Genomic DNA, 53,150 nt, shown 5'->3' with positions numbered 1-53,150 from the left:
TATCATTTTCACTAACTGGCTTTTGAGTATTTTAGCTGATTGACAAAATGCACTTTTACTTAACCTGTCACGGGTGGACAATAGATGATTCAAGCAGCATGGTCATACCCTGACTCTCGTTTCCATTTCAGGGTAATTTCATAGTTTACTTCACTACTACCCGAAGCAACTACTGCTCCAAGTTCAGCACTAATTTTGATACCAAACTTGACTTCTACTTCATCCGCAGGCTGGGGAAGGCTACGCACCTTGGCCATTATGGCATTGGCTACAGGTTTTACTTTATCTAAGGCAGACTCAAAAGTTTGTGTAGCCTTTTGCACAATTTCCTCTCGCAAACCGATACGCTCATCTCCTGGTACTGGTTCATCGACTTCTATTAAGACGGTATCACCATTTTCGAGAGAAAATGCCACGATGCGTTTCATGATATGACCTCACATCAAAATAAGAATGCGTATATTTAACAAAGAATGTAGTATTTTGCACGTAAATATAAATTTATTTACTTTATGCAAAACTACAAGTTGGTCAATCTTAGCATTCTTTATTGATAAGAGTGTATTGCAGATAACTTCTCAGTTACTGAAAGCAAAGTAGAAGGATGGACAACACTTGTTGTAAAACTCTCTACTTGATGTGATTCAAGCTAACGGTTTTACATCAAGCAGTCATGTCATAAAACCAACTCTGTCTTTCAGCTAGCGACAACGCATTTGTATACACCTGCTGAAACAATACTCGTTGTGCATGACTCCCTCCAATCTCATGCAAGCGTGGTAAAACAGGTTTCAGTTCTGCAACAGTCGTGTTGAAATCGCCTTTGGCATGAGCTACCATTCCTCTAGCTGCGGGAATTGCTAACTCTACCCAACTCCGTCGCAGGAAAGGATTAATACTCAAAGTGTGATACTGCATACTCTGAAGCATTTGGTTCACCCAATCATGGTGTCCGGCTTTGGCAAGGGCATAGACATAATGCAAATCCTGAAATGGTAATGCGTGTTCATCAATCCGGCTGTAAAGATAAGGACTAATGCCTTGCCAACGGTTCTCCACATCTACACCGCGCAATTCTAGGCGCAATAATAATGAAATTGCTCCTACTTGGTCTTTAGGAGATTGTTTGTTAGCACGTTCCCAAATATACGTATCGTAGAGTTTGAGAACTTTTTGGTAGTTTTTTAACTGTAAATAATATAGTGCAATGTGCCACCAGTTATGAGTGTAGAGCATAGAATTGCAGTCTTCCCAGGTATCTGCAAAACTTTCCATCCAAGCTATTCCCTCATCGACTCTTCCCTGAGTTTCCATGACATGAGCGATCGCATGATGCGCCCAAGGATCATATCTATTCAATGCGATCGCTTGACGAGCTATCTTTTCTGCTGCTTTGAGTTGGTGACATTGTTCTAATCCAAAGGCCACCATGCCATATAAATAATGTTGTTGAGGATTACTAGGTAAAACCTTCTGGGCAATTTCCAGTAATTTTTCTTTATTACCTGTATAAAAATAGTGATACTGCCCCTGCTGCACAGATACTAAATCACGGGGAAATTGATTAGCAATCTCTTCATGAATGGCGATCGCTACATCAATTTCTTGATTTGCCCAAGCTAAAATTGCCTGTATATATAGCTGTTCTCTGGCGGTAACTTTGGTGCAATACTGTTGTGCAGTTTGCAGATATGGTAGAGCTAACTGCCAAGCTTTGCGATTTTCTTGGGTGAGATAATAAGCAGCCGCATAAGCATAAGCTAATGCACAAGTGGGATCTGCTGCAATTGCTTGTAAAACTGCTGTTTCTGCATCTTTACCATAACCAAGCATCTGATCGATAAAACGGTTAATGGCTGCGATCGCATCGGCTGAATCTGTTGTAACTACTAGTCCTTGTGCATCTTTAAGCATGATTAATTCTTTGCAGCAAGATTTGTGAAGCAAACTATAAACTACGGTAAGTCTATAGGAATAATGTAATTGTAAGCTCAAGTATGTCATAGCTACTGCAAAACCGCAAGCATTAAACTACTAAAACTCTACCGACTAACAGTATTTAGTTTTGTAAAGGTATTGCTTTGCTTAACTGGCTGTGCGATAGTCTAAAAGTGAATTAAATAATACGGTAGATTGATAAAATTACCGTACTTAAAGACCAGGAAATATTGCAGCTACTCTGACTATAGATATCATGCAGCTACTTTGGTTTATTCCAACTCACGGTGAAGGGCGCTATCTTGGTACTGCCATAGGCGGGCGGGCAGTCAACTTTGATTACTGGCGGCAGATAGCCCAAGCAGTAGATCATTTAGGTTTTACAGGGGCATTACTACCTACAGGCCGTTCATGTGAAGATGCCTGGGTTTTGGCATCAACTTTGGTGACACACACCAAGCGGATGAAGTTTTTGGTGGCTATTCGTCCGGGGTTGATGTCGCCGGGAGTAGCAGCACGAATGGCAGCAACCTTTGATCGCATTTCTGGTGGAAGGTTGTTGATTAACGTCGTCACCGGTGGCGATCCAGTGGAATTGGCGGGAGATGGATTGCATCTTTCCCATGACGATCGCTACAGATTAACAGATGAATTTTTGGCAGTGTGGCGAGAGATTGCAGCTGGAGAAACTGCTGATTTTCAGGGAGATTATCTGAATATCCAAAGTGGTAGGCTATTATTTCCCACAATCCAGAAACCTCATCCGCCTCTTTGGTTTGGAGGTTCTTCCCCGATTGCTCAAGAAATTGCAGCCAAACATGTAGATGTATATTTAACTTGGGGCGAACCACCAGAACAAGTTGCCCAAAAGATTGCCTCTGTACGTCGGTTAGCAGCAGCCCAAGGGAGAACATTACGTTTTGGGATTCGTCTCCACGTGATTGTGCGAGAGACAGAAAGCCAAGCCTGGGATGCAGCTAACAATTTGATTCGCTACGTAGATGAAGATGCGATCGCCAAAACGCAACAAGCTTACGCCCGCATGGATTCAGAAGGACAACGCCGGATGAAAGAATTACACAACGGCTCTCGTGAAGCCTTAGAAATTAGCCCGAATTTATGGGCAGGAATTGGTTTAGTGCGTGGTGGTGCTGGCACAGCCTTAGTAGGCGATCCCGATACCGTTGCTCAGAGAATGCTGGAATATCAAGAAATAGGTATAGATACCTTTATTTTCTCTGGTTATCCTCATCTAGAAGAAGCATATCGGGTAGCAGAATTACTTTTCCCTCGTTTACCCCTAGACAATCAGCCAACACTAGAACCGCAACTACTAAGTCCCTTTGGCGAGGTTGTAGCCAACCAAGAATTTCCCAAACAGCAAATCGCCACCGTAGATTAAAAAACACTCTGCGTACCTCTGCGCTTCCCTTTGCGTACCTCTGCGTTTAAAAACCTCAAAGCCTCTTATCTAACATGACAAATATATTAGCGATCGCCGGCAGCCCCTCTCACCCCTCCAGAACCTACGCCATTCTTGAACATGCTGCTAAAACTCTATCGCAGCAAGGATTAAATCTAGATATAATCTCAGTGCGAGATATACCTGCCGAAGACTTAGCTTATGGACGTTACGATAGTCTCGCGTTAGAAAAACCAAAAGCCCTCCTAGAAAAAGCAAGCGGTGTAATTATTGCAACTCCCATTTATAAAGCAGCCTACACAGGTGTACTGAAAGCATTTCTAGATTTATTACCCCAGAAAGCTTTGGCAGGGAAAGTTGTGCTACCTATAGCTACAGGTGGGACAATCGCTCATTTATTATCAGTAGAGTATGCCTTAAAACCTGTGCTATCTGAATTAGGCGCACGGCATATATTGAGTACAGTGTACGCAGTCGATAAGCAAATTCAAATCCAGCCAGATGGTAGCGTGCAACTCGATGAAGAAATAAACCAAAGATTGCAAGATGTCCTCAAAGAGTTTGCTCTAGCGGTGAATCATTCCCAGAATGCTGCCAAAGAATTTGTCCTGGCTAGTTAATCAGAGTTATCGTTACTCCCTTCTCACTAGCAGCTGGGTGATTTCCATCCATCTGCTATTTTTTATTCCCGACGCCATCCCTGGTTATAGATAAAATTTAAAAATTTTCCAGGTACGCCCCACCGTAGGCAATCGCAGATGCTGAATCATCCACTGCGATCGCTTTTTTATGCCTTTAAGTGCAACTCCTTTGTCTAAAGATATTTAGTGGCATTCTTAAAAATTATGAAATTAACACATTCTTGACCGGGATTATGGTGTTTCCTATTGCTATTTCATCTAGATATCTGTAGTATCTAGTACTAAACCTCTAAATACTAAATTTAGCTCGACTAACTGTAGATTAAACCAAGGAGTCCAAAGTCAGTATGTGGACGGATATCTGGAATCGATGGAAACACAATTCTTTGAGAAGCTTTGTGTCACTGTTTTTAATGGGAGTCATTTTGAGTGTAGCGATCGCAGAATATTCTTATGCCACAACAGAAGTTTCTTCAACTCACCCCAATTGATAGCCGCATTCGTATACCTTAGCATTACCAGCGTCAACCTTTGATTTCTGGTTTGGTGTCCCGCTACAGTATCACGGTCAACATCACCACGGCGATGCTCACGCCAACAGAAAACTATGGTTGGTTTGATTTAGACCTTTGGGGTAAACCACAGCAACTTTTTTCTATTTTCAATCACTTAAAAACGCTACAGTTACCACTGTGGTTAGATGCATCTTCTTTGCATGGACATCTCATTTAAATAAAGTGAATGTTTGTCTATGATTTTATTTATTAATCAATGTAGCAGAATGAATCAACTGCGGGTGCGTTTATATATTCCTCAATATTACAGATAAGAATGGGTATTTTAGTTGAAAATGTTTCTAAGCACTATTGTTTCTCCCAGTGAAAAAGTATTTCTACGCCCACACCATATCTTGATTAGGAAGAATCCCGACGAGGATACAACTGCTGCGATCGTTGCTCGTTGACTTGGTTGGTAGATAGATGAAAATCAACGTCTAACTGCTAAAATACAATAAATTTATCAATTTACAGTAGTATTATGACAAATAGCTTAAAAAAACAAAACTATACGCTCTTGGATCTGTCTGCGAAAGTGGAATATGCGCTATTGGCACTTTTAGAACTAGCCAACCATTATGTTCACAAAACACCCACAACGATGAGTGACATATCTGCCAAGCATCCAATACCAGAGCGTTATCTAGAGCAGATACTTTCCAGTTTGCGGCGGGCGGGTGTTGTACAGAGTCAACGTGGCTCTAAAGGTGGTTTTGTTTTGGCGCGTGAACCTCGCCAATTAACGTTATTAGAGGTCGTGATTATGTTGGATGGAGAACAGAAAGAAAAAGAGTCTCCTTCTGAAGAAAATTTGGAAAAAATTTTGGTGTCGGAGATTTGGCAGCAAGCAGATGTTGCCGCACAAACTATTTTGAGTCAATATACCATCCAAGACTTGTGTGACCAGCGCGAAGCACGTTTACAGAAGAGTCAGATGTATTACATTTAGCAACATACTAGGTCAAAGTCTAAATCCCGCAAGGGAACAACTAGGAAATCTAAAAAGTGATTTTTAGAGAGCTTTCGTCCTTCAGGGTAAAGAGATGTCACCAGAGTTGGAAATAACTCAATACGGTTCAGTTAAGCGCTACTAGTATAAAATTTTGGGTTTTCGAGACGCGATAAATCGCCGTCTCTACAAGTGTTTTGGTCTTATCTGAACTGTATTGGGAAATAACTGCATTCAATTAGAAACTTCCAAATTCAAAAATATTCAACAGACATAGGAGTGAAAAATAACTTAGAGACGTAGCAGTGCTAAGTCTCTAAAAGGATTACAGGTAAATCTTTCACTCCAGAATATAACTACTCAAATAATCTAGAGGAACTGTGAACACATAGTATAGTACGCCCCCACCGAGGAGAACCACAGCTAGACTCGCCATAAGTATCCAACGGTCTGGCGGTTGATAGGTATCCTCATCAATATCTCGACGAACAGCGAAATAATGCTGAGTTGAAAGTAATACTGTTAACACACCAACTAAGGCAAATGCTAAACCTAACTTCCAACCATTACCAGGAGGTTGTGGTGCTAATGGAGGTCGAATGATTCGCAATCGCACAATCAAAACACCAAAACCCATGAGCGCAATACCACTTCGCATCCATGCCAGATAGGTACGTTCATTTGCTAAGTGATCCCGAATTCGGTCTGACCTATACTTCTTTTTTTCTAAATTCTTCACTTCTAATTTTTCTGCTTCTATCTTCATGCAATTTATGTGTTCAAATAGTTATTCAAGATTTTCACTGTTTAATTTATTTTACAAAAAATAACAACATTAAAAAAATAATGCGAACTTCTTTCTCAAAAGTTTACATCGAAGTAATTGATTTGCTTAAATTATTTGATAAATTGTTTTTATTGAATCACTAGTAATTAATATATTACTTACTTGCCTATGTCTTTAAACATATAATAATATAAATTGAAAACAAAAGAGCCAGAACAATTCTGACTCATAGTTTTTATTCAAGATTCTAGCTGAATTTACCTATTCCATCTGTACTAGACACTTAATCCTCAATTTTCGCAGTAGTAATTCCAGCATCTAGTGCGGCTTTCAAATTTTCAGGAATAACCCAGTTAACTTCACCTGATTGAAAAACTTTCGCAGGTGGAAGATTGAATTCAATTTCTCCAGTTTCGGGGTTGGTTGTCGCAACTAACCGAGTTCCATGAACAATCTTAAAAGCTTGAGCAGGTGTGGCTGCTTGTTCTTCTGTAGCAGCTTGTCCAGGAATATAAACACCTTGACAGTCCCACTCGTCATCCGTTTCTGCGCCACTAGGGAGCAGATATAATTCATTGTCGTAGGTTGAGGTAGATTTTTTGGGCTTCTCACCGTATATTAACAGTGTTTTATCAGTTTCATTGCGACAAATTCCTACAGGATCTTCACTATTTTCTAAAATGTACTTTTGGTATTTCAAATTAGTAATTTTTTGCTCAATTTCTGGTGTAACTCCTTGGGCTTGTTTATCCTGTAAAGCAGATTCTAGTGATTTGGTGATTTCTATATAGTCTGGGTCATTAGCTAATTTTTTTCCTGCCCAAGATGGTTGAGCAATCATCAAGTTTACTAGTAGCAATAAGCAAACAAGCGTAATTTTAACAAGAGAGCTTTTGAAAAATTTCATGTGTTTCTCCTAAGAAATTATTTTTTTCGGATACTAACTACCTAATTTAAGGTATTAATTGAGCATTATTTCATCTGTCTGTTGATGCAATTTGCACATATAAAAGCTCATTTTTGTCTAACTCCAGGTATAACTTCGGCTTCAGATGATCCCAAAGAAAATCCATAATTTTCTCGCCAAATGTTATTGCCTAAAATTAACAGGTAAGAACCAATACTTACACAGGTAGCGACAACTAAGGCAGGAGTTTCTAACGTTTGGCTTTCTATTAAAATAGAAACACCTAATCCCATTAAAATAAAGGGAACTAAAGAATTACCATAGCGAGTAATTGCAGAAGCGATCGCCTTGATCTGAGTTAAGTGATAGGCTGTATAACACCACACACCTACCATCACGAAGAAAACTACCAAAATCACAAGTAAGTTATCCCATGTATTGGTAGCAAACATTGGCATATAAATACTGATATTGTCACTACCATTGGCGATGGTAACTGCCGCTACACCATAGGTTTGGGGTGAAAGGAAATTGCTCCACCAAGCTTGCGAAGATTCAAGAGGATTTAAATCCTCTGTATCGCTAGTCTCTTGATTTAGTAAACGATTGATGCCAATCATGATTGGAACAATACCGAGTAGACCAATCCAAGATTCTGGTAGGATAAACTTGCCAAAGAAGCTGGGTAAACTGGCGACTACTAACGCACTAAAACCTAAATACTGACCGATAACGATGTGACGTCGGCGAAAGCAAGTATTTACCTGTGAGAAAAACAGCGACAGAACAATGATATCGTCGAGATTGGTAGCAGCAAAAGCTGTGAGTCCTGTAGGAATAGCAGTCAGTAGTTCGCTCATCGGTGCGTCGTTTCTCCTAAATGGTAGTGACTCTCAAGCATCTATATCGGTGAGATAGAGGTTGCGAGTGGTGAAAATTCGGAATTTCAGAAAATCATTAGTGTAGTTAGCACTTTCGCTAAAGGCATAGTTTCAGTAATCAAAAACCTAACCCCTTGGTCTTTCTCTTGTAGGCAAGAGGGGGAGCTAAACTCCCCTCTCCTCGTAGGAGAGGGGTAGGGGGAGAGGTTCTTCCAGAATTACTGAATTGGTGTTCTAGAGGCATAGTTTCACTCTATGGCTACTTATCAATAAGAGCAAACAGTCTTTTTTGTTATATCCATAAACTGAGTTGATGGATATGCCGATATAACTGCAACCACGTAATTGAGAACATTGAGAGCTATCTACAGTTTTCCGCTAAGTTTACCGTATAATTCTTTCAGGGTGTTCAAAATCACTACTATATAACCCTGTACATATTCCAAATGACGCTGGAACAGTTGCGAATTTTTTTAGCCGTGGCGGAAATGCTGCACTTTACCCGTGCAGCGGAAGCACTTTATATTACTCAACCAGCAGTCAGTGCTGCTATTCAAACTTTAGAGACAGAATATGGTGTCAGGTTATTTCATCGTATTGGTCGTCATATTGAAATCACAGATGCTGGCAAATTATTACAAGGTGAGGCGCAAAAAATTCTTGACCATGTACAGTTAACAGAACGTGGCTTGAAGGAATTAAATAATCTGCAACGGGGGGAATTGAAGATAGGTGCAAGTCTCACGGTTGGTAACTATTGGCTACCCGAAAAAATTAGCCAGTTTAAGCAGTTATATCCAGGCATTTTTATAAATTGTCAGTTGGGAAATGCGGAAGAAATTTGTGAAGGAACTGCTGTAGGTATGTATGATTTGGGTTTGGTTACAGGGGATATTAAACCATCGTTACAGCAATCTTTAGAGCAAGACGAAGTAGGAAGCGATCGCCTGCAAATTGTTGTGGGTAAATCTCACCCTTGGTATCAAAGTGCGGAGATTTATTTAGATGAATTATTCAGCACAAGTTGGGTGATGCGTGAATCTGGTTCTGGTGCACAGCAGATGTTTGAACAAGCCTTACAAAGTTGGGGAATTGAACCTAGCAACCTGGATGTTGTACTTAACCTCAACACTAGTGAAATGGTAAAAGCAGTTGTAGAAAGTGGTGTTGGTGCAGCTGCACTTCCAGAATCAATGGTGAAAAAAGAATTACAACTAGGAACATTACACGCTGTGCAAATTACCAATCCGAAAAAACAATCTAAAAAAGAATTAGAAATTCTCCAGCCAATTTGGAAACTAAAACACCGTCAACGTTTTCATACACGAGTCATGATAGCTTTTGAAAATATGCTTATGCAAAAGAATGTACAAGCGGCTTAGTTTGATAATGGTTGCTTTTTTACTAAAATTGCTAAACAAATACAACTTGCTAATAGCTTTATCAAGCTTAAAGCTTCTGTTTTTAAAATAATTATTCCACCCACTATTATTAATACAAAAGGTAAAATATAGCTGCTATACTGACTTAACTGATACGCTATTTTTGTTTGATAAGTAAATTTATAAGCTAGATAGCAGCAAATTGCTATTAATATAAAAAACACTCCAATAATAATTATAAAATCAACTATATTACTACTAGCAAATAATGGCACATAGACGCTGATATTATCACTACCATTGGCGATGGTGATGGCTGCAACATTGTAAGTCCTTGCATTGAAAAAACTTGTAGTGTTTGCATCTTGATATTCTGCTGATGCGAACGCCACCTCTAAAGTTTGATTTTCCTCTTGATTGATCAAACTACTGATACCCATCGTCATCGGCATTAATCCCAGCAGTCCAATCCAGTTGGGTGGTATGATTAATCCACCAAATAACCCAGGAAGACTAGCAATAATTAACACTGTAAAGCCCAAGTATTGACCAGCAACAATGTGCCGAGACTTGAAGCTAGAATTTAGCTGAGAAAACAGCAGTAATAAAATAAAGATATCATCAATATTAGTGGCAAAGAAGGCTGAGATTCCCACTAAGAGTGTAGTAATTAACTCACTCATTACAGAGTATCCTGATTTGTTTGCTCAATTTTTATTAGTTAATCATTATTTTTGATTATCTCACATCAGTAATATTATCACAACTATTACAGACGGAGTTGTTGCTTTTACTGTCACCAATATTGATAATATTGTTTCCTAATACTGTTAGGATTATCTATATTGATGAGAAGTGAAACGTATCTGCTATTATCTAGCATTGCCATGTTTTCTAATTAGACAAATGTGAAGCTCTTTGTCTAATAAACCAACTTTAAGCTCACCATCATTAATATAAAGTAAACCATAAACCGCAGTGGTTTTTGCGGCGCAATTTGACAGATTTTAGATCCTAGCAATACTCCTGGTACTGAGCCGAGCCATATCGGTAGTACTAAACTCCAATCAACTGTTCCCAAGGTTAGATGTCCAACAGCAGTAAATAGTAAGAGAATTGCGGCTTGGGAAATATCCGTACCAACTAACTTACGTGCATCCAAACGGAAAAATGCAATCAGCGCCAAAGCAAACATTGAACCAGAAGCGACACTTGTTAGACCCACAATACAGCCTAAAAATGCTCCTACACTTACTGTCTGCAAACGTCCTAGTTGAGTGGTTAAGTCAAATTTGGGTAGTTCAGGTAGTTGTAATTGTGGAAAGAAGGTCAATAGCAGCATTTGCACTAATGCCAAAAGAGTGACTGATAAAATCGTCATACCCAACAAATGCAGCATAACGCTGTTCAGGTTATGCTCCGACTTGAGTTTAATCAAGTGCAGTATCCCTACTCCCAACAAAGAACCGGGAACACTCCCTAAAGCCAGCCATTTCACTACTTCTCTATCAAGGGTTTGTTGCTGCCAATGTTTGATGCTACCAACGACTTTCATTAATGTTGCTGCCACCACATCAGAACTTATTGCTACGGCAGGTGGTACTTGAAAAACAAAAATCAACATTGGGGTGATGAGAGAAGCACCACCAATTCCCGTCAAACCAACAACAATACCAACTAGAAAGCTGAAGAGAGGCAATAATAAAAAATCCATACTCCTGTCCTTAACCGGGGTTTTGCGAATGCAGCTTGGTTTAGCTGAAACTAAAAGACTGCTTGTAACGCTGGTGTGCAGAACGTTTCATGTAACTACAAGTTTTGAATGACTGCTGAAAAAACTCAAAAAGTACTAAACACTGATCGATTTACCGTATTTTAAAATTAAAAGGAGTAAAAGTCCATGTTTTAGTAAAGCCGTACAAAGTTCCTGTATTAATAGGTACAGCTAGGTAAAGATATTTTTTATAAAAACGTCTAATAACAAATATTTTGACTTCAGTAACAAAATTATAATAGTATTTTAAAAAACTACATTAATTGCAGCGTACTACCGTATTTGACATGCCAGAGTTAGAGAAAGTCAACAATGAAAATCAACAAACGCCAAAGCAGCGTTCGCCCATTGGGTTTGTGCAAAAATTGTTAATTACCTATTGGCGTTCTTTGTTGCTGCTGTTCGTAGGAATATATTTACCCCTGCAAATTTTTGGACTGCTGGCGTTAGAGGTGCGGTACAACGAGGGTGGTTTTCCTTGGGATTTACCGATTCTGGTGAAGGTTCACTCTCTAGCACAGCCACAGTTAGATGTATTCGCTACGATTTTGACAAAATTGGGTTCTTTTTGGACTGTATTACCTATTCTGAGTGCGATCGCACTTATTTTACTAGTGCAACGTCGCTGGCGATCGCTCACATATTTACTGATTACTGCTGCTGGTAGTGCTACGATCAACCGCACAGCCAAAGAATTTTGGCACAGATTACGTCCTGATTTGTGGACTTCAGCTGCTCCAGAGTTTGATTATTCATTCCCCAGTGGTCATGCTATGACGAGTATGACCTTGATTGCTCTTTTGGTAGTTTTAACTTGGGGTAGTGTTTGGTGCTGGTTAACGGTGATTTTGGGTAGTGTGTATATCTTGGCCATTGGCTGGACACGCCTATATTTGGGAGTACACTTTCCCAGTGACATTATTGCAGGTTGGATGGTAGCGATCGCTTGGGCAATTGGCGTGAGTTTAATTATTCGACCATTATCACAGTCAGCAAATATTACCAGTGAAAAACCAGTGAGTGAAACGAAGTTACTTCCTGAAGAACAGTAACTGCTCAATAAAGAATAAAAATTTTCAGTTGTGCGTATAGAGTTCATTCATACAAAACATTTACGTATAATTAAGTATTTTTGTGATTCAAACTTTTGTCTGGCTCTAGACTTTTTGGAATTTTTATTCTAAAGTACGGTTAGTGGATAGAATTACCGTAAAACATGAATGAGATCAAAAAGAGTGATCAAGAGTTGCTATCACAAAGTCCAGAAAATTTACCCAAAACTTTATTGCAGAAGCTCAGAGGTGGATTTTTCTTAGTGATTGGATATTTATTATCACCATTATGCTGGTGGAATGATCTAGTATTCAATTTACCAATTGCTTATTTTTTCGGTTATATTTGTAGTCTTTTTGCTCCTAAATTACTTATGCCTTGCGTCATCATTGGTTACTGGTTATCTAACATTATTGGTATTCTGTTAATGCAAGCAGGTGCAATTGATGTATTACAGAAACAAACTCAAGAGCGTAATGTCAAAAAAGAACTATTGACAGGCTTAGTTTCTTCAACTGCCTATACCTTTTTGATTCTGGCATTAATCCATTTTAAAATTCTCGATACTCCTAGCTTTTTTACGGTAGTTAATTAAATAAAAACCCAGTTCTCAAGACTGGGTTAATTTAGAGAAATCCTATTTTAGGTTAAAAAATAGTACACCTTGATTTCTGCTTGCTTATTTCTACTTCATTGAAGTATTCCAGAAATCAAAACGGATTGATACATTATAGTCAATTATTTTAATTTTAAAATATCATTTATATTTAAAAGCTTAGGAGCATCCTTAGTCATAATCAAAGGTAATCTGCCATCCCATTTTTCTATTGCCTGCCTTTCTAAAATCTCATTAGTCAAACTATCATGCAGTAATCTATTTATTTCTGCTTCTCCCTTAGCCAAATTAACCTTAGCTTCTGCTTCTTTAGCAGCTTTTATTGCTATAAAATCTGCTCGTTTGGCATCTTGTTTTGCAATTTGTTTGGACTCGACTGCTTCACCGAACCTATCCGAAAAATTGACATTAACCAATGAAATATCATCAACTGCAATATGGTATTCATGCAATCTCGCTGTTAATGTATCATCAATTCCAGCTTTTACTTCTCCTCGTTTAGTAACTATTTCTTCTGCGGTATACCTTGCTATAATTGCTTTTAAAACTTCTTCTACCGCAGGATTTATAATTTTATCAACTATATCTTTTTCATCACCAATTTCTTGAAACATTATATTGGTTTCTTCAGGAATAACGTGCCAATTTAATGCTATATCTGTAAAAATATCTTGCAAATCTTTAGAAGAGGCTTCAGCAGATATTTCTTGTTTTTGGACTCTCACACTGATTTTTTTGACTGTATTTAAAATGGGAACTATGATATGTATTCCTTCGCTTAATACCGTTTCTTGTACCTCGCCAAACTGCATTAACACCCCGCGTTCACCAGCATTTACAACCACAAAAGGTGTCAGTAAAATTGTAATTAAAAATAAAAGTGCAGTTATTTTACCAGCATTATTTGTAAATTTAATTTGTTTCATATTTACCAAGACAATGGCTATACTATTTTGGTAATTTATTCATGAGTATGAATTATACTACATTAAATCGATAAAGATAGTCAAACGTATAAAAAAATATATGAATATGTCATATTGTTCAAGTGTAAATGCTTAGGATTACTTGTAATTGTAATTAAAATTTGTAGTATATATTCAAATACTTCTGAGTCATATCTAAAATAAAACAACCATAGATAAATTATTGGGCAGTATCATCTAGTCTTCTTTGGATAATAATTTCTATCCTGAATCAGCGCATCATTCAGCAATTTCCTAATGGACTAAAAAGTGGTAATGGCATCCAATGACTATTGAGAGAGGGGAGGCTGATTTACAGAGACGGTTTGGACAGCAAGCTAGTTAAATAAATGATTGTCGGTGAAACTTCACTGAAATTGAGTGATGTGTTCACCGACAGCTTGTGAAGAAAATTAACTGAACGGTTTCCAACCTGCTAGCAAATTCGGGTAAGCTGTTGGTGTGGGGAAAATTTTCTGGAAGCCAGTTTGACGCTCTTGGGGCTTTTCTTTGCTCATATTCCAGAGGGTTTCATAGAAAAAGAAAGAGACTCCGGCAAAGTTGCGATCGCGTACTTTTTGCACTTGTGTCTGAATTTGTTGCATCGGCACAGATCGATTTTTCAACCCAGCCAAAATGCCGACACTCACAGGAATATGGCTTTTTGCCGCTTTCACTTCTGGATACTCTAATTCGCTGATAAAAACATTCAAGTCATCCCGATATATCTGCAAAACTAAATCTTCAATGATTCCTAGCCGTTCCCACTTCTGCCAGTCTGCTAAAAAGTAGTCATAGGAAAAACGTTGAGGATTAGGAGCAACGGAAACCAGGCAATCTTTTTTAGTAGCTTTAATGGCTGTAAATACCCGCTTCATAAACTCGGTGATTTTATTAGCTCTCCAGCGTACCCATTCTGGATCTTTAGAGTTTTTGGAGGGAGCTTTACCACGGTGTTCTTTTTTGTAAAGTGCGACCGTGTAAGCATCGTACCCTAACTCTGATGGCAAGCCAAAATGGTCATCAAATTGAATACCGTCAATATTGTAGTTTTTAACAATTTCAACGATTAAATCTTGAATGAACTGTTGTACTTCTGGGCGAAAGGGATTTAGCCAAACGCGATTATGTGTGCCTTCTTTGACAATCCGAGTTCCATCGCTGCGACTCGTGAGCCATTGCGGACGATTTTTAGCTAATAAAGAATCCGCTGGTGCCATAAAGCCAAATTCAAACCAGGGAATCACTGTTAACCCTTTTTGATGTCCGACATCGACAATTTCTTTGAGGATATCTCGTCCTTTTAGCCCGGGTGTAGGATCGAGTGATCGCCCAATAACTTTTTGGGCAACTTTGCTGGGATACAATGTATATCCCCAATTCCAAACCGCCGGATATATGGTGTTAAAATTGAGTTCATCAAGGCGTTGCAAAGATCCCTTGAGGCGATCGCGCTCAAATAACACATCACTATCAATATTTGTTAACCACACTCCCCTTAACTCAGATGCTGGCGTTCGAGGCAGATTAGTTTGAGCGTTCAAGGGAAACGATAGCATCACCGTAGCTACCACGCTCAAGGTAACGATAACGGCAAACAAAAGAGACTTTCTGCTTTGGCGAATATTCCACCAAGAAAGAAACTCAACACACCACTTTACAAACCTTTTCATCATTTGGTTACAAACATCATCAAATTATGAACAATCAGCATGAATAGCGATCGTTTCGATTGTAAGCGCTAAAACAATCGCTATTTAATCTCATAGCTGAGGTTTATTATTGAGCGCTTGCTATCAGTTGATTCCAGGCTTTGACTGCTGCTTGTAAATTCGTTGGCAGGTTATTTTGAGAAATATCGTTGTACTGAACCGTACCCTCTTGACTGGTGAGAGTGTAGGTGATATGGTCAGCAGCACCGCTGAGGGCTGGGTAGCTCAGATTTTGGAATTTACTAAATTTAGAACGTTCTAGCGATCGCACAAATTGTTGCACCTGTTGCACAGAAACGCTACGAACACTACGTTCAGAATCATTGGCATCACCAATCCGCACGCGAATCAATCGCCCATCTTTGAGTAAAACAGTCTCGTAGGTTCTGCCAGCAAAGCCACCACTGGAGATTTGCCGAAATACTATATCTCGATCTAACGGTGGTGGTAACTCGCTGGCTGGAATTTGCACAGGAGCTAGTGTAGTGTTGCTAGCTTTTTCATTCAGCCTGACTGCTGAACCTGTCTGATTGGTATGATAAACCAAAGTTTGGTCAACCGCACCGACAACCACCCGCCAGCCTGATACCAAAGCTTGGGTACAGAATTCATCAGCATTAGCTAATTCTAAACAGCCATCTTTCCAAGTTTGCTGTTGAGCTTGAATAATAGTTAGCTGAGAAATTGGCTGTTGCAAACGTCTGGATGCAGCTTGCAAAACAGCATTTTTTACAGATGCAGGTAATTTCTCTGGCAGATTTTCTGAGGGAGTGTTTGCCGAAGCTAAACGTAGCGATCGCCCATTGTTATTGGTATGATAAATCCACTTTTGTTTGCCATTAGACACCACAATCTGCCAACCAGGAACTAACGCTTGGGTACAGAATTCATCAGGTTGAGGCAGTTCTAAGCAACCATCGCGCCAAGTCTGTTGATTATGATCAATAATTTGCAGTTGTCTGGTAAAAATTCCCTGTCTGCGGGCTAAATCTCGCAGCACCGCATTAGCTACTGGACGTGGCAAGCGGTTTCGTTTAACATTCTCTTTGAGAACTTCATTGCTTGTTTCTAGGGAGAAGTTGGCAGAAGCGCCTGTAGCACCTTTGATAAGTGTTAAACCGCTAGCAACAGATAAAATTCCAGTCAAAATCAAAGCAGTGAAAATTCGCCTTTGATTGGTGTTAAAGTAGTTTTTCAGCATGATTTTCATAGTAATATAATGATGTTAGTCGGGATTGATAGAACTCAGAAATAATATCCAGCGACTAACGGACAATAAAGCATATAATTCCAGAACTTCACCAGTTGGAATCAATTTAGTATCTATTTTTTGAAACAGATATAAAGACAGACGATAATGTACTGATTGTTTGTTCCTTATAGCGATTCTCATTTGAATGGGGGACACAGCATTCATTGGTGTCAACTTAAGCTAAAAACCTTTTCAAATCTCGTTTCCAGCAAGAGGCTGGAAATGCAACTCAAAAGTGGCTCTGCCGCCAGCAAGGGAGGCAGCAGCCCCAAGGACGGCATTCCCAGTCTCCGACTGGGAACAAGACAATATCTAAAAGCTGCTTCTAGACTGGCTTTCACGTTCAGTTAACACCAATGCACAGCATTGCCATGTTCCTATAAGTATCTGTATTCATCTATGGTTAATTATTTTTTCTATACCTTACCCATGCAATAACAGTTATATAGAAATTCTGGATGAAAATTCACTCAATCAAAACTTCCTATAGTCCTATGGCTATCAAGTAAAAACTCAGAAGCTTAGGCTTTATTAGATGAAAAGTTCCTTGGAGAAGGTAATCCACCCGCTCTCTGGGAAAATCGCTTGCGAAGAAAGCTTGCAATACTCTTTGCTTCACCTTCGTCAGCGAGGGTTCAACAAAATTAATTTTAGAAAAGAATGCGACAGAATGGTAGTTTAAGTATTGCTCGGTTCAACCTAGCGTATACAATATTTTTAAATTAATCTTAGGCAATATTACGCACTGATAGCTTGTTGTTCAGCTTCAACTAACTGATTGTGAGGTATATCAAATCTAATAGTACTGGCTGCCCAGTCTTTGAAATCGGGTGCTAGCCAGACTAGCTTGCACAGAATTTCATCATTCACCCACAACACTAACGGAAACCGGAACTGTTTCCGAAACTCATCTCGCATGATGTTGGTGCTGATGATTAGTTCGTTAATTTCCACTACAGATTCTAAACCCCGTACCATCAAAGCTTCGGGTTGAGTAGTACCAATTGCAGTTGTAATAGCTGTATACAATGTGTCTGCCGCAGGTGAGAGCAGGATTTCGTGGATGTCTGCTGATGAAAATTCTGTTAACACATTCAGCACTTGCTGTTGCCTTTCAACAGAGTTACAACAAGCTAATAATAGTGAAAACTCCCCAGCAGAAACCATCATCGCCCTTGCTAGCCTCTTAGTGGCTGCTGTGCTGCTAGCTGTGCCATTTTCCGAATTACTTAGGCTGATCATTAAAAAATCCTGCTTTTAATTTTAAAAATATCTGAGCAATATTCAGTTATTCTACCCTATGAATTTTTACTTAAAAGTGTTATATGGGGAATTTGGATGAGGTTTTTCCTTTATAGCAAGCATAATACTACGTATTGTCTAACGAAGGAGGATATCATGTATTATCCCACACTTACAATTAAAAGATGATGTAAAGGTAGTATCAAAATCATGTAAGCAAAAGATAATGCAAGCAAAAGGAAGCAGTTAGAGAATTAGAAAGTTAATTATCACTGTATTTTCATAGATTGATTTTGGCATCTTCCATTGGTTAAGTAATTAAAATTTAATATAAAGTTAAAAAAATGCTCAGTATAAAATTAGCAACAAACATTGGGAATTAAGCTCATCCCATCCCCTTTTAGGGGATGGGATTTCATATTGACTAATGACGGTTGACAGTCACCAGTCAAGAGTTAACGGCGGGGCGGGTGTAGAGTCTGGAGTATTGAAATCGGATCAGCCCAAGATGCGACAATCTCCATCCATCAAAATTAACTCATCCGTTTGATAGAACTGTAGATCGAAGATGTCGCCTCGTTAGTCAGAGGGCGCAGAATTTTTAGCTTTCTAAGATCAGTTCAGAACATCTGAAATATAACAAGTCATGCATTAAGAAAAATCTGGAGGGAAAATGCAACACGATGAGTTTATTGGACAGGTGCAAAATCGCGCCCGTCTCAGTTCGCGTGGTGATGCAAAACTCGCAACCCGTGCTACTTTGGAGACGCTGGCGGAATGCCTAGCTGGAGGTGAACCTTTCAATGCTGCTGCCCAACTGCCAAGAGGTATTGCAGAATATCTGCGACATGAATATGCAGGATCTGGAGAACGCTTCTCTCTAGATGAGTTTTTTAGGCGAGTCAGCCAAAGAGAAAGTGTAGGCCTTCCAGATGCTGTTCACCATGCCCGTGTAGTCATTGAGGTATTGAGTGAAGCGATTAGCAGTGGCGAAATCAATGATATTCGCTCTCAACTCCCATCAGAATTCGATCCATTGTTTGAGGCGGGTAGCCAAGGGCGAATGCGTGTAAATACTTAATATGTTTGGAAAATAATCAGGAGTGTCACACCATGTTATTCAAAGACCGGAGGTTTGCGGGTCAAGTTTTGGCTAAGGAGTTAGCCGCTTATACTAACCGCCCAGATGTTGTAGTATTAGGGCTACCAAGGGGTGGCGTACCCGTTGCCTTTGAAGTTGCCGAAGCGTTAAATGCTCCTTTAGATGTTTTGGTGGTACGTAAATTGGGTGTGCCCGATCAAGAGGAATTAGCTATGGGAGCGATCGCTTCTGGTGGTGTGCGGATAGTCAACGAATATATTCTCAGCCTAGTGAAGGTATCCGACGAAGTAATTGCCAGGGTTGCGCTGCAAGAAGAACGCGAGTTAGAACGGCGGGAACGGCTTTATCGAGGGAATCGTCCCTTAAGAGATTTACAGGGACGCACCGTCATTTTGGTAGATGATGGTTTAGCCACGGGTGCAACTATGTGGGCTGCTGTCGTGGCTGTGCGAAAACAGCAACCCGCTCAGATTGTGATTGCTGTACCTGTGGCCGCACCCGAAACTTGCCATGAGTTAGAAACTGAGGTGGATAAAATTGTTTGCGTCTCGACACCCAGCCCTTTCCACAGCGTTGGTCTTTGGTACGAAAACTTTCCCCAAACTACAGATGAAGAAGTCTGTGACTTACTTGCAAAAACTGCAAAGAACGGTGAAGCAATATCTTTCGGCATGTAGGCTTTGATGCTTGGGAATGGCAAGATTAAGTTTCTGATATCATGTCCGCTTAAATAAGCATAAGAGCAATAGCAGAAAGACTACAACAAATTATCTGTGATGTCTCGTAATGAAAACAGATGGCGAATCTGGCTCATGGAAATTATGCCTAATCATATTGTCCGATTCGTTTAGACATACACTTAAGCCTAAAAGCCTTAAATATTTAGCTTTGATTATAGCCGTATGCCTGTTGAACTGAGGTTGCCTTCTAATAACCTCCAACCCTTGAAGAAAAAAATGGAGAAATATATGAGGGAACCAGGAATACAGCTAGGCTTGCTAATTGACCACAAGCATCGCCGAGTCTATATTTATCGTCCTGATGTACCAGAGGAATGTCTGGAAAATCCCGCGGCTATTCGCGGTGAATCAGTATTACCTGGGTTTATTTTGAATATGAGTAAAGTTTGGTAGTGTAGGCATCGTAGGATTTTAGGCAAATCAGATGTGAATCATGCCACCGCTATAAGCCAAAATTTTTATAGATACTCACACAGGTACAGTCCAAATGGATATTAAAAATGGCTTCGTCGGCGCTGTTGGCAACACACCTCTGATTCGCTTAAACAGCTTCAGCGAAGAAACAGGTTGTGAAATCCTTGCTAAAGCAGAATTTCTTAATCCTGGCGGTTCCGTCAAAGACCGCGCCGCACTTTATATCATCGAAGATGCAGAAGAGAAAGGTCTACTCAAACCCGGTGGTACTGTTGTAGAAGGAACTGCTGGTAATACTGGCATTGGACTGGCGCATATTTGCAACGCCAAAGGCTACAAATGCCTAATTATTATTCCCGATACTCAGTCCCAAGAAAAAATAGACGCACTGACAGCACTCGGCGCAGAAGTCCGTCCCGTCCCTGCTGTACCCTACAAAGACCCAAACAACTACGTCAAGCTATCTGGCAGAGTCGCTGCTGAGTTGGAAAACGCTATTTGGGCAAATCAGTTTGATAACTTAGCCAACCGCCGCGCCCACTACGAAACCACAGGGCCAGAAATTTGGAAACAGACAGATGGTAAAATAGATGCATGGACAGCTGCAACTGGTACTGGTGGTACTTATGCTGGTGTGGCGTTGTACTTGAAAGAACAAAATCCGGCAATAAAATGCATTGTAGCCGATCCACTAGGTAGTGGACTTTATAGCTATGTCAAAACCGGCGAAATCAACATAGAAGGAAATTCTATCACCGAAGGCATCGGTAATGGTCGTGTCACAGCCAATATGGAAGGCGCGCCTGCTGATGATGCCATCCAAATAGATGACCAAGAAGCTTTGCGGGTAGTTTACCAACTACTGAGGAAAGATGGGCTGTTAATGGGCGGTTCAACGGGTATAAATGTTGGCGCAGCTGTTGCCTTAGCGAAGCAGTTGGGGCCAGGACATACCATTGTCACCATCTTGTGTGATAGTGGTTCCCGGTATCAGTCGCGGATATTCAACCGTGAATGGCTAGCCTCAAAAGGACTTTCAATAGATTAGTGATGGGTTATTGGGATGGGGCATGGGTTATTTATTCTCCCTCATCTCCTTCATCTCCCTCTTTCCCCACCTCTCTGCCCTCTGTGTCCTCTGCGCCTCTGTGGTTCGTTAAAAAATGTCAAACATAACTCAACCATCAAACTTCCCGATAATAGACCAATCCTCTTCTGGCAAATGTGTGCGGGTTTGTCAAAATCGAACTTGTAAAAAGCAAGGTGCAGTCAAGGTTTTAGCAGCTTTTGCGGCTTTGCCAATCCCTGGTGTAACGGTAACGGCTAGCAGCTGTTTGGGACAATGTGGCAATGGGCCGATGGTACTGATATTACCCGATATGGTCTGGTATAGCGGCGTTCAACCTGATGAAGTATCTCTACTGGTAAAAGATCATTTGCTAGGTGGTCAAAAAGTCAAACAGATGCTCTATTATCGGTTTCATCCCCAGAAATAAAGCTAAATTTTCAATATCAGGGTCTGCAATCTTGTTGACTGAAGTGAGGCATCCAATGAATATCCAGCAGTTGCGTCAATCCTTAAAACAAAAGTGGCTGATTTACTACGAGCAAAATATTACTTGGCTGGTCAAAATGCGAATTTGGGGCACTTACGATGGTCTGCGGCGTCCTTTGTCCGGTTTTATTTTGGCAACACTCTCTGTTTTAGAACCCCAGTTTGATGAAATACTTTCTTTTATGCTGGATCTGAATAACGATCCAGATAAAATAGTCGCTGCTTTAGGTCTTAACTTCAATCCTGATGAAGAGTTACGTTTAATAAAATCAGAATATTCTATGGCTGCAAGCCAAATTGAAAGCGAGTCGCTAGATGAGAAGCATTCTGAGGATAAACATTTGTCATCGGCTGTAAGTACCAGCAAGATTGCGCTTCATTCTCTTGCCAAGACTCTAGACTCCAACTTGTCACGCGCCGATCAACTTGTGCCATCGATTACAGCTACTGCTGAGGTAGTTCGCACACGCAAACCTGAGTTGGTAGTAGCAAATGCAACTAAAATTGCTCCAGATACTCCGGTAAAAACACCATCCTCCGGTTTTCTAAGGGAATATCAACCAATAGGATCGCACTCTGCCCTGACAATGACTGCTGAGGTTAATAGCAAAGCCAAGACTATGCCATCTATGGCGTTAGCTACCGAGGTTAAGAACAACGCACTATCTGTCCGAATCCCTGTAGGCGCATTGCTGGCAATTACTACTGAGATTAACAGTAATGGCAAACCAGTGCGATCGCTAGCAATTACTACCGAGGTTAAAAGCAACGGCAAACAACCGAATATTCAACCACAAGATGTTAAAAGCAAAGTGAATTTACCAACCACTAATGCCCGTAGTCTAGCTTCTTGGGTAGATGAATTTTGTTACGGCGCTAGGAATAAAGAAGATGTTTTGACTTGAATTGCTTACGGGTACTCGTGAGAAACAAAGGGAATTTCTACTATTTCACCTTCAGTTTCTCCCACTTTAACTTTTAAGCCTACGCCACCAGCTTTGGTGCGAATGTAACCTAGTCCAAAATAACCATCAGCCGTTTCTGTGTAGCTGGTAAGTTTGCCGACCTTTTCATCTCCAACTGCGATCGCACTTCCAACTGATGCAGGGGCACTGAGCCGAATACCCAAAAGGTGTTGTTTTACACCTTTATATGTATTTAACCGAGCGATGGTTTCTTGCCCAATATAGCAACCTTTATTAAAAGAAATTGTTTGCCACAAACCAACTTCCAGAGGATTGTAATCATCTGTGAGTTCCGAATCTGGGGCGGGGCGACCTTGTAAGATTCGTAAAGCATCCCAAGCGCGATCGCTCATCTCTACCGCCCCAGCTTCTAATAGTTTGTTCCACACCGTTGCTTTGTCAGTACAGGGGAAAGTAAAGGTGTATCCAGGAGCAGCTAACCCACTACCCACAGCAATCCGCACTCCTTCAGCTGGAGCGATCGTGTATACTTTGTGGTTACCATAAGGTTGCCCGATGAGTTCGCCAATACCCAACTTTTCTAAAATAGCGTCACTTTCTGGGCCAATCAGGCTAAAGGTGTTGGTGTATTCGGTGATATCAGATAATTCCACCTTGTCGGCAAAGAAAATATATTTATCCAGCCATTCCATGAGAAACTGGCGGCGGTTGGGTGAAACTAGCAAGATTACCGCATCTTCTCTAACGTAGGCGGTTGCTAAATCAATTGTTCTGGCTGTGGAAGTAACGAAAACTGTATCACAACCTTGTCCAGGCTTGAGTATTTGGAAATTGTTAGTACTTTGGTTGTGTAAGAAGTTGAGGCGATCGTCGCCAGACACTTTGATGCGTCCCCAGGCGGTGCGATCGCATATTGCAACCCCTTCTTTTGCGGCTTGGATAGCTGCTGCGTCTTTATCGTCAATTGTAGATGTTGGCATGGTGATGAGAAGTTGCCCTGTTTCAATGTTGTCGCACTGGAAATATTAGCAAATAAGCGTTTGCGGCTTCAATGCACCTCCGATTTTCTTCTAGCGTAGAATCAAATCAAGAGGCAGTGGTGAATACTAAAGACCTATTAGATACAGCAGTTTACAAGTAAGTGAAGTACAAAATGCAGAACTCAAAATCAGAAGTTTATACCAGAATATATCAGTATTTTAACTGTTGTCTTATCCGTTAATACTTACTTAGGATGTAGCACAATATTTTTATTATCTCAGCCATTGTGAAATCTCTTCTACAGACTTACCTAGAACAAGAAATCTGGATACTAGTACGAGATAAGTGGTATTTTGCCACAGTTATTGGAGTTTGGGATGATTTGTTGTGGTTTAAACATAGAACTTACAACAAAGATACAGAAGAGGATACTCTCTGGGAAATGGTTGTGAAAATCAGTGAAGTAATTGCTATTGATAAAGTGAGGTCTGTTATTAGTAGAAAACCAGAGGTGCTTATTTCACGCTTACTAGAAACTGATCAAGGCAGAAGCGATCATCATCTTGATGATGAACATTAATTAGCTCAATAGTGAAGTATCTACACTAACCTTTGCTGTAGAATACTACTGCGAACGGTATAGTGTAGGCTTCCCATCTCATCTGCCATTGCCATATTAGGGACACTACAAAGGTATTTGGGACTTATCGCTATTATTGTATTAACTACCCTCAAGAGAGGCCATCCCTTCTCTACGAGACGCTACGCGTAGCTTGCTTCCACGTAAGGGTACAATGAGCTACGCCTACGCTAAGACAATAAAGATGTTCGCACAATAGAGGTCTAATATTAATCTGATAGACTATCTTAAATTTGAAATTATAAAAGCTGGTAGCTCAGGGCTGATAACTAATTATGAGTGAAGCCTTATTCTGTATCGAAAATCTACGAGTTGCCTATCCTGGGCGGAGCGGAGAAGAAGCAACCTGGGCGGTTGATGATGTATCTTTTACCTTGCAACCAGGTGAAAGAATGGGATTGGTGGGAGAATCGGGTTGTGGTAAGTCAACTATAGGACGGGCAGTAATGCGTTTACTACCAGCCTCTAGCCGGGTTGAGGGACGAGTAACGTTTCAAGGACAATCGGTATTTGACTTGATGCCTAACCAGTTGCGGAAATTTCGCGGAGAGGCGATCGCCTTAATTTTTCAAGATCCCATGACACGCCTCGATCCGTTGATGACGATTGGTAAGCATTGTATCGAAACCCTTCAGGCGCACTCACCAGAATTATCAACGCGGGAAGCCAAAAAAAAAGCACTTGCTATCTTGGCAAAGGTGAATATTCCAGCTAGTCGCTGGAACCAGTATCCTCATGAGTTTAGCGGTGGAATGCGCCAAAGGGTAGCGATCGCTTTAGCTTTACTCCTCAACCCCAAGTTAATTGTTGCTGATGAACCTACTACCAGTTTAGATGTCACCGTTTCCGCGCAGATATTGAAAGAATTAACTCGCCTGTGCGGTGAAGAGAATATGGGATTATTGCTGATTTCTCATGATTTAGCAATGGTGGCTGAGTATTGCGATCGCATTGGCGTTATGTACAACGGCAAGATGGTCGAAATGGGTGCTACAGAAACCGTATTTAGGCAACCTCAACATGAATACACGCGATCGCTCTTAAAAGCAGCTTTACACATTCAAGCAGTAAATGATGATGGAGAATTGATAATTGCCAATGATTCAGAAAAGCAATTACCGATTATTAATGATAAATCCCCAATTTTGAGTGTTACAGAACTAAAGCAACACTATACCATTGAACCTAACTTTATCGAACGACTGTTTAATACACAAGCGCAGACAATTAAAGCAGTAGATGGAATTAACCTGAATCTGTATCCAGGAGAAATTCTCGGTTTAGTCGGGGAATCGGGTTGTGGTAAAAGTACGCTATCACGAACAATCTTGCAACTAATTCGTCCCACTAGTGGCAAAGTAGAGTTTTTAGGACAGGATTTAACTACACTGTCGCGTCAAGAAATTCGCTCCTCACGGCGACAAATACAAATGATTTTTCAAGATCCCCATGCTTGTCTCAATCCAGCGATGACAGTGGGACAAAGTATCGCCGACCCTTTATTTATCCACAATCTAGCCGATCCTGTTAAAGCAAAAGAACAGGTTTTGTGGATGCTAGAGAAAGTTGGATTAACACCACCAGAAGTGTATTATGAGCGTTACCCATCAGATTTGTCTGGTGGACAACAGCAAAGAGTTGCGATCGCTCGTGCTTTGATTACTCACCCTAAACTTTTAATTTGCGATGAACCCGTAAGTATGTTAGACGCTAGCGTGCAGTCGCAAGTGCTGGATTTGATGTTGCAATTAAAGGAAGAGTTTGAGTTAACTTATCTGTTCATCACTCATGATCTTTGGTTAGCTCGATTTTTGTGCGATCGTATTGCCGTGATGAATGGCGGTAAAATTGTTGAACTTGGACTTACAAAAACTATTTTTGCTAATCCTCAGCACCCTTATACCAAAACCTTACTAGCTGCTGCTCCCTTACTAGCACGCGCTTAACCAAACAAAATCAGGAGTTATGAATTATAAAATTCTTAACTCCTAACTCCTAACTCCTAACTCCTAACTCCTAACTCCTAACTCCTAACTCCTAACTCCTAACTCCTAACTCCTCACTCCTAACTCTCTTCCCTTCCCTCAAGTAATTTAGTTGGTTCACCACTCGAACCATATAGCTCAACGAATCTTTTAAACAGCAACGCAGTCTCATGATTTGAAGTCCTGTTTAAGTTGAATAAACGCCCTATATTTTTCTCAGCTAAAGCTCTCAGATATGGTAAATCTTCAAAGAGTGTCAAACAAGAAGCAAAATGCAAGATTATTTGTAATAATGGCTTTGGCCACTCTAGATCACTATAAATATCAATAAAGAACTGATGTTCTGAGTCATTTAACGGGAAAGCATGAAATATCACAATTATTCTTTTGTTATTGTAGACTGGAATACTCAGTTCAACAGTGTAGGGTGTATGTAATATTAAATCTACCTCTACAATCGGTTGTCGCCAAATTCTTAAAGGATTAGCTGGCGAGTCTAATATTGTTTGGAATTTGATTATTCCACCAGTATTTGTCGGCTGAAAGTGGCTAATTTGAAAAATTTTCAGGTTATTAAGGCTAAAGTTATGAACTGTTTCCAAATGCCTTAAGTTCAATAGATGATAAATTTGGCAAATATAAGGGAACGGTAAAATGTACTCCTGGCTAATCATGTGCAGCTTTTTAACTTGAAGTTTGTTAGCTTGAGTACGAGCGAGATATTCTTGATATTGGCTGGGCCCTAGATCATTGCTGTTGAAGCTTTCATCAGGCTTGAGATATAGCCAACTTATAAAAAAGAAAGAGGCTGTAAATAGCTGAAATATTTCTATGGGAGATAAGTAACCATCAGCAAATGCAGCTATACTTCTATCTGTTATTCCAAAAAGCCAAGATGGAATACCAAATAGCCAGATATTACTTTTGATTTGATCTATTAAAAGTGCTAGATCAACATTTGAGACATTACTGTTTTTGTTTATACTTAATTCATCATTTTTTTTTAAACAATTATTAAACATAAGATATGATTTTACTTAATGCTAGTAATCGATAAAGAAGGTTTATATTAATCTTAAATACCAATATATAGTCACAACCTCTATCTTGAGCTGTATATACAAGTTTGATTTATTCATATCCACTTAGAATCAGTTCTCATGAGTCTGGCTCAAAAATTCAAGGCATTATTACACATAATCCTAAATCCTATGCATAATATCCAGCCATCATAAAATTCTTTGTAAGCTTTGCCATTAAAGAATTTCATATTGTATTCTCTGATGCATAAACTAAAAGTAATAACTTTGCTACAATCTTTCTGCTTGCTGAGTGCCAAAATTGAAATTATCTAATTTTTACAAAAGTCGTATATAGATATCTAGATAAAAAAGTTGATTTTTCCTGACATGATTTATCTAAGTAGGGCGGCGTGAAAAAATCAAACTATGTAAATAGGAATAAATAAAATTGCTATATCTACCGAGATAACTCAGATATAGGTGATCGTATATCAAAAGGTTAGCAAGACAAAATACTGTTGAACCTGAGAATTGCGGATACAGCACAGAAAGTTGCTAAATCGAATCAGGAGGAATAATTTGTTCTGCGTTAGCTCCTACCAGTTTCGCTTGAAAACTTTTAATGCTCAGTATCCGAAAAATAAAATAATTTATCTTGTTTGATGCCAAGCTATCTGAGGAGAATATATCGAAACTCCAGTGAGGTTAAGCGATGGTTAATCAGACATACACAGCTGATGTCTTAGTTGTCGGTGGGGGAACCGGAGGCACTGCCGCTGCTATCCAAGCGGCGCGACGGGGAGCCAAAACGATTCTGGTGAGTGAATTTCCTTGGTTAGGGGGAATGCTGACTTCGGCTGGAGTATCTGCACCCGATGGCAATGAATTAGAAGCCTTTCAAACAGGATTATGGGGTGCGTTTTTGCAGGAATTGCGACAACGACAGCCAGGTGGATTAGATAACAGTTGGGTAAGCTTTTTTAGTTACGATCCTCAGATTGGAGCAGAGATTTTTGCCGATTGGGTGCGCGAATTACCAAATTTGCACTGGATTTCTGGAGAAGTGCCAATAGAAGTGTTCCGTCAGGGTGATTCTATTACTGGTGTGCGCTTTGCTGATTTTGCTGTCATGGCCAAGATTATTCTCGACGGCACAGAATTGGGAGATTTATTGGCTTTAGGTGAGATACCTTACCGCTGGGGCTGGGAATTGCAATCTGAGTGGGGAGAACCCAGCGCTCCAGTCTCTTTTAACTCTCTAACCAAGAGATATCCGGTGCAAGCGCCCACTTATGTAGTGATTATGCAAGATTTTGGTGAAACGATGTCTACGACGGGCGTAGCTGCGGCACCAGAAATTCCGGCTGCGCCTAACTATAATCCATCCCAGTTTACAGGTGCTTGGGATAGCTATGGAGCAGAGACGTTTTTGAACTATGGACGTTTGCCTGGTGGCCGATTCATGATTAATTGGCCAATCTGTGGCAATGACTACGGCGAAGGAGTAGGGCGGTTGATAGAGTCAGGTGTAACCAGAGGTGAATTCATCCAAGAATCTCGCTGGCACAGCCAAAACTTTGCCCATTTTATCCAAAATCAGCTTGGTCGTCGCTATGGTTTAGCAGAAAAAGTATTTCCTCACACCCCTACAGCTTTTGCACTACATCCCTATTACCGGGAAAGCCGCCGCTTAGTAGGGCTAACTACTGTCCGAGAACAGGATATTTTGCCGATTGCTGGAGGTAGAGTTGCATCTATATTTAATGATGCGAGGTTTTGCGTACCACTTCGTGGAAGTAAGCTACGCGAAGCCTCTCCGACAGGAGAAGCGATCGCTGTTGGTAACTATGCTAATGACCATCATTATCCTGGTGTTCAGTTCCCACTGCAAACTAAATCTATCCGATGGGGGGGACGTTGGACTGGAACTCCCTTTACAATTCCCTACAGTTCCTTAATTCCAGCCACAACAGATGGTTTCTTGGTTTGTGAAAAAAATATTTCTGTCTCCCACATTGCCAATGGGGCCACCAGATTACAACCCGTGGTTATGGGCATTGGTCAAGCAGCAGGGATGGCAGCAGCGATGTGTGTTGAGTTAAACTGCCAGCCAAGGGATTTACCTGTTAGGGCGCTGCAAACAGCTTTATTGGAAGATAATCGCTCAAAAACAGCAATTATTCCTTTGTTTAATCTTCCACCCAATCGTTCGGATTGGCTGCATTGGCAACTGTATTACTTAAATAACCCACAAGCCTATCCAGCTAATGGTAATTGCCCTTGCCCATCGTGGGATGAGAACCCTGACTCTGCTTTTGGCAAGGTATTAATTCAGGAAAGTAACTGTTTTAAAGGCATTTTTTACCGCTTGGATCAGCAGGAATACAGATTCACTGTCACAGCACCAACCGCATATCAAGGTCAAAATTGGCAGCTTGTGACTTTGCGATCGCATATCGACGAGCAATTACGCGCTTATCCTCACGAACAATTAGTTACATTGTGGGGTCGTCAGAACCACTTTGGTAATTGGTTATTAGTCGAACATTTAAACGGAGGATAAGAAGAGTTTATTTTCAGTAAAACACAATACTTTTTGGTGAATTGTCCGGATATTAATCAAAAAGCTAAGTATCAGTGAAGTGGAGAGTTCCAAAATAGACATCTGCTATGCGTGCTGCCATTTCACTTTTAGTCTCGAGTCTGGTGTTCGGCCCCTTAGCTTCTAACTACCAAGCAATGGTCAATCACTTATCCTATGGGCTGCTTTCCACGTCTGCTTCGGAACAGTGGCTCTCGGCGGCATCTGAACAAAATCCAGATGATGCGCCACGTCATCGCGGTAGTGGACGCAGAGAAGTGACGCAAAAATCCGGAAATATCTATGCTGTGGTTTAACTACCCTAGGGTAATGCCTTTTTTTTCAAAGGAACCAAATTACCAGAAAACACGATGTTGTGCTAAAGTCTTTTGCACAGCTTTTCTGGCAGAGATATATACAGTTGACACACGAAAATCTTCAGCGATCGCTTAGTATTTCAACTGCAAGCTTTGTATATCATAAGTTGGTCTCAATCCTAGCGATCAAAACGCAAATTAAATTAAGTGCCTTGATCAACAGCATTACCAACTCCTCAAAAGCTACACCACTGTTGCTCATATTCCTGGGAAGCTCTGTGTCTCAATCCTCAACGGCTCTAGAAATAGATGTTACTTAGGCTATCAGTTAATCTAAAGCACATTTAATTCAAACATTTTGCTTGTTGAGGAAACAGCCTTAAGCCAACTCCACTTTATTCCCCAATAGGTTTTCTCATACATTAAGTAGCTGATTATCTACATCAGCAACTAATTGATCTTCACTCCGACACCTGTTTAGCGTCTTTTACCGAAGCATAAAATCCCTTTCGTTTCATCTGAGCTTATCTAGGGCATAGATTCGCATAAGTAGTACAAGTTATATTGCATTTGGCAACGAATCTTACTATTCTTGACCTACTCTTACACCCTGCTTCGTTCTCCTCGTAGATAGCTCCCGACAAAATAAATATTAAGAGGGATTTGCTAGACGATCTTAGTCATCTTTATTATTCTACACCCAAGGGCAGATGCAAAATTTTGCATTTGCCCTTTTTAGATGAATTTTATTTAAAGAAAAGGGAATGGGGAATTTTAAGAGGCAGAGGGGAAGGAGGCAATGAGCAGGGGGAATTGACACTCTCTCCTGCTTCTTCTTTCCCAATGCCCAATTTATTTCATACAGATGTTTTCTTGCGGTTATTTTCTCTTCCCTGGATGCCGTTGAGGAACATCGGCACAAACTTCTCAATAAACATCTGTGGATCGCGCTGCCAAGCCTTTTGTGCAGCCTGCATCCTAGTAAATTGCAACTCAGGCGCTAGCAAAGTCTGGGGTAAACGTTCCATCAGGTACTGGGGACGTTGCCAAAGCGGCATGGTATTTGCCACTTCCACCAGGTTGGCAACTCGTCGCAGTTCGGCTCCCAAGGTGATATCCATTCCAGCTTCAAAAGCCGCTTGTTCAATTGCAGTATATTTTTGCTTGGCTTGCTCTACTTTCTGCTGATGTTCTGGACTCTTACGTGCAAGTTCTCCTAGCCAGCGATTACCCCACCGGACATGTCCTGCTTCCTCTGGGAGAATTTTTTCAATCGTTTCCCGAATTTTGATGTTTTCTTCTGTCTCCGGTGCTTGCTTGAGTGCATAAATGTGGGCAGAAAAATACTCACAGCCCCGTTTTTCTGTGGCATTAATTGCAGCAAGGGAAGAAATCACGAAATCTTCAAGGTTTTGGACTGGATCTTGTTGTTCGTGGTCGAGCAGGCGTTCAAATTCATTGATATAGGAAGAACCGGGCGGCTTACCAATATCTGCTCCCAGTTCTGCCAACAAGTCAGTCAGCCACATGGCATGACGAGCTTCATCCGAAATGTGATGAGACAAATCCCGCACCAGTTCCCGTGGCTGTCCATTCAGTTTTTCAATTAGGTCAGTCAGGTCTTTGCAACTGCGTTGTTCACTGTAACGGTAGCGGTTGAGGGTAATTAGATGGATTTCGCGATCGCATACTACCCGTTTCAATACCTCTCTGGCACCCAAAACATTCTGAAATTTACGTGGGTAGGTAACTGTCATAGATTATGTAAATTTTTGTAAATATGTATTTGATCGTAACTTAATTTTTTGCAACTACTGTATTTGTGCCGCGTCAGTGAAAAAAAGAGTAAAGGTTACAAAAACTAATCACTTGAGTTGCACTTAAGTCTCAGACCTTTTAAGTGTAAATAAGAGTAACGAATAAACGTTCCGTCTTCAGAGAGGTGTGTTTTTGAGGTGAGATAAATCCGAAGTCAGATGTTTTTAGACATTAAAGGTAGATTAGGGAAGATTTTTCCAGCTTTGGGAAAAAATATCTGAGATTGTCAACAAAAGCAAATATAAATTTATGTAAAAAGTAGCCTATGTTACAGAATTTTTGTTATAGTAGTTTATAGAAAGAACCAAAAATTATATATTCACGAAATAGAGAGGACTATGGTTATGTCTATTGCAGATAAATCTCGTGCATTAATGGTGCGTGAACATCAACAAGTCAAGAATCGCCAACAATCAATGCTGATGCGTGCGGCACAAGAACTTGGTCTTCCTGAAGAAGTATCTCACTACTGGAACCCAATTCAAGGGAAGGTAGATGCTAGCAGTCGGATGATTTATGGCCCCAGCCATGCTTCTATGAGCTAAGTTTCAGGAGTCATAAGTTGGATTTTTTGATTGAATGTCTCAACTGACAAGTCTGGAAAAAAAAGCCACCCTCTACTTTAGGGTGGCAAAACTTATTACTTTTTACTTAGATACGACTCTTCATTAAGCATCGTAGTAGAGGTAAAACTCGTAGGGATGAGGACGCAGCTGCAACTGCTTGGCTTCGTTAAGCTTGTAGTCAATCCAATTTTCGATAAAGTCTTCCGTGAATACGCCTGATTCTGTCAAGAAACCGTGATCGTTTTCTAGTGCTTGCAATGCCAGTTCTAAAGAACTTGGAGTTGAGGGAACCTTTGCAAGCTCCTCTGGAGAGAGTTCATAGATATTCTTATCTAAGGGTTCACCAGGATGTATTTTGTTCTTGATGCCATCGATACCAGCACAAAGCATTGCAGCAAATGCCAAGTAGGGGTTAGATGTAGCATCTGGACAACGGAATTCTAAACGCTTGGCTTTGGGGTTCTTACCAGATAGAGGAATACGGATAGAAGCAGAACGGTTCCCTTCGGAGTAAGCCAAGTTAACAGGAGCTTCATAACCAGGTACTAAGCGCTTGTATGAGTTGGTACTAGGATTGGTAATTGCCAAGAGCGCTGGTGCGTGTTTGAGAAGACCACCAATGTAGTACAACGCCATATCGCTCAAACCAGCATACTTATCACCTGCAAACAGAGGTTTGCCATCCTTCCAAATAGACTGGTGACAGTGCATTCCCGAACCGTTATCGCCAAAAATCGGTTTTGGCATGAAGGTGACGGTTTTGCCGTATTTCTTGGCAACGTTCTTGATGACATATTTGTAAATCATCAACCAGTCAGCCGCTTCGATCAATTTACCAAAACGAAAACCTAGTTCGCACTGACCACCAGTAGCAACTTCGTGGTGATGCTTTTCAATGGGCACACCTAATTCTGCCATTGTCAACAGCATCTCTGTACGGATATCTTGGAAAGAATCCGTTGGTGAAACTGGGAAATAACCTTCTTTGAAGCGTGGTTTGTAACCCAAGTTGGGTTTTTCATCTGTACCGGCTTTACCGGAATTCCAAGCACCTTCTTCGGAGTCTAAGAAGTAATAGCCTTCGTTAGCAGTTTGGGCAAACCTAGCACTATCAAAGATAAAGAACTCAGCTTCAGGGCCAAAGAAGGCTGTATCACCAAGACCACTGGAAACCAGGTAATCTATTGCTTTTTGGGCAATAACGCGTGGGCAACGGTTGTACGGTTCACCCGTGCGGGGGTCTTTAATACTACAAATTATACTTAGTGTCGGGACTTCCATAAATGGGTCGATCCAAGCAGTGTTGGGGTCGAGTACCATTGTCATGTCCGATTCGTTGATCGCTTTCCAACCCCGAATGCTGGAACCGTCAAAAGCTACGCCATCAGTGAATGCAGTCTCATCGATTTGATTTTGGTACAGTGTGAGGTGCTGCCAAGTCCCTACTGTATCGATGAATTTGAGATCAATCAGCTGAATTTTTTCATCTTGAATTTTCTTCAAGAGTTCTTGTGGTGTTGTCATTGTTACTCCTTCTCTACCAATTTCCTAAAGTAAACCCAGAATCTTACATTGCATCCTAACCCTGCTGATCTCAATCAGACCGTGACACACCAGAAATATCTTAAATACTAGACATTAGCTGATTTTGTAGTTTGTGCTACAGATATCTGGATTATCAGGTTATATTAACCTTTCAGGGATCATCTGTACAAAACTGGAAAGTTCATCATATAGGGGTCAACTTTGGCATAGAATCCATAGATAGTGGATAAATTGTTTTTGTGCCGAATCTATTTTTAATAGCACAAAAATTTACTGGTGCATAAGTGCAGCCAAATAAATATCAAACCATAAATAGTAATGATTGGGAGAAGAAGGAATGCGCGATGCGGTAACAAGTTTAATTAAGAATTATGACTTAGCTGGTCGGTATTTTGACCGGAATGCGATCGATAGCCTGAAGTCTTACTTTGACAGTGGTACAGCACGAGTACAAGCAGCGGCGGCGATAAATTCTAATGCGGCTGCACTTGTCAAGCAAGCTGGTTTGAGGTTATTTGAAGAACTGCCAGAATTGATTCGCCCTGGTGGAAATGCTTATACAACTCGTCGTTATGCAGCTTGTCTGCGGGATATGGAGTACTATCTGCGCTACGCCACCTATGCGCTGGTTGCAGGAAATACAAATGTGTTGGATGAACGAGTGCTACAAGGGCTACGAGAAACTTACAATTCTCTAGGAGTACCTATTGGGCCTACGGTTCGCGGTATCCAGATTCTCAAGGATCTGATTAAGGAGCAAGTAGCAGCAGCAGGTGTGGTTAATACTGCTTTTGTGGATGAACCTTTTGATCACATCACACGCGAGTTGAGCGAACAGGATATTTAGCATCTAGCCTTGGTGACTAAAAATCGCGGAACTATACAAACAAAGTTTGCGTAAGCATACTTTACAGACATCGCACTTTGGCTTGATTGGCAAGGTGCGTTTACTTTTCTTAAAGCAAAAAACTATTTGTCGTCTCAATGAAGTTTATCGCAGCGTGCTTAAAGAACTACAACCAAAACGCCAACTTTATTTAGCAGTTCCCAAGCGGGTTTACGAAGGTATATTTTCCGAACGCTTTGGTCAGCTAATTCTTAATAGTATAGGAATAAACCTAATTGTCTTTGACGAGCAACTAGAAAGGATTATCAGATGGATAAGCTAGCTCGGTATCGTGAAATTATTCGTCAGTTGATATTTGACTATGCTAGTCACAAACCTGCTAACGGTCAAATAGAGACAGAAGCAGTCATTGACTCGGAGCGAGACCACTACGAAGTGTTACATGTCGGTTGGGATGGAGTGCGCCGCGTACACGGTTCGGTGGTACATATAGATATTATTAATGATAAAGTGTGGATTCAATATGATGGTACTTCCCAGCCAGTAGCAGAGGCATTATTAGAAGCGGGTATTTTGCGCGAAGATACTGTCTTGGGTTTCCATCCTGCTGAACTACGACAATACACGGGTTTTGCTGTATCTTAATTATCTGAATATTGTGTATTTGCAAAGAATAATACATTAAGTAGCGATCGCTCCTAGATGAAACGCATTAGCCTATCTTATCTAGACTAGAACCGCTATAAGCCACAATAGAAGTTGCCGATGTTTGAGGCGCTGATTATGGAAGAATTATTCACTCTGAAAGACTTGCTTGTTAAGGGCGATGTTCAAGGAGCATTGATTATAGTTGAAGAATTAGAGGAGATGAGCCGAAATGATATCATCAAGACGATTCGTAGCTATGCAGTGATTTTGCTGTTGCATCTGATTAAACAACAAGCTGAAAATCGCACGACTCGCTCTTGGGAAGTCTCTATTCGGAATTCGGTTCGGGAAATTCAGCGGGAAAACAAGCGACGCAAAGCTGGAGGCTATTATCTTACACCAGAAGAATTATTAGAAATTTTAGCAGAAGCCTATTTAAATGCCATTGATGAGGCTTCCTTAGAAATAGAAGAAGGTCGTTATGAAGCCCAAGAATTAGAAAAGCTGGTTAACCAAGAAGAAATTATCAATCGTGCTTTGACTTTAATCTTACCAGGAGAGTCTAGTTAATTGGCTAAACAGCGACTCGATACACTATTAGTAGAGCTAAATTTATGTTCTTCTCGCGCCTTAGCACAACGACTAATTCAGGCGGGGGAAGTTACTGTTAATCAGCAGTTAGTTGATAAACCTGGTACAGAAGTTGATATTGCAGCGCAAATAAACATTAAAGAGCGATCGCCTTTTGTTTCTAGAGGCGGTGAAAAACTCTCTAAAGCTTTATCAGTATTTGCCATTCCCGTAGCAGAACGCATTTGTTTAGATGGTGGGATTTCTACTGGTGGTTTTACTGATTGCCTCTTACAAGCTGGAGCAAAACAAGTTTACGGAATTGATGTCGGTTACGGGCAAGTTGACTGGCGGTTACGAAATGATTCGCGGGTGATTTTGCGGGAACGCACCAATTTACGGCAACTACGACCAGATGAGCTATATGGCGACGATGACCCGATTCCTGATTTGGCGGTGGTCGATGTATCGTTTATTTCTTTAACCAAGATTCTGCCTGCTTTATGGCAGTTAACTCAAGCGAACCGGGAAGCTGTGTTATTAGTCAAGCCACAGTTTGAAGTTGGCAGATCCCGTGTGGGTAAAAAAGGCGTTGTGCGTGATCCAAACGACCAAGCTGATGCCATTTTCCAGGTGTTGCAAGCAGCGCACCAATTAGGATGGAAATACAAAGGCTTAACTTGGTCGCCGATCACTGGCCCGGCTGGGAATATTGAATATCTTTTGTGGTTGGGAATGGAAAGTGAAACACCACTACCTGATTTAGAAGCAATTAAGCAAATAACGCAGTCAGCAACAACTGATTTACGGAAAAGTTAAACGTCATAAATTAGACATTCTACGGAATCTGGATGGCGATCGCAATAATTATCCAAAGAGGTTTTCTTTGATTTTGCTTGCTGTTGATCAGCTTTTTCAGCTTGTAATTCTTCCACAATATCCCAGGCTACGGCACAACCAGCAGAATCACTGCCATTTAGCTCACAAGTTGTCCGGGCTTCAGTAATGGCTTCAGTAATAGCTTCTTCAAGATTTGTCGCCCCAGCAGTTTCAAATGAGTTTAGGGTAGTTGTCATGATACTTTTACCTTTAATTTACAGAGTATAGATATTCACTGTGAGCTTTCAATGACCCCAGGAACCTCACATTTCCAGTTTAGATAGGCTTCCCATAAGAGGTGGTGGTGAACACCGTCATCTTTTTAGGTAATTTGAGTGGGAATTGCCCTCTTGTCACCTTTGATTTAAAAAGCTAGGGGAATTCCACTAATTGGAATCACTAGTAGAGGTGGTCATCTTTTCAGTCTTGCATTCCAAATTCGGAATGTCAGTCAATTGTCAGAAGAGTTTGATAGAAGTTGATAATCACTTATAAACGGCAACAAAAAGGAAACAATTTTTATTTATTCTCAATATTTTATGCCTAACTCTTGTCGCAAGCGATACAGAATTGTATTTTGGTCAACTTGAGAGAGAATTTCTTGAATGACGCTGCTAGCGCCCAACTGTCCCCAAGTGCAGCCTTTTTCGAGATACACCTGAGCGGCTTTGCCAACGGAGTATGCACCATAACCAGCGATACCAGCTTGAGCGATCGCACTGCCAGCAAAGGCAGTAATATTGCTGGGATTGTCACCGCTGGTTATTGCAGCAGTACTTTTACTTAAACCCAAAAGCAAACTGCTACCTAATTCTCCCAGTAGCAAGCCACCAGAACTAAATAAAATCGTTTTTAAAATTTTCCCGGCTTCATAGCTAGTCATCGGCAAACCATACAATCTAGCTAGAGCGCGAATTAAAGCCAAATCGGCGACAGTCCCGCCAAGAATGTCTAAGAAGGCGATGGGATTGAGCATTACTGCCAAAGCTTTGTATTTGGTAAATTGCCAAATGATATCTTCGGCTTCTTGTTCGCGTAAATCGATGGTTTTTTGAGCGATCGCGGCTTCTGCATCCCGTGCTTGAATGAGTGCATTTAAAGCCAGCAGCGATCGCCCTTCTCGATTGAGAATATTCAGAATTGTCTGTTTGAGTTCGTCTACTTGTGGCGGTGGTGTCTCCCATTCATAACTAACACGCCCATCAGCCCATTCAACCCGTACTTCCATTGGTGCTGGTTCCGCCGCCACCATCACAATTTCATCCGGTAGTAGAGGTTTTGCTTCAGGATGTCCAGCACCCAGTTGTTGCAAATTTTGATAAATTGCTCCCTGGTCTGTATCTGGGTAAAGGTCAATTTTGTTAAACACCAAAATCAGAGGTTTTTGTGCTTGCCTTAATTCCAGGAGTGCTTGATACTCAGTGCGTGTGATATCACCAGACACAACAAACAAAATCAAATCAGCCTGATGCACGACTTCTCGTGCCATGTCCGCCCGTGACTCACCCTCAATTTCATCTAATCCTGGGGTATCAATTAACTCTACTAGTACCTTACCTCCTGGCTGCCAACGGACGGAACGGGGCCATTGAGTGACACCGTTCAGAGGCCCAGTTTGCAGAATCTTATCTCCCAGCAAGGCATTTAAAACTGCTGACTTTCCCCGACTCACCAAGCCAAAAGCGGCAATTCTAATGACGTTAGAATCCAGTTTGTTGAGTGTGGAATTCAAAGCTTCCAATTCTGGTTTCATCAAACCTACTAATTCTGGGTTAGATGACAACTGCCCTGACTTGCGAAGATATCCATACCAAGACAGCGCTTGTCTGAGACTGGCGCGGGCACGATTTAAATGAGTTTCTTGCAGATTGCGCACGAAGTTAGGTTGATTCAAGGTTGGACAAACAACAGGCTACATATCCATTTTGATCTAATTCCTCGGCTGTTTGCCTGTTTTGTCAAATTAGGCAATTGTCAAAAGAGTTTGTATCTCATTTTAGTACATGGGATTATGTTGATGATCCCAACACTTGCGATCGCGCCAGTTTCTGCCAGTATGTTCACATTCAGATGCATCATCTATCCAAGGAATCGATGTAGAGTGGTGCGAGGTTCCAATGGGAGCGAATAAGCTAGCAGTTAATAAGGGCAATAATAAGGATAAAGTTAACAATGTACAAATCGGTAAAGTGATTAAATATCCAGTGAGCAGCACAATGTTACTATGAGTCCAAAAACTTCTGCATATTTTATTGTTTTTTTGGCTAGTTTTTAAGCTAGTTGGTGAATTTAAAAAAAGCATAATGCAACCCTATTAATGCCAGTTGATATAGCAATCTCATTTGATTTGTAAAAGCCAAGCTGACTGAGAGCTAGCCAGGGTTTTGACTCTCAGTATATTTAGCAAAAATCAAATAGGATTCCTATACAAGTATGGATTTTTACGTAAAAACATTATTGAAGCTATATATTCTGATGTCAAATGTGCAAGTGACGACTTCTTAAAAGTTTTAATATTTGGGCGCTAAAAAGTATTTTTGATGAAAATATGTTGAAGTTGTAGCAATCTACCTTGCGTAAATTCTGGCAAATTTAACTCACAGCTTTCCGGTAACGATGCTGCTTCGTTTTATTGCGATCGCTATAAACGATAGATCCGAAGCTTCACAAAGGGGCGCATCTGCGATCGTCGGCTATGAAGATTTTTTCAGTTAATTAAACTAAATATTGTTTAAGAGCTTTTATTTACTGCCTTCTGTCGCTGATGCCGTAAAAACCACTCATACAACTCTGGATTATTATATGTCTGCGTCCACGAGTCGTGATTGGCTTCTGGGTAAACTGTAAATTTTACATTCCCGTCACAGGCTTTGAGTGCAGAAACCATGATTTCTGACTCACTTAAGGGAACTACATTATCTTTGGCTCCGTGAAACGCCCACACAGGAAGATTTTTCAGTTTACGTGCTGCTTGTGGATTACCACCGCCACAGATAGGCGCGATCGCAGCAAATCGTTCTGGCTGAACTGCTGCTAAATGCCATGTTCCGTAACCACCCATGCTTAAGCCGGTTAGGTAAACTCGATTTGGATCAACAGGATAGGATGCAATAACCTCATCAAGAAGGGTACCTAATCGCTTTACATTCCAATATTCACCCTGCGGACATTGGGGTGAAATGACAATAAAGGGGAAATCCGACTGTTGTTCTACAATCTTGGCGACACCGTGCCTTTTCACATTATCTAAGTTAGAACCTCTCTCACCTGCGCCATGTAAAAACAGGATCGTTGGCAAAAGTAGCTCTTGTGTTTCGTTGCGTAGGCGTAGCCCGTCGTAGACATCGCCTACGGTGGGCGGAACGCCATCGCCTCCGTCTGGATGTACCCCACCGGGCAAGAATAGCAGGTAGTTATAGCTGTCGCTAGAAGTAACTTGTCGTTGTAGTGGTGGCATAGCATTAAAAAATTTTGTTAGTTCAACGTTTGCGAACAGCAATGGTATAACTTGGCCGCTGTGTTGCTTCTCGTTGACTCTTAACTAACCGAAAGTCATTATCTATATATATATGCTCTAAAAAAGAAGTAGCTAGGTAAGCTTTTTCAAATTTTTTGACAGTATTTCTGTCCATATCTTTTAATTTGAGTTCTTGCTGTAACTCTATATTTGGTGTTGCTTCTTTAAATTTCGATTCGACAATTGTCTCCCGTGATGATCGCCACTTGCTCTGCAACCTTATCAAACGGGTTACGTCTGCTCAACTCTGTAAAATATGGTGCTAATTCATTTTTATAAAATTCTACTTTGACTTTTAACGGCTCTACATTGTGGCCCTTAACAAGTTCTAAAATTTTATTTTTAATTTCTGGCGTACTCCAATATTTCAACTCTTTGGTAGTTGTGACATTTGCCATCACCATTGATCCTGGCAGAATTTCCAGATTTTGTTTGCCTCACTAAATAGACTAACTTGCTCAAAAAAGACAGATACGAGGACGCAAAGAAAGAACTCTCTGTGTCCCTGTGTCCCCGTTTCTATTCAATGAACGGCTACCACCAAATTCGATTTCCATTTTCGTCAACTCGTGCTTGCCGAATTACGTCAGAAATCTCTTCAGCATCTTTAACGTGGTGGAGTGCTTTCTTTTCGCCGTCGGGTTCATCTACAACGAAATAAGTTGGGACTGTAATCTTGTCACCTGTAATGTCTGGTACATCATCCACAGCTACCTGTTGAGCTTTTTCTTCAATAGATTGAGACTCATCAGCGATTCTATCTCCTGGATTCGCTGTTAAGTTTCTTTCTTTGACGTTCGGTTCTTCTCGTAAATGTGTATCTTCACTTACTGGTTGATTAATTTGATTTTCTTGATTTTTATCAGTCATGGTTTTTCAGGTATTCAACAATGTAGCTTTACTAATAACACTGTAGAAAATCGAAGTTACAAATAGTTCTTTCTCTGGAGAGACTTTGAGAAGAGATTTGAGCAAAACATGTCTTAGGTTAGATATTAATTTTGATGAATTTACTTCTTTAGTTGAAATGGCGTATATTTCCCCCCCAATGCTTCTACAATTGTGCGGGTATTCGCCTCCATCATTTTGATGTAAGAATCTCCTGGACTTCCCTTGGCACCAATTGAATCAGAATAGAGTTGATTTGGCGCTAATTTCACCCCTGCTTCTTGGGCAACAGTTTTAATTAAAGCGGGGTTAATTGTAGTCTCAGCAAAAATTGCAGAAACACCGATTTTTTTAATTGACTCTACCAATCGCTGGACTGTTTGAGCGCTTGGTTGTTCTTCGGTACTAATGCCAATTAAAGTACCTGCGATCGCAATCCCATAAGCACGTCCATAATATTGGAATGCATCATGGGTTGTCACTAGTTTCCGCTTATCTGTGGGGATAGTTTGAATCTGTTGATTTATCCAGCTATGCAATTGTTTTAATTCATTAGTAAGTTGCGATGCCTTTTGAGTAAATTTTTCTCTATCTTCAGGTGATAACTCAATCAACCCATCCCGAATCGCATTCGTCATTGCGATCGCATTTTCTGCACTACCCCAAACGTGCGGATCTGGCACAACTTCTCCTTTACCTTTATCAAGCTGCAAAGATTTGACTGCTTCCCCCACAGCTAATTTTTGCGCCTTACCACCAGAAGCATTCATTAATTTAATCAACCCCGGTTCCAGGTTGTAGCCGTTATACAAAATCAAGTCAGCTTCTTCCAAAACTCTACTGTCTGCTGGTACTGGTTCGTAAACATGAGGATCAGTACCCGGTTTCAAGATTGCACTTAGTTGAATTTCATCTCCTGCAACCTCTTGTGCCAAATCAGCAATGATAGTACTAGTTGCAACTACTCGCGGCTTATCTCCCTTGGCAGTGTTGAACTTAGAGTCTTTCTGGGTACAACTGAGTAATGCCAAAGGCATAAGTATTCCCAAACAAAGCCGGAAAAGAATTTTTCCCTTCATCCTGCTGATTATTTCCTTGCCGTAAGGATTAGTAGTCTCTATCTCTAGTATTAGTTTCATTTATCTTGGATATTACATCTAATTATAGATTTTTTCATATTTCTCTCATTTTTATAGTAAGCTCAAGAAATAAATATTTAAACCAGATTATGAAAAACGTCTCTTTTCCTGCAAAATCTCGCTTATCCCAGACAAAAATAGAGGAAATGCCTGCAAAAACTATTAAAGCTTTTGATATGAGTTCCAAAGCAGCAATTAGCGTTGCCCATCTAGGGGTATACTACCGGACACAAGAAGCCTTAAGGGACGTTAACTGTATCGTCAAACCTGGAAAACTGACGGGTATTTTTGGCCCCAACGGTGCCGGTAAAAGTACGCTGATGAAAGCAATGTTAGGCTTGGTTCCTGTCAGTAGTGGTACGGTGCTATGCCAAGGCAAACCCTTGATGCAACAACTAGAGAAAGTTGCTTATGTACCACAACGTAGCCAAATTGACTGGACTTACCCCGCCACCGTCTGGGATGTAGTCATGATGGGAAGAGTAAAGAAGACAGGCTGGTTGCGTAGCTTCTCGGCAGTTAGTCGCCAAGTAGCAAAAAATGCCATAGAAAGAGTTGGAATGAGCGAATATTGCGATCGCCCCATTGGACAATTATCAGGAGGACAACAACAACGGGTATTTTTAGCCCGTGCTTTAACACAGCAAGCAGAAATCTTCTGCTTTGATGAACCTCTAGTAGGTATTGATCAAAAAACCCAGTCAGTGATTTTTGAAGTGTTCCATGAACTCGCCGCCGATAACAAAATCGTGCTAGTAGTCAACCATGACTTAGGGGAATCAATCGCTCACTTCGATGACTTAATATTATTAAATCGTGAATTAATCGCCACAGGTTCACGGCAACAAGTACTCACAGAAGAGAATGTACATCGTGCTTATAGCGGTAAAGTAATGTACTTTTCGGATGCTGCATGAATAATTCGTAATTCGTAATTTAAGACATTTTTATGTTACAAGCATTAATTGAGCCGTTGCAGTATGGCTTTATGCAGCGATCGCTCGTGATTGCGATTTTAGTTGGGATGTTGTGTGCAGTTGTAGGCAGCTACTTGATGGTGCAACGACTAGCATTGCTGGGTGATGCTATTAGTCACTCAGTTTTGCCTGGACTAGCGATCGCTTTTATGGTAGGAGCAAATATATATGTTGGGGCATTTATTGCCGGAGTTTTGAGTACAATGGCGATCGCTTGGATTAGAGTGCAATCGCCAATCAAAGAAGATGCGGCAATGGGCATAGTATTTTCAGCATTCTTTGCCTTGGGCATCACCCTAATTACTGTTATTCAAAAAGATAACAAAATAGACTTAAATCACTTCCTTTTTGGTAATATTCTCGGCGTTACCATTGATGAAGTGCGCGATACTGCTATTATTGCCGCTATTGTTTTAATAGTTGTTGTTTTATTATATAAAGAACTTTTATTTTACACCTTTGATCCTTTAGGCGCTCAAGCCGCAGGTTTGCCCGTCAATCGGCTGAACTTTGGGCTTATGGTGCTAATAGCTTTAACAATAGTCGCCAGCATGAAAGCTGTAGGTGTAATTTTAGTATTATCACTTTTGATTACACCAGGAGCAACCGCCTATTTATTAGTTAAACGTCTCAACTATGTAATGATTTTGGGGGCGGTAATTGGTGTAATTTCTAGTATTAGCGGGATGTACCTCAGCTACTTTTATAACTTGCCCTCTGGCCCTGCGATCGTTTTAGTAGTATCGGGATTCTTTATTTTGGCGTTATTATTCAGTCCTAGATACGGTATTTTTACTTTGAGCAACAGAAAGCTCACACCATAATCTTTGAATTACAGTGATTTTTCGGCGTGTAGAGACTTTGTATTGGAAAGTCTCTACACACATTTGCTAACCATGAGGCGCTGCGTTATTCAGTACTTAACAAGACGATGCTGGCAGCACTCCGGCAAACTTCAGGAAATCACTAATCACACGAATTTCACCACCATTTGCTAGCTTGACACCTTTGGAGGGGTTCCAAACCCGATCATACTTGTGAGCAAATTCGTGCTCATGGTCATGCCCATGCTCACGCTCATTGAGGTAGGAAGATCGGTCGTTCTTAATTAAGCCGATGATGGTTTCAGCAACAATGCGGCTACCAACTTCGCCCAAAGAGTCACCCTTTGCACGAACTTCGGATTCCTTCAGTACGTAATACCACGCTGGAGTCTTTTCTAGGAAAGGTTCGAGGGCTTGATTCAATTCTGGTGAATTACCTTGTTTAAGTTCCTCCACTGTCAGTTTTTTGATACCTAGTTTTTTAGCTAGGCTCTGTCCGGTGGGAATGCTGAGGAAATATCCACGTAATAGGTTCCGTTTAGCAAGGTGCTTCAGAAGTTGTTGAATAGGAGGTTGTGCATCATTGCCTTCATTAAGTAGTTCTGACAAAGGAAATGCAAGATGCGTGTCGATTTTTCGTGCAGAATTTCTCTGCCTTTTGGCAGCGCTTTCTTTGTCAACAAAGCGATCCCACTCAATAATCCAGTTAAAAGGTAGAGTATTGGATGGGCCAGGGCCTGGCGGGCCGCCCATATCACGTTTTCCCGTAAAAGCAAAAAGTAAAACAAACGTTGCATCTGTCAGCGCTCCTGGTTGGTCTGTAAAATTGCGGTTGTAGTCATAAGCAGCCCGCACCATACTGTGTCCAAAACGGTAAGCTGCAACGGAAAATTCTAGAGGCATGAAAAGATTTCCATGCCGGGGATGGTAGAATTTCAGCCCATCGCGGAGGATGTTGTCCACTGTCCCTTTTGCAGTCACTGTTTTAAGGAAATCATTGACGACAAGCCACTGGTAGTGCCAACGAACCAGAGTCTGCGCCCGAACAAATAATTTTTTATTGTCTTTGGCATTCTTCGGTTCGTTCTTCCGCACCCAGTCAACTACTGCGTTGTGGAAACGCAGAAAGGCAGTGTGGAACTGTGCCACAATCAGATTTTCGTCGTTGCGACTGTCGGCGATCGCAGCTATTCTGTTATTACGTGGCAGGTCGCGCGATAAATCTTTTTCTGGTGGGATTTTGGCACCAGGAATCGGGTCGCCGTTAGCATTTTGTTCAGCGTTTTGCCCAACTTTCAGTTTTACTGGGTCGTCTTCTTGATAAAAGTCTTTTGCTTCCGTGGGGTTTTTAGGGTCTAGAGTTGGCCCGTCACCATAAACACTGTCAAGATCGAAAGTGGGGCGACGCAGATTCTTGAGTTTATCGGTTATGAAGTCGGGTGACAGAGGCTTGAAATCGTCTTTGGTAATATCAGCTTGGAGGTCTGTGACAGCCCGATCAGTGTTGGCAGTAATATCATGATCGATAAATTGTCCCCAGTAAGTATAAACCGGAGGTATTTTTGAGTTAGCGTCCTCAAGCTCAGGGCCTTCTCTGTCAATTATTGCATCGCCTAGCTCTTTGAGTTTTTTAATAATATCTTGGTTATTGTCTGCCGGAAGCAGACTATTTGGATCTCTGGCTATATCTGGGAAGAGATAATCGAAATCTGTCTCCACATCAATCGCCTCAGTCGTTGGCGGACGTAAGGCTATTCTCTGTTGCACAGTCTCTTCCTTGATATATCCGCCGTGGCTAAATTCAAAAGGGAGATTTTGCATCGTTTTTTCCTTTAGGAGTCCGGTAATTCCCTCTGATATGTCAGTGGAGTTCCACTGAGAAATCTGAATTTAAATAATGACATTGCGGATTATCAAAGTAATAGTACCCGCAGGGGTACCATTGGCAAGCAAAAGGTCGAGGCAATTTGGAATCATGAATGCGATCAAGAGTTACTCACTTAAGAGTGGTAGAGCGATCGCCTGCAATCATCCAGACTATTTTTCCTGCTTACAGTTCTGATACAACAAATCATTGCTAGTTCAGTTAAGCTGGCAACAGCAGTTTCATCCTCAAAACAATGACAGCAGGTAGTCCCACAATTTTAGCCCTAGACTTTGATGGAGTCATTTGCGACGGACTAATTGAATATTTTGAGGTAGCATGGCGTACCTACTGTGAAATTTGGTCTCCTGCTAACGATGCACCACCAGATGATTTAGCTTTGAGATTCTATCGCCTACGACCTGTAATTGAAACAGGTTGGGAAATGCCTGTTTTAATCAAAGCGTTGGTAGATGGAATTCCTGATGAAAAAATTCTTCATGAATGGGTAAGCATCGCCCCACAACTTTTGTTAACTGACAAGATACAAGCAAGAGAAATTGGTGCAAAGCTAGATAAACAACGGGATGAATGGATTACCACCGATTTGGACGGTTGGCTAAGTCTGCATAGATTTTATCCAGGTGTCATAGAAAAAATCAAATTAACTCTTGACAGTGGGGTTAAGCTATATATTGTGACAACTAAAGAAGGGCGTTTTGTACAGCAGTTGTTGCAACAAGAAGGAGTGAACTTAGCACCAGCAGCAATTTTTGGTAAAGAAGTCAAGCGTCCTAAATATGAAATTCTGCGAGAATTAATCCAGGCAGTAGGAGATAACCAAGTTAGTCTTTGGTTTGTAGAAGATAGACTCAAGACTTTGCAGTTAGTCCAACAGCAATCAGACCTTGAACATGTGAAACTCTTTCTTGCTGACTGGGGTTATAATACCCAAGCAGAACGGGAAGCCGCCCAAAATGATCCACGAATTCATCTGGTATCACTGTCTCAGTTTGCCAAAGATTTCTCTGCTTGGCATTGAAAAATGAAGATAATCTCACGCCAGACATAGAAGTACACAGACGCAGAGGTTATCTTTGCGTCTTTGTGTGAGATTTAAACGCCGAAATTTGCAATTTTATCTTAATATAAAATTTAAAATCCTATGCTTGACCTGACAAAACTGGCGCGACAAATGCAGGGTTTAAGTCAGCATCTTACCTTAGAAGCTGCTGCCAGTCGCCAGCGTTTAGAATTGGCGCAACAACATCTTAAAAATGCTTACGAGTCTCAACAAGATTTAATCGATCGCCAAGAAAAATGGCGCGATCGCATTCTTTTTGCTAACGCTACCCCAATTGAGCCGCTAGAAACCTGTATCGATATCCCAGTTCCTCCAAAAATCCATACTGTCATCGCTACTGATGGTTCACAAATTGCCCCTAACCATCATGAAATTGCTTACTGCTATCTCCTAAATATTGGCAGAGTAGTTTTACACTACGGACAAAATCGCCATCCGTTACTCGATAGTTTGCCAGAGGTATTTTATCGCCCGGAAGATTTATACATGTCTCGGCAGTGGGGAATTAGAACCGAAGAATGGATGAGTTTCCGTCGCACTGCCTCAGAAACAACGGTGTTGGCAGAACTTGCATGTGCAGCGAAAGGCGAAGCACCAGCATTGGCGATGGTAGATGGTTCCCTAGTTTACTGGTTTTTAGAACAGTTGCCATTGGATGCACGCGATCGCATTTTACCCCCTATCCTGGAAGCTTGGCAGCAGATGCGTGAGGCTAAAATTCCTTTGATGGGTTATCTTAGTGCTTCTCGTAGCATCGAAACAATGAACTTTTTACGGTTGTTAGCTTGTCCTCATCCAGTGCCAGACTGTAAAACTTATTGCCCAAACCAGCTAGAAAAAGTAGCTTGTAAAATTTTTGAACAGTTGCGAGATACTTCTGTTTGGGCAACTCGACTCAATCCAGGACAACGCAGCACCCTTTGGCGCAGTAATTCCCCCATTCTCGAACTCTACGGAGACCAAACTATTTACTTTTGCTACGTCCACGTTGGCACTGAAATTGCCCGAATCGAAGTTCCGGCATGGGTAGCAGAGAATGCAACCATGTTAGACCAAGCGCTGGGACTGATGCTAGCACAAGTCCAAAAAGGATATGGCTACCCTGTAGCGATCGCAGAAGCCCATAATCAAGCAGTCGTAAAGGGTGGTGATAGAGCACGCTTTTTTGCCCTCCTCGAACAACAAATGATTAAAGCTGGTCTGAAAAATGTGGGAACTTCGTATAAAGAAGCCAGAAAGCGGGGCAGTATTGCTTAGGAACTTCTAGAGTGATCTACGGTTATCGTTTGAATACACGGGTCTTGAAATTGGCGATCGCAGCCATCCCAATTCATAGTGTATTTGTCCTGTTAATAGCGCTCACACGTTAGCCAAGCTAGAGATAGCAAAGCACGATAACCTGGAAAACCATCTTAAGCAGATTAAAGGATTGATGCTGTTAAATAAAAGTTGTTGCTCTTACGTAACACTTCTTATCTTTAATTCAAAATATAAATGTTTACTTTACACCTTTTTTGGGAACCCTTTATTTAGTAGGGAATTAAGTTAATAACTAGCTAGTTTTTTCAGTAAAACTACTAGAAAATTTTTGCCTCTGCTATCACCTTTATTACGTATTTTTCGTAAAATAAACAGTCTGCATGGGAACTCATATTAGGTAGTTTCTTGCTCGATGATATCCCATTGAGATGGTTATTAAATTTCCGAAAAGCGTATTAATTTATCTTATCTATAACCAAAAAAGTTTGATATCTATACAATTGATGAAACTAGTAAAATCTGGGTACAAACAATCTGAAGAAAAATACTCTCGATTTTTCTCACTTTCTATAGATTTATTGTGTATTGCTAATTTTGACGGTTATTTTAAGTATCTAAACCCAAAATGGACAAAAACGCTAGGTTGGTCTGAGCAACAACTCATTAGCCAACCTTTTATCGAATTTGTTCACCCTGATGACCGTGAATCCACTATCGTTGCAGCCCAAAAAATTACACAGTCTGTAGATGCAATCAGCTTTGAAAACCGCTATCTTTGTCGGGATGGTTCTTACAAATGGTTCTCATGGAATGCAACTGGCTTCAGCGAAGAAAAGTTGATTTATGCAGTAGCTCGTGACATTACTCTTAATAAACAGAATGAGATAGAGTTACAAAAGTCTATCCAAGAACTAGAAGCTTTTAAATTTGCCTTAAATGCCCATTCACTGGTAGCTATTACTGATAAAACTGGAAAAATAACCTATGTCAATGACCAATTTTGTGAGATTTCTAAATATTCTAGAGAAGAACTTATAGGGCAAGATCATCGTATTATCAATTCTGGACATCATACAAAAGAATTTTTTGCAAATTTATGGAAAACTATTGCCCAAGCAAAAATATGGAAAGGAGAAATTAAAAATAAAGCCAAGGATGGCAGTTTTTATTGGGTGGATACTTTGATCGCCCCAATGTTGAACCCAGATGGAAAACCCTATCAACATGTATCAATTCGTACAGATATTACACAACGTAAGCTCTCAGAGTTAGCTTTATTGGAGCGATCGCGCTTATCAGTTTTGAGTGCAGAAGTCAGTTTAGCCTTATCTCAAAGTGGCACACTTGCAGAAATTCTGCAAAACTGTACAAATACTATTTCCCAATATCTTGATATTGCCTTTGTTTGTATCTGGACATTTGAACGACAGACAAACCAGCTACAATTACAGGCTGGTGTTCATTGTACAGACGTTACTTGCAGTGCTTTGAGCGATACACAAGATTTCCCAAATCACATGGTTGTAGCTAATAATATTATTGGCTTAATGACTCAAAATCATCAACCTATTGTTAACGAACAGTTATCAATCAATAATGCCGAAAAATTTCTCGATTCTACATTCTCAATTGTTAGATTTTCTGCTTATCCCCTGATAGTAGAACAGCAGCTAATTGGCATAATAGCTTTATTCAGCAAGCAATTATTTACCGAACCAACTCATAACCTATTAGATTGGATTGCTAATAATATTGCTGTAGCTATTGACCGCATCTTGGCGCGAGAAGAACTCCTCAGCCGTCGGGAAGCCTTATTACTACGTCTAGCTAGTCAAATCCGCAGTTCTCTTGACCTAGATATGATCCTAGAAACTGCGGTCAATGAAATTCGTAGTTTATTACAAATTGATCGGTGCTACTTTCTTTCTTACTTATCGCACCCATCCCAGCCAAGCCTCACTATTAGTTATGAAGCGCGAAACCCTAACTTGCCAACCATGTTAGGCAGTATTCCACCGCAAAAAAGTGCTTTTTTAACCAAAAGACTTCTCTCTCAAGAGCTAATTTGTATAAACGATATTAAGAGCAAGTCACATCTCGATCATGATTTGCAAGAACTTTTAACTGAATTTGGCATCACATCTCAACTACTGCTACCAGTTAAGAGTAATTCCGGGGAGATTGGGGCAATTGTGTGCAGTCATTGTAGTGGCGGTCGCATTTGGACTAACAGTGAAATTAGCCTGCTACAAGCTGTTTGCGATCAACTAGCGATCGCCATCGATCATGCACAACTTTATACCCAAAGTCGCTCTGCTACTTTAGCTGCTCAAACTCAAGCCGAAAAACTCACCGAAACCTTGCATAAATTGCAGCAAACTCAATCTCAACTGATCCAGAATGAAAAAATGTCTAGCTTGGGACAATTAGTAGCTGGAGTTGCCCATGAAATCAACAATCCTGTTAATTTTATTCACGGCAACTTAACCTATGCTAACGAATACTTTCAAGAGATGTTAACCCTATTACACCTTTATCAGCAACACTATCCCACCCCCCAAGCAGAAATTCAAGATTTTGCTGAAAAAATTGATTTAGGATTTATTACCGATGATCTTTCTAAACTCCTGTCTTCAATGAATATGGGTACTAATCGTATCCGTGAAATTGTTTTGGGATTGCGAAATTTTTCCCGTCACGATGAAGCAGATAAAAAACTAGTTGATATTCATGAAGGAATTGAAAATACACTATTAATTTTGCATCACCGTTGGAAAAATAATGGTATTGGGCTAGATATATCTATTGTTAAAAAATATGGCAATTTACCCTTAGTTGATTGCTATCCTGGGCAGCTTAATCAAGTATTTATGAATATTTTGACAAATGCAATCGATGCTTTAGAAGAGTCAATGGTCAAGTTAAAAACAACTGATAAACCGCAAATTATAATTCGTACTGAAATTTTAGACAGGAAATTTGTGGTCATTCGAATTACTGACAACGGATTAGGAATGGAGGAAGACGTTAGAAAACGGTTATTCGATCCCTTCTTCACGACAAAACCAGTGGGTAAGGGAACAGGACTAGGGCTATCAATTAGCTACCAAATTGTAGTAGAAAAACATGGTGGAATTTTGAATTGTCTATCAGAACCAGGAAATGGTACGGAATTCTGGATTGAAATTCCAATTTAAACAGGAATTTAATAAGCCCCGCAGAAAAAGTCTGGCGACTTTGCTTGCATTTATTAGACTGGGAACCTCAAAAAATGAGAGATTACACCAACTTTGCGGCGGAATTATTCGGCTTATTTATTTAAAGTACAATCCTCATACTCAAATCCAACCACTTCGACTGAGTAATCGGCGCACTACTAGAAATATAGTCAACACCCGCCTCTGCTACACCGCGAATCGTTTCCAAAGTCACATTCCCCGAAGCTTCAATTTTCACTCGCCTATCCTGCTGGCGAATCAACTGCACCGCCTGACCCATCATATCTAAAGGCATATTGTCCAACATAATAATGTCAGCTTTGTGCCGCAAAGCTTCTTTCACCTGCTCTAAACTTTCCGTCTCAACCTCTATAGTCAAGGGATAAGGAATCTGAGAACGAATACGGGTAACAGCTTCTCCAATTCCCCCTGCCGCCGCAATGTGATTATCCTTAATCATCACTGCATCATCCAACCCCATGCGGTGATTAATCGCTCCACCCAAAGCAGTCGCGTACTTTTCCAACAGTCTCAGCCCTGGTGTAGTTTTACGCGTATCCACCAACTGAGCAGGTAAATCAGCAATTTTCTCTACATATATATTAGTCAGCGTCGCAATCCCACTCAAGCGCATAGCCAAATTGAGCGCAACTCGTTCCCCCATCAGCAGCGCATCCAGCGAACCATAAATTTCAGCTACTACCTGTCCCGGCTCACACCATGCACCTTCAGCCGCAACCGCCACAAAGCTGACTTTTTCATTCAAAATCTGAAACACTCTAGCAGCAACTGGTAAGCCAGCAATTATCCCTGAAGCTTTAGCGATCCATTTAGCAGAGCCTAGCGTCACATCTTCTACTAGTAGTGTATTTGTTGTGCGATCGCCCCTGCCAATATCCTCCATCAACCAGCCACGCAACAGTGGATCTAAAACCAGCCAGGGCGGCAAAACACCAGAATTTCTCACAACTTTATTGCTTCCTTAGTGACTTTCAGGAATACTATAGCCTAAAACTCTTACTCTCTAAGGCTTTGATAGTGATAGGAAAGCCGTCCAAATAATTTTGGAAAAAATAGTTGACACAAGGAGTTGGGTTCGCTATATTGAATAAGTGCCTGAAGCGGAGAGCGAAAACGCGACGCATTCAGGGAACCGAACCTTGA

The 53,150-nt window shown here is 40.8% G+C and carries 53 protein-coding genes and 1 pseudogene; 29 read left to right on the top strand and 25 right to left on the bottom strand.

Annotated elements, in window-relative coordinates; translation table 11 throughout:
- Positions 1–89: 89 nt before the first annotated feature.
- Both ACEYW6_RS26530 and ACEYW6_RS26525 read right to left on the bottom strand, forming a co-directional pair.
- Positions 90–428, bottom strand: coding sequence for a CU044_2847 family protein (locus tag ACEYW6_RS26530; protein WP_412982102.1), 339 nt, complete (start codon positions 426–428; stop codon positions 90–92).
- A 235-nt stretch (positions 429–663) separates the two neighbouring features.
- Positions 664–1,914, bottom strand: coding sequence for a tetratricopeptide repeat protein (locus ACEYW6_RS26525; protein WP_412982101.1), 1,251 nt, complete (start codon positions 1,912–1,914; stop codon positions 664–666).
- Between the two features lie 280 nt (positions 1,915–2,194).
- Here ACEYW6_RS26525 and ssuD point away from each other — a divergent pair, with 280 nt between their 5' ends.
- The 4 genes from ssuD (at position 2,195) to ACEYW6_RS26505 (ending at position 5,508) form a co-directional block, all read left to right on the top strand.
- The gene (ssuD, locus tag ACEYW6_RS26520) at positions 2,195–3,340 is read left to right on the top strand and encodes an FMNH2-dependent alkanesulfonate monooxygenase (protein WP_412982100.1); all 1,146 of its coding nucleotides are present in this window, start codon (positions 2,195–2,197) and stop codon (positions 3,338–3,340) included.
- Between the two features lie 74 nt (positions 3,341–3,414).
- Positions 3,415–3,981, top strand: a complete 567-nt coding sequence (ssuE, locus tag ACEYW6_RS26515) for an NADPH-dependent FMN reductase (RefSeq protein ID WP_412982099.1) — start codon at positions 3,415–3,417, stop codon at positions 3,979–3,981.
- A gap of 552 nt (positions 3,982–4,533) precedes the next feature.
- On the top strand, positions 4,534–4,734 hold the full coding sequence (locus ACEYW6_RS26510) for an NIL domain-containing protein (protein WP_412982098.1): 201 nt from the start codon (positions 4,534–4,536) through the stop codon (positions 4,732–4,734).
- Between the two features lie 306 nt (positions 4,735–5,040).
- A complete protein-coding gene (locus tag ACEYW6_RS26505; protein WP_190897225.1) occupies positions 5,041–5,508 on the top strand; it encodes an RrF2 family transcriptional regulator in 468 nt (155 codons plus the stop codon).
- A gap of 340 nt (positions 5,509–5,848) precedes the next feature.
- On the opposite strand, the gene ACEYW6_RS26500 is transcribed toward ACEYW6_RS26505, so the two are convergent.
- The 3 genes from ACEYW6_RS26500 to ACEYW6_RS26490 all read right to left on the bottom strand — a co-directional run bounded on the left by ACEYW6_RS26500 (position 5,849) and on the right by ACEYW6_RS26490 (position 8,062).
- On the bottom strand, positions 5,849–6,274 hold the full coding sequence (locus tag ACEYW6_RS26500; RefSeq protein WP_190897227.1) for a YidH family protein: 426 nt from the start codon (positions 6,272–6,274) through the stop codon (positions 5,849–5,851).
- Positions 6,275–6,578: 304 nt separating this feature from the next.
- Positions 6,579–7,202 (bottom strand): hypothetical protein, encoded by a 624-nt coding sequence (locus ACEYW6_RS26495; protein ID WP_190897229.1) that lies wholly within the window; start codon positions 7,200–7,202, stop codon positions 6,579–6,581.
- A 107-nt stretch (positions 7,203–7,309) separates the two neighbouring features.
- Positions 7,310–8,062 (bottom strand): cadmium resistance transporter, encoded by a 753-nt coding sequence (locus ACEYW6_RS26490; RefSeq protein WP_190897231.1) that lies wholly within the window; start codon positions 8,060–8,062, stop codon positions 7,310–7,312.
- A gap of 467 nt (positions 8,063–8,529) precedes the next feature.
- Between ACEYW6_RS26490 and ACEYW6_RS26485 the strand changes: the two genes are divergently transcribed.
- Complete coding sequence (locus ACEYW6_RS26485; RefSeq protein ID WP_190897233.1) at positions 8,530–9,465, top strand: LysR substrate-binding domain-containing protein; 936 nt, start codon at positions 8,530–8,532, stop codon at positions 9,463–9,465.
- Here the strand turns inward: ACEYW6_RS26485 and ACEYW6_RS26480 are convergent.
- Together ACEYW6_RS26480 and ACEYW6_RS26475 are read right to left on the bottom strand one after the other, a co-directional pair.
- Positions 9,462–10,148, bottom strand: a complete 687-nt coding sequence (locus ACEYW6_RS26480) for a cadmium resistance transporter (protein WP_412982097.1) — start codon at positions 10,146–10,148, stop codon at positions 9,462–9,464. The two genes, ACEYW6_RS26485 and ACEYW6_RS26480, sit on opposite strands and share 4 nt — an antisense overlap.
- Positions 10,149–10,387: 239 nt before the next feature.
- Entirely contained in the window at positions 10,388–11,179 is a 792-nt protein-coding gene (locus ACEYW6_RS26475; protein WP_196512929.1) for a sulfite exporter TauE/SafE family protein, read from the bottom strand.
- 347 nt (positions 11,180–11,526) lie between these two features.
- Between ACEYW6_RS26475 and ACEYW6_RS26470 the strand changes: the two genes are divergently transcribed.
- Entirely contained in the window at positions 11,527–12,291 is a 765-nt protein-coding gene (locus tag ACEYW6_RS26470; protein ID WP_412982105.1) for a phosphatase PAP2 family protein, read from the top strand.
- Positions 12,292–12,455: 164 nt separating this feature from the next.
- Positions 12,456–12,887: a hypothetical protein gene (locus ACEYW6_RS26465; RefSeq protein WP_190897242.1), complete on the top strand. Its 432-nt coding sequence runs from the start codon at positions 12,456–12,458 to the stop codon at positions 12,885–12,887.
- Between the two features lie 143 nt (positions 12,888–13,030).
- On the opposite strand, the gene ACEYW6_RS26460 is transcribed toward ACEYW6_RS26465, so the two are convergent.
- The 3 genes from ACEYW6_RS26460 to ACEYW6_RS26450 form a co-directional block, all read right to left on the bottom strand.
- Positions 13,031–13,834, bottom strand: coding sequence for a prohibitin family protein (locus tag ACEYW6_RS26460; RefSeq protein ID WP_412982096.1), 804 nt, complete (start codon positions 13,832–13,834; stop codon positions 13,031–13,033).
- 452 nt (positions 13,835–14,286) lie between these two features.
- Positions 14,287–15,546: a glycoside hydrolase family 10 protein gene (locus tag ACEYW6_RS26455; protein WP_412982104.1), complete on the bottom strand. Its 1,260-nt coding sequence runs from the start codon at positions 15,544–15,546 to the stop codon at positions 14,287–14,289.
- Between the two features lie 106 nt (positions 15,547–15,652).
- On the bottom strand, positions 15,653–16,795 hold the full coding sequence (locus ACEYW6_RS26450; protein ID WP_412982095.1) for a hypothetical protein: 1,143 nt from the start codon (positions 16,793–16,795) through the stop codon (positions 15,653–15,655).
- 264 nt (positions 16,796–17,059) lie between these two features.
- Between ACEYW6_RS26450 and ACEYW6_RS26445 the strand changes: the two genes are divergently transcribed.
- Positions 17,060–17,188, top strand: a complete 129-nt coding sequence (locus tag ACEYW6_RS26445) for a hypothetical protein (RefSeq protein ID WP_412982094.1) — start codon at positions 17,060–17,062, stop codon at positions 17,186–17,188.
- Positions 17,189–17,575: 387 nt separating this feature from the next.
- Here ACEYW6_RS26445 and ACEYW6_RS26440 read toward each other — a convergent pair whose 3' ends face one another.
- Positions 17,576–18,079 (bottom strand): hypothetical protein, encoded by a 504-nt coding sequence (locus tag ACEYW6_RS26440; RefSeq protein ID WP_412982093.1) that lies wholly within the window; start codon positions 18,077–18,079, stop codon positions 17,576–17,578.
- 673 nt (positions 18,080–18,752) lie between these two features.
- Here ACEYW6_RS26440 and ACEYW6_RS26435 point away from each other — a divergent pair.
- From ACEYW6_RS26435 to ACEYW6_RS26410, 6 genes and pseudogenes are all read left to right on the top strand, one after another.
- Positions 18,753–19,160 carry a DUF2267 domain-containing protein gene (locus ACEYW6_RS26435; RefSeq protein WP_412982092.1) on the top strand — a complete coding sequence of 136 codons (408 nt, stop codon included), beginning with the start codon at positions 18,753–18,755 and terminating at the stop codon, positions 19,158–19,160.
- Positions 19,161–19,192: 32 nt separating this feature from the next.
- On the top strand, positions 19,193–19,858 hold the full coding sequence (locus tag ACEYW6_RS26430) for a phosphoribosyltransferase (RefSeq protein ID WP_190897256.1): 666 nt from the start codon (positions 19,193–19,195) through the stop codon (positions 19,856–19,858).
- 231 nt (positions 19,859–20,089) lie between these two features.
- Positions 20,090–20,314, top strand: a pseudogene (locus ACEYW6_RS26425) (Uma2 family endonuclease); the annotation flags it as partial.
- A gap of 94 nt (positions 20,315–20,408) precedes the next feature.
- The gene (locus ACEYW6_RS26420) at positions 20,409–21,383 is read left to right on the top strand and encodes a cysteine synthase A (protein WP_190897260.1); all 975 of its coding nucleotides are present in this window, start codon (positions 20,409–20,411) and stop codon (positions 21,381–21,383) included.
- 115 nt (positions 21,384–21,498) lie between these two features.
- Entirely contained in the window at positions 21,499–21,831 is a 333-nt protein-coding gene (locus ACEYW6_RS26415; RefSeq protein ID WP_412982091.1) for a (2Fe-2S) ferredoxin domain-containing protein, read from the top strand.
- A 55-nt stretch (positions 21,832–21,886) separates the two neighbouring features.
- Positions 21,887–22,795 carry a DUF5331 domain-containing protein gene (locus ACEYW6_RS26410; RefSeq protein WP_412982090.1) on the top strand — a complete coding sequence of 303 codons (909 nt, stop codon included), beginning with the start codon at positions 21,887–21,889 and terminating at the stop codon, positions 22,793–22,795.
- A 5-nt stretch (positions 22,796–22,800) separates the two neighbouring features.
- Here ACEYW6_RS26410 and ACEYW6_RS26405 read toward each other — a convergent pair whose 3' ends face one another.
- Entirely contained in the window at positions 22,801–23,796 is a 996-nt protein-coding gene (locus tag ACEYW6_RS26405; protein WP_412982089.1) for a YgfZ/GcvT domain-containing protein, read from the bottom strand.
- Positions 23,797–24,083: 287 nt separating this feature from the next.
- Here ACEYW6_RS26405 and ACEYW6_RS26400 point away from each other — a divergent pair, with 287 nt between their 5' ends.
- Positions 24,084–24,377, top strand: a complete 294-nt coding sequence (locus ACEYW6_RS26400) for a hypothetical protein (protein ID WP_412982088.1) — start codon at positions 24,084–24,086, stop codon at positions 24,375–24,377.
- A 335-nt stretch (positions 24,378–24,712) separates the two neighbouring features.
- On the top strand, positions 24,713–26,383 hold the full coding sequence (locus ACEYW6_RS26395) for a dipeptide ABC transporter ATP-binding protein (RefSeq protein ID WP_412982087.1): 1,671 nt from the start codon (positions 24,713–24,715) through the stop codon (positions 26,381–26,383).
- A 119-nt stretch (positions 26,384–26,502) separates the two neighbouring features.
- On the opposite strand, the gene ACEYW6_RS26390 is transcribed toward ACEYW6_RS26395, so the two are convergent.
- On the bottom strand, positions 26,503–27,444 hold the full coding sequence (locus tag ACEYW6_RS26390) for a hypothetical protein (RefSeq protein WP_412982086.1): 942 nt from the start codon (positions 27,442–27,444) through the stop codon (positions 26,503–26,505).
- A gap of 712 nt (positions 27,445–28,156) precedes the next feature.
- On the opposite strand from ACEYW6_RS26390, the gene ACEYW6_RS26385 reads away from it, so the two are divergent.
- Positions 28,157–30,007: an FAD-dependent oxidoreductase gene (locus ACEYW6_RS26385; RefSeq protein ID WP_412982085.1), complete on the top strand. Its 1,851-nt coding sequence runs from the start codon at positions 28,157–28,159 to the stop codon at positions 30,005–30,007.
- Between the two features lie 107 nt (positions 30,008–30,114).
- Entirely contained in the window at positions 30,115–30,342 is a 228-nt protein-coding gene (gene patX / locus ACEYW6_RS26380) for a heterocyst-inhibiting protein PatX (protein ID WP_412982084.1), read from the top strand.
- Between the two features lie 857 nt (positions 30,343–31,199).
- On the opposite strand, the gene ACEYW6_RS26375 is transcribed toward patX, so the two are convergent.
- Positions 31,200–32,099: a ferritin-like domain-containing protein gene (locus tag ACEYW6_RS26375; protein ID WP_412982083.1), complete on the bottom strand. Its 900-nt coding sequence runs from the start codon at positions 32,097–32,099 to the stop codon at positions 31,200–31,202.
- A gap of 405 nt (positions 32,100–32,504) precedes the next feature.
- On the opposite strand from ACEYW6_RS26375, the gene ACEYW6_RS26370 reads away from it, so the two are divergent.
- Positions 32,505–32,705 (top strand): hypothetical protein, encoded by a 201-nt coding sequence (locus ACEYW6_RS26370; RefSeq protein WP_012411649.1) that lies wholly within the window; start codon positions 32,505–32,507, stop codon positions 32,703–32,705.
- Positions 32,706–32,828: 123 nt separating this feature from the next.
- On the opposite strand, the gene glnA is transcribed toward ACEYW6_RS26370, so the two are convergent.
- Positions 32,829–34,250: a type I glutamate--ammonia ligase gene (gene glnA, locus ACEYW6_RS26365; RefSeq protein WP_190897281.1), complete on the bottom strand. Its 1,422-nt coding sequence runs from the start codon at positions 34,248–34,250 to the stop codon at positions 32,829–32,831.
- A gap of 358 nt (positions 34,251–34,608) precedes the next feature.
- Here glnA and apcB point away from each other — a divergent pair, with 358 nt between their 5' ends.
- From apcB to ACEYW6_RS26340, 5 genes are all read left to right on the top strand, one after another.
- Complete coding sequence (gene apcB, locus ACEYW6_RS26360; protein ID WP_190897283.1) at positions 34,609–35,118, top strand: allophycocyanin subunit beta; 510 nt, start codon at positions 34,609–34,611, stop codon at positions 35,116–35,118.
- 46 nt (positions 35,119–35,164) lie between these two features.
- Complete coding sequence (locus tag ACEYW6_RS26355; RefSeq protein ID WP_412982082.1) at positions 35,165–35,440, top strand: element excision factor XisH family protein; 276 nt, start codon at positions 35,165–35,167, stop codon at positions 35,438–35,440.
- Positions 35,428–35,763 carry a XisI protein gene (locus tag ACEYW6_RS26350; RefSeq protein WP_412982081.1) on the top strand — a complete coding sequence of 112 codons (336 nt, stop codon included), beginning with the start codon at positions 35,428–35,430 and terminating at the stop codon, positions 35,761–35,763. The genes ACEYW6_RS26355 and ACEYW6_RS26350 overlap by 13 nt, the downstream gene beginning before the upstream one ends.
- Positions 35,764–35,901: 138 nt before the next feature.
- Complete coding sequence (locus ACEYW6_RS26345) at positions 35,902–36,336, top strand: DUF29 family protein (protein WP_412982103.1); 435 nt, start codon at positions 35,902–35,904, stop codon at positions 36,334–36,336.
- Entirely contained in the window at positions 36,337–37,155 is an 819-nt protein-coding gene (locus ACEYW6_RS26340) for a TlyA family RNA methyltransferase (RefSeq protein ID WP_412982080.1), read from the top strand. It begins immediately after the preceding gene.
- Here ACEYW6_RS26340 and ACEYW6_RS26335 read toward each other — a convergent pair.
- The 8 genes from ACEYW6_RS26335 to ACEYW6_RS26300 form a co-directional block, all read right to left on the bottom strand.
- On the bottom strand, positions 37,152–37,412 hold the full coding sequence (locus ACEYW6_RS26335; RefSeq protein ID WP_190897289.1) for a Calvin cycle protein CP12: 261 nt from the start codon (positions 37,410–37,412) through the stop codon (positions 37,152–37,154). The genes ACEYW6_RS26340 and ACEYW6_RS26335 overlap by 4 nt on opposite strands.
- A 332-nt stretch (positions 37,413–37,744) precedes the next feature.
- On the bottom strand, positions 37,745–39,091 hold the full coding sequence (locus tag ACEYW6_RS26330) for a GTP-binding protein (protein WP_412982079.1): 1,347 nt from the start codon (positions 39,089–39,091) through the stop codon (positions 37,745–37,747).
- Positions 39,092–39,211: 120 nt separating this feature from the next.
- Positions 39,212–39,517, bottom strand: coding sequence for a hypothetical protein (locus tag ACEYW6_RS26325; RefSeq protein WP_412982078.1), 306 nt, complete (start codon positions 39,515–39,517; stop codon positions 39,212–39,214).
- Positions 39,518–39,946: 429 nt separating this feature from the next.
- Positions 39,947–40,672, bottom strand: coding sequence for a prolyl oligopeptidase family serine peptidase (locus ACEYW6_RS26320; protein WP_412982077.1), 726 nt, complete (start codon positions 40,670–40,672; stop codon positions 39,947–39,949).
- 22 nt (positions 40,673–40,694) lie between these two features.
- Entirely contained in the window at positions 40,695–40,847 is a 153-nt protein-coding gene (locus tag ACEYW6_RS26315) for a hypothetical protein (RefSeq protein ID WP_412982076.1), read from the bottom strand.
- A 49-nt stretch (positions 40,848–40,896) separates the two neighbouring features.
- Positions 40,897–41,130: a hypothetical protein gene (locus tag ACEYW6_RS26310; RefSeq protein WP_412982075.1), complete on the bottom strand. Its 234-nt coding sequence runs from the start codon at positions 41,128–41,130 to the stop codon at positions 40,897–40,899.
- 136 nt (positions 41,131–41,266) lie between these two features.
- A complete protein-coding gene (locus ACEYW6_RS26305; RefSeq protein WP_190897299.1) occupies positions 41,267–41,602 on the bottom strand; it encodes a hypothetical protein in 336 nt (111 codons plus the stop codon).
- Between the two features lie 140 nt (positions 41,603–41,742).
- On the bottom strand, positions 41,743–42,759 hold the full coding sequence (locus ACEYW6_RS26300) for a metal ABC transporter substrate-binding protein (RefSeq protein WP_412982074.1): 1,017 nt from the start codon (positions 42,757–42,759) through the stop codon (positions 41,743–41,745).
- Positions 42,760–42,905: 146 nt separating this feature from the next.
- On the opposite strand from ACEYW6_RS26300, the gene ACEYW6_RS26295 reads away from it, so the two are divergent.
- Entirely contained in the window at positions 42,906–43,676 is a 771-nt protein-coding gene (locus ACEYW6_RS26295) for a metal ABC transporter ATP-binding protein (protein ID WP_390625507.1), read from the top strand.
- A 32-nt stretch (positions 43,677–43,708) separates the two neighbouring features.
- Complete coding sequence (locus tag ACEYW6_RS26290; RefSeq protein ID WP_412982073.1) at positions 43,709–44,560, top strand: metal ABC transporter permease; 852 nt, start codon at positions 43,709–43,711, stop codon at positions 44,558–44,560.
- A gap of 96 nt (positions 44,561–44,656) precedes the next feature.
- Here ACEYW6_RS26290 and ACEYW6_RS26285 read toward each other — a convergent pair whose 3' ends face one another.
- Positions 44,657–46,381, bottom strand: coding sequence for a peroxidase family protein (locus ACEYW6_RS26285; protein WP_412982072.1), 1,725 nt, complete (start codon positions 46,379–46,381; stop codon positions 44,657–44,659).
- A 299-nt stretch (positions 46,382–46,680) separates the two neighbouring features.
- Between ACEYW6_RS26285 and ACEYW6_RS26280 the strand changes: the two genes are divergently transcribed.
- The 3 genes from ACEYW6_RS26280 to ACEYW6_RS26270 all read left to right on the top strand — a co-directional run bounded on the left by ACEYW6_RS26280 (position 46,681) and on the right by ACEYW6_RS26270 (position 51,965).
- Positions 46,681–47,466: an HAD family hydrolase gene (locus ACEYW6_RS26280; RefSeq protein WP_196512899.1), complete on the top strand. Its 786-nt coding sequence runs from the start codon at positions 46,681–46,683 to the stop codon at positions 47,464–47,466.
- A 123-nt stretch (positions 47,467–47,589) separates the two neighbouring features.
- Positions 47,590–48,765: a DNA double-strand break repair nuclease NurA gene (locus tag ACEYW6_RS26275; protein ID WP_412982071.1), complete on the top strand. Its 1,176-nt coding sequence runs from the start codon at positions 47,590–47,592 to the stop codon at positions 48,763–48,765.
- A gap of 506 nt (positions 48,766–49,271) precedes the next feature.
- On the top strand, positions 49,272–51,965 hold the full coding sequence (locus tag ACEYW6_RS26270; RefSeq protein ID WP_412982070.1) for a PAS domain S-box protein: 2,694 nt from the start codon (positions 49,272–49,274) through the stop codon (positions 51,963–51,965).
- A 121-nt stretch (positions 51,966–52,086) separates the two neighbouring features.
- On the opposite strand, the gene nadC is transcribed toward ACEYW6_RS26270, so the two are convergent.
- Positions 52,087–52,953 carry a carboxylating nicotinate-nucleotide diphosphorylase gene (gene nadC / locus ACEYW6_RS26265; RefSeq protein ID WP_412982069.1) on the bottom strand — a complete coding sequence of 289 codons (867 nt, stop codon included), beginning with the start codon at positions 52,951–52,953 and terminating at the stop codon, positions 52,087–52,089.
- Positions 52,954–53,150: the final 197 nt, after the last annotated feature.

The sequence above is a fragment of the Nostoc sp. UIC 10607 genome (genome assembly GCF_047228265.1).
Classification (GTDB): domain Bacteria; phylum Cyanobacteriota; class Cyanobacteriia; order Cyanobacteriales; family Nostocaceae; genus Nostoc; species Nostoc foliaceum_A.
The sequence above is the reverse complement of the archived record's forward strand: the minus strand, read 5'-3'. Positions and strand labels throughout refer to the sequence as shown.

Bases quoted from the DNA above. Each gene is read 5' to 3' on its own strand.
- ACEYW6_RS26410 (WP_412982090.1), top strand. From the start codon at position 21,887: ATGAATATCCAGCAGTTGCGTCAATCCTTAAAACAAAAGTGGCTGATT.
- glnA (WP_190897281.1), bottom strand. From the start codon at position 34,250: ATGACAACACCACAAGAACTCTTGAAGAAAATTCAAGATGAAAAAATT.
- ACEYW6_RS26500 (WP_190897227.1), bottom strand. From the start codon at position 6,274: ATGAAGATAGAAGCAGAAAAATTAGAAGTGAAGAATTTAGAAAAAAAG.
- ssuE (WP_412982099.1), top strand. From the start codon at position 3,415: ATGACAAATATATTAGCGATCGCCGGCAGCCCCTCTCACCCCTCCAGA.
- ACEYW6_RS26315 (WP_412982076.1), bottom strand. From the start codon at position 40,847: ATGGACAGAAATACTGTCAAAAAATTTGAAAAAGCTTACCTAGCTACT.
- ACEYW6_RS26525 (WP_412982101.1), bottom strand. From the start codon at position 1,914: ATGCTTAAAGATGCACAAGGACTAGTAGTTACAACAGATTCAGCCGAT.
- ACEYW6_RS26325 (WP_412982078.1), bottom strand. From the start codon at position 39,517: ATGCTTTTTTTAAATTCACCAACTAGCTTAAAAACTAGCCAAAAAAAC.
- ACEYW6_RS26375 (WP_412982083.1), bottom strand. From the start codon at position 32,099: ATGACAGTTACCTACCCACGTAAATTTCAGAATGTTTTGGGTGCCAGA.
- ACEYW6_RS26440 (WP_412982093.1), bottom strand. From the start codon at position 18,079: ATGATCAGCCTAAGTAATTCGGAAAATGGCACAGCTAGCAGCACAGCA.
- ACEYW6_RS26270 (WP_412982070.1), top strand. From the start codon at position 49,272: ATGAAACTAGTAAAATCTGGGTACAAACAATCTGAAGAAAAATACTCT.
- ACEYW6_RS26405 (WP_412982089.1), bottom strand. From the start codon at position 23,796: ATGCCAACATCTACAATTGACGATAAAGACGCAGCAGCTATCCAAGCC.
- ACEYW6_RS26505 (WP_190897225.1), top strand. From the start codon at position 5,041: ATGACAAATAGCTTAAAAAAACAAAACTATACGCTCTTGGATCTGTCT.
- apcB (WP_190897283.1), top strand. From the start codon at position 34,609: ATGCGCGATGCGGTAACAAGTTTAATTAAGAATTATGACTTAGCTGGT.
- ACEYW6_RS26430 (WP_190897256.1), top strand. From the start codon at position 19,193: ATGTTATTCAAAGACCGGAGGTTTGCGGGTCAAGTTTTGGCTAAGGAG.
- ACEYW6_RS26420 (WP_190897260.1), top strand. From the start codon at position 20,409: ATGGATATTAAAAATGGCTTCGTCGGCGCTGTTGGCAACACACCTCTG.
- ACEYW6_RS26320 (WP_412982077.1), bottom strand. From the start codon at position 40,672: ATGCCACCACTACAACGACAAGTTACTTCTAGCGACAGCTATAACTAC.
- ACEYW6_RS26455 (WP_412982104.1), bottom strand. From the start codon at position 15,546: ATGAAAAGGTTTGTAAAGTGGTGTGTTGAGTTTCTTTCTTGGTGGAAT.
- ACEYW6_RS26465 (WP_190897242.1), top strand. From the start codon at position 12,456: ATGAATGAGATCAAAAAGAGTGATCAAGAGTTGCTATCACAAAGTCCA.
- ACEYW6_RS26285 (WP_412982072.1), bottom strand. From the start codon at position 46,381: ATGCAAAATCTCCCTTTTGAATTTAGCCACGGCGGATATATCAAGGAA.
- ACEYW6_RS26530 (WP_412982102.1), bottom strand. From the start codon at position 428: ATGAAACGCATCGTGGCATTTTCTCTCGAAAATGGTGATACCGTCTTA.
- ACEYW6_RS26460 (WP_412982096.1), bottom strand. From the start codon at position 13,834: ATGAAACAAATTAAATTTACAAATAATGCTGGTAAAATAACTGCACTT.
- ACEYW6_RS26290 (WP_412982073.1), top strand. From the start codon at position 43,709: ATGTTACAAGCATTAATTGAGCCGTTGCAGTATGGCTTTATGCAGCGA.
- ACEYW6_RS26495 (WP_190897229.1), bottom strand. From the start codon at position 7,202: ATGAAATTTTTCAAAAGCTCTCTTGTTAAAATTACGCTTGTTTGCTTA.
- ACEYW6_RS26275 (WP_412982071.1), top strand. From the start codon at position 47,590: ATGCTTGACCTGACAAAACTGGCGCGACAAATGCAGGGTTTAAGTCAG.
- ACEYW6_RS26485 (WP_190897233.1), top strand. From the start codon at position 8,530: ATGACGCTGGAACAGTTGCGAATTTTTTTAGCCGTGGCGGAAATGCTG.
- ACEYW6_RS26305 (WP_190897299.1), bottom strand. From the start codon at position 41,602: ATGACTGATAAAAATCAAGAAAATCAAATTAATCAACCAGTAAGTGAA.
- ACEYW6_RS26490 (WP_190897231.1), bottom strand. From the start codon at position 8,062: ATGAGCGAACTACTGACTGCTATTCCTACAGGACTCACAGCTTTTGCT.
- ACEYW6_RS26450 (WP_412982095.1), bottom strand. From the start codon at position 16,795: ATGAAAATCATGCTGAAAAACTACTTTAACACCAATCAAAGGCGAATT.
- ACEYW6_RS26395 (WP_412982087.1), top strand. From the start codon at position 24,713: ATGAGTGAAGCCTTATTCTGTATCGAAAATCTACGAGTTGCCTATCCT.
- ACEYW6_RS26345 (WP_412982103.1), top strand. From the start codon at position 35,902: ATGGAAGAATTATTCACTCTGAAAGACTTGCTTGTTAAGGGCGATGTT.
- patX (WP_412982084.1), top strand. From the start codon at position 30,115: ATGCGTGCTGCCATTTCACTTTTAGTCTCGAGTCTGGTGTTCGGCCCC.
- ACEYW6_RS26335 (WP_190897289.1), bottom strand. From the start codon at position 37,412: ATGACAACTACCCTAAACTCATTTGAAACTGCTGGGGCGACAAATCTT.
- ACEYW6_RS26310 (WP_412982075.1), bottom strand. From the start codon at position 41,130: ATGGCAAATGTCACAACTACCAAAGAGTTGAAATATTGGAGTACGCCA.
- ACEYW6_RS26350 (WP_412982081.1), top strand. From the start codon at position 35,428: ATGGATAAGCTAGCTCGGTATCGTGAAATTATTCGTCAGTTGATATTT.
- ACEYW6_RS26370 (WP_012411649.1), top strand. From the start codon at position 32,505: ATGTCTATTGCAGATAAATCTCGTGCATTAATGGTGCGTGAACATCAA.
- ACEYW6_RS26295 (WP_390625507.1), top strand. From the start codon at position 42,906: ATGCCTGCAAAAACTATTAAAGCTTTTGATATGAGTTCCAAAGCAGCA.
- ssuD (WP_412982100.1), top strand. From the start codon at position 2,195: ATGCAGCTACTTTGGTTTATTCCAACTCACGGTGAAGGGCGCTATCTT.
- ACEYW6_RS26385 (WP_412982085.1), top strand. From the start codon at position 28,157: ATGGTTAATCAGACATACACAGCTGATGTCTTAGTTGTCGGTGGGGGA.
- ACEYW6_RS26470 (WP_412982105.1), top strand. From the start codon at position 11,527: ATGCCAGAGTTAGAGAAAGTCAACAATGAAAATCAACAAACGCCAAAG.
- ACEYW6_RS26390 (WP_412982086.1), bottom strand. From the start codon at position 27,444: ATGTTTAATAATTGTTTAAAAAAAAATGATGAATTAAGTATAAACAAA.
- ACEYW6_RS26475 (WP_196512929.1), bottom strand. From the start codon at position 11,179: ATGGATTTTTTATTATTGCCTCTCTTCAGCTTTCTAGTTGGTATTGTT.
- ACEYW6_RS26480 (WP_412982097.1), bottom strand. From the start codon at position 10,148: ATGAGTGAGTTAATTACTACACTCTTAGTGGGAATCTCAGCCTTCTTT.
- ACEYW6_RS26415 (WP_412982091.1), top strand. From the start codon at position 21,499: ATGTCAAACATAACTCAACCATCAAACTTCCCGATAATAGACCAATCC.
- ACEYW6_RS26435 (WP_412982092.1), top strand. From the start codon at position 18,753: ATGCAACACGATGAGTTTATTGGACAGGTGCAAAATCGCGCCCGTCTC.
- ACEYW6_RS26280 (WP_196512899.1), top strand. From the start codon at position 46,681: ATGACAGCAGGTAGTCCCACAATTTTAGCCCTAGACTTTGATGGAGTC.
- ACEYW6_RS26445 (WP_412982094.1), top strand. From the start codon at position 17,060: ATGCAACTCAAAAGTGGCTCTGCCGCCAGCAAGGGAGGCAGCAGCCCC.
- ACEYW6_RS26300 (WP_412982074.1), bottom strand. From the start codon at position 42,759: ATGAAACTAATACTAGAGATAGAGACTACTAATCCTTACGGCAAGGAA.